The sequence below is a fragment of the Bacteroidales bacterium genome (assembly GCA_031276035.1).
GTDB lineage: Bacteria > Bacteroidota > Bacteroidia > Bacteroidales > BM520 > RGIG7150.
In genome coordinates, this window is the sequence record JAISNV010000034.1 from 1 (window position 1) to 57,671 (window position 57,671).

General features: G+C 33.4%; 34 protein-coding genes and 1 tRNA gene (1 of these 35 running past the window's edge). 13 read left to right on the plus strand and 22 right to left on the minus strand.

Annotated elements, in window-relative coordinates; all coding sequences use genetic code 11:
* Window positions 1–226: 226 nt before the first annotated feature.
* The 9 genes from LBP67_08590 to nagB form a co-directional block, all read right to left on the minus strand.
* Window positions 227–796: a DUF308 domain-containing protein gene (locus LBP67_08590; protein MDR2085034.1), complete on the minus strand. Its 570-nt coding sequence runs from the start codon at window positions 794–796 to the stop codon at window positions 227–229.
* A 12-nt stretch (window positions 797–808) separates the two neighbouring features.
* Entirely contained in the window at window positions 809–1,582 is a 774-nt protein-coding gene (locus LBP67_08595; protein ID MDR2085035.1) for a TMEM165/GDT1 family protein, read from the minus strand.
* A 6-nt stretch (window positions 1,583–1,588) separates the two neighbouring features.
* The gene (locus LBP67_08600) at window positions 1,589–3,133 is read right to left on the minus strand and encodes a GH3 auxin-responsive promoter family protein (protein ID MDR2085036.1); all 1,545 of its coding nucleotides are present in this window, start codon (window positions 3,131–3,133) and stop codon (window positions 1,589–1,591) included.
* 30 nt (window positions 3,134–3,163) lie between these two features.
* Window positions 3,164–4,303, minus strand: a complete 1,140-nt coding sequence (gene hemW, locus LBP67_08605; protein MDR2085037.1) for a radical SAM family heme chaperone HemW — start codon at window positions 4,301–4,303, stop codon at window positions 3,164–3,166.
* Window positions 4,304–4,305: 2 nt separating this feature from the next.
* On the minus strand, window positions 4,306–5,802 hold the full coding sequence (locus LBP67_08610; protein ID MDR2085038.1) for a HAMP domain-containing histidine kinase: 1,497 nt from the start codon (window positions 5,800–5,802) through the stop codon (window positions 4,306–4,308).
* 6 nt (window positions 5,803–5,808) lie between these two features.
* Window positions 5,809–7,767: a T9SS type A sorting domain-containing protein gene (locus LBP67_08615; protein MDR2085039.1), complete on the minus strand. Its 1,959-nt coding sequence runs from the start codon at window positions 7,765–7,767 to the stop codon at window positions 5,809–5,811.
* An 84-nt stretch (window positions 7,768–7,851) separates the two neighbouring features.
* Entirely contained in the window at window positions 7,852–9,855 is a 2,004-nt protein-coding gene (locus LBP67_08620) for a thioredoxin family protein (protein ID MDR2085040.1), read from the minus strand.
* Between the two features lie 102 nt (window positions 9,856–9,957).
* Window positions 9,958–11,439, minus strand: coding sequence for a tRNA lysidine(34) synthetase TilS (gene tilS, locus LBP67_08625; protein ID MDR2085041.1), 1,482 nt, complete (start codon window positions 11,437–11,439; stop codon window positions 9,958–9,960).
* Window positions 11,440–13,344, minus strand: coding sequence for a glucosamine-6-phosphate deaminase (nagB, locus tag LBP67_08630; GenBank protein MDR2085042.1), 1,905 nt, complete (start codon window positions 13,342–13,344; stop codon window positions 11,440–11,442).
* 505 nt (window positions 13,345–13,849) lie between these two features.
* On the opposite strand from nagB, the gene LBP67_08635 reads away from it, so the two are divergent.
* A complete protein-coding gene (locus LBP67_08635; protein ID MDR2085043.1) occupies window positions 13,850–15,784 on the plus strand; it encodes a hypothetical protein in 1,935 nt (644 codons plus the stop codon).
* Between the two features lie 6 nt (window positions 15,785–15,790).
* The gene (rsmA, locus tag LBP67_08640) at window positions 15,791–16,594 is read left to right on the plus strand and encodes a 16S rRNA (adenine(1518)-N(6)/adenine(1519)-N(6))-dimethyltransferase RsmA (GenBank protein ID MDR2085044.1); all 804 of its coding nucleotides are present in this window, start codon (window positions 15,791–15,793) and stop codon (window positions 16,592–16,594) included.
* 110 nt (window positions 16,595–16,704) lie between these two features.
* Here the strand turns inward: rsmA and LBP67_08645 are convergent, their stop codons facing one another.
* Entirely contained in the window at window positions 16,705–18,300 is a 1,596-nt protein-coding gene (locus LBP67_08645) for an AbgT family transporter (GenBank protein ID MDR2085045.1), read from the minus strand.
* Window positions 18,301–18,448: 148 nt separating this feature from the next.
* Between LBP67_08645 and LBP67_08650 the strand changes: the two genes are divergently transcribed.
* From LBP67_08650 to LBP67_08665, 4 genes are all read left to right on the plus strand, one after another.
* Window positions 18,449–18,880, plus strand: coding sequence for a hypothetical protein (locus tag LBP67_08650; protein MDR2085046.1), 432 nt, complete (start codon window positions 18,449–18,451; stop codon window positions 18,878–18,880).
* Between the two features lie 267 nt (window positions 18,881–19,147).
* The gene (locus LBP67_08655) at window positions 19,148–19,714 is read left to right on the plus strand and encodes a DUF1573 domain-containing protein (GenBank protein MDR2085047.1); all 567 of its coding nucleotides are present in this window, start codon (window positions 19,148–19,150) and stop codon (window positions 19,712–19,714) included.
* Between the two features lie 436 nt (window positions 19,715–20,150).
* A complete protein-coding gene (locus LBP67_08660) occupies window positions 20,151–20,504 on the plus strand; it encodes a DUF3796 domain-containing protein (GenBank protein ID MDR2085048.1) in 354 nt (117 codons plus the stop codon).
* A gap of 6 nt (window positions 20,505–20,510) precedes the next feature.
* Complete coding sequence (locus tag LBP67_08665; protein MDR2085049.1) at window positions 20,511–20,711, plus strand: helix-turn-helix transcriptional regulator; 201 nt, start codon at window positions 20,511–20,513, stop codon at window positions 20,709–20,711.
* Between the two features lie 37 nt (window positions 20,712–20,748).
* On the opposite strand, the gene LBP67_08670 is transcribed toward LBP67_08665, so the two are convergent.
* From LBP67_08670 to LBP67_08680, 3 genes are all read right to left on the minus strand, one after another.
* Window positions 20,749–21,108 (minus strand): MmcQ/YjbR family DNA-binding protein, encoded by a 360-nt coding sequence (locus LBP67_08670; protein ID MDR2085050.1) that lies wholly within the window; start codon window positions 21,106–21,108, stop codon window positions 20,749–20,751.
* A 192-nt stretch (window positions 21,109–21,300) separates the two neighbouring features.
* Window positions 21,301–22,200, minus strand: coding sequence for a helix-turn-helix domain-containing protein (locus LBP67_08675; GenBank protein MDR2085051.1), 900 nt, complete (start codon window positions 22,198–22,200; stop codon window positions 21,301–21,303).
* 432 nt (window positions 22,201–22,632) lie between these two features.
* Window positions 22,633–22,706: transfer RNA gene (locus LBP67_08680), tRNA-Asn, on the minus strand.
* Window positions 22,707–22,795: 89 nt separating this feature from the next.
* Here LBP67_08680 and LBP67_08685 point away from each other — a divergent pair.
* Together LBP67_08685 and LBP67_08690 are read left to right on the plus strand one after the other, a co-directional pair.
* Window positions 22,796–23,764, plus strand: a complete 969-nt coding sequence (locus LBP67_08685; GenBank protein ID MDR2085052.1) for an adenosine kinase — start codon at window positions 22,796–22,798, stop codon at window positions 23,762–23,764.
* A gap of 1 nt (window position 23,765) precedes the next feature.
* Window positions 23,766–24,926, plus strand: coding sequence for a DUF819 family protein (locus tag LBP67_08690; protein ID MDR2085053.1), 1,161 nt, complete (start codon window positions 23,766–23,768; stop codon window positions 24,924–24,926).
* Between the two features lie 59 nt (window positions 24,927–24,985).
* On the opposite strand, the gene LBP67_08695 is transcribed toward LBP67_08690, so the two are convergent.
* Together LBP67_08695 and LBP67_08700 are read right to left on the minus strand one after the other, a co-directional pair.
* Window positions 24,986–27,295, minus strand: a complete 2,310-nt coding sequence (locus tag LBP67_08695) for a GH92 family glycosyl hydrolase (protein ID MDR2085054.1) — start codon at window positions 27,293–27,295, stop codon at window positions 24,986–24,988.
* A 373-nt stretch (window positions 27,296–27,668) separates the two neighbouring features.
* Entirely contained in the window at window positions 27,669–28,823 is a 1,155-nt protein-coding gene (locus LBP67_08700) for a beta-lactamase family protein (protein ID MDR2085055.1), read from the minus strand.
* A gap of 426 nt (window positions 28,824–29,249) precedes the next feature.
* On the opposite strand from LBP67_08700, the gene LBP67_08705 reads away from it, so the two are divergent.
* Window positions 29,250–30,941 (plus strand): Zn-dependent hydrolase, encoded by a 1,692-nt coding sequence (locus LBP67_08705; GenBank protein MDR2085056.1) that lies wholly within the window; start codon window positions 29,250–29,252, stop codon window positions 30,939–30,941.
* Window positions 30,942–31,040: 99 nt separating this feature from the next.
* Window positions 31,041–33,209: a S46 family peptidase gene (locus tag LBP67_08710; GenBank protein MDR2085057.1), complete on the plus strand. Its 2,169-nt coding sequence runs from the start codon at window positions 31,041–31,043 to the stop codon at window positions 33,207–33,209.
* A 67-nt stretch (window positions 33,210–33,276) separates the two neighbouring features.
* On the opposite strand, the gene LBP67_08715 is transcribed toward LBP67_08710, so the two are convergent.
* The 3 genes from LBP67_08715 to LBP67_08725 all read right to left on the minus strand — a co-directional run bounded on the left by LBP67_08715 (window position 33,277) and on the right by LBP67_08725 (window position 48,084).
* Window positions 33,277–34,131: a DUF2807 domain-containing protein gene (locus LBP67_08715; protein ID MDR2085058.1), complete on the minus strand. Its 855-nt coding sequence runs from the start codon at window positions 34,129–34,131 to the stop codon at window positions 33,277–33,279.
* 88 nt (window positions 34,132–34,219) lie between these two features.
* Window positions 34,220–46,669 carry a choice-of-anchor J domain-containing protein gene (locus LBP67_08720; protein MDR2085059.1) on the minus strand — a complete coding sequence of 4,150 codons (12,450 nt, stop codon included), beginning with the start codon at window positions 46,667–46,669 and terminating at the stop codon, window positions 34,220–34,222.
* A gap of 251 nt (window positions 46,670–46,920) precedes the next feature.
* Window positions 46,921–48,084: an AraC family transcriptional regulator gene (locus tag LBP67_08725; protein MDR2085060.1), complete on the minus strand. Its 1,164-nt coding sequence runs from the start codon at window positions 48,082–48,084 to the stop codon at window positions 46,921–46,923.
* A 157-nt stretch (window positions 48,085–48,241) separates the two neighbouring features.
* Between LBP67_08725 and LBP67_08730 the strand changes: the two genes are divergently transcribed.
* Both LBP67_08730 and LBP67_08735 read left to right on the plus strand, forming a co-directional pair.
* Window positions 48,242–48,928, plus strand: a complete 687-nt coding sequence (locus LBP67_08730) for a hypothetical protein (protein ID MDR2085061.1) — start codon at window positions 48,242–48,244, stop codon at window positions 48,926–48,928.
* 26 nt (window positions 48,929–48,954) lie between these two features.
* On the plus strand, window positions 48,955–50,172 hold the full coding sequence (locus tag LBP67_08735) for a 3-deoxy-D-manno-octulosonic acid transferase (protein MDR2085062.1): 1,218 nt from the start codon (window positions 48,955–48,957) through the stop codon (window positions 50,170–50,172).
* A gap of 73 nt (window positions 50,173–50,245) precedes the next feature.
* Here LBP67_08735 and LBP67_08740 read toward each other — a convergent pair whose 3' ends face one another.
* The 4 genes from LBP67_08740 to LBP67_08755 form a co-directional block, all read right to left on the minus strand.
* The gene (locus LBP67_08740) at window positions 50,246–51,277 is read right to left on the minus strand and encodes a long-chain fatty acid--CoA ligase (GenBank protein MDR2085063.1); all 1,032 of its coding nucleotides are present in this window, start codon (window positions 51,275–51,277) and stop codon (window positions 50,246–50,248) included.
* A gap of 172 nt (window positions 51,278–51,449) precedes the next feature.
* Window positions 51,450–51,995 carry a hypothetical protein gene (locus LBP67_08745; GenBank protein MDR2085064.1) on the minus strand — a complete coding sequence of 182 codons (546 nt, stop codon included), beginning with the start codon at window positions 51,993–51,995 and terminating at the stop codon, window positions 51,450–51,452.
* Window positions 51,983–53,041, minus strand: a complete 1,059-nt coding sequence (locus LBP67_08750; GenBank protein MDR2085065.1) for an aminotransferase class V-fold PLP-dependent enzyme — start codon at window positions 53,039–53,041, stop codon at window positions 51,983–51,985. The genes LBP67_08745 and LBP67_08750 overlap by 13 nt, the downstream gene beginning before the upstream one ends.
* A 50-nt stretch (window positions 53,042–53,091) precedes the next feature.
* Entirely contained in the window at window positions 53,092–54,468 is a 1,377-nt protein-coding gene (locus LBP67_08755) for a tryptophanase (GenBank protein MDR2085066.1), read from the minus strand.
* Window positions 54,469–55,019: 551 nt separating this feature from the next.
* Here LBP67_08755 and LBP67_08760 point away from each other — a divergent pair.
* Window positions 55,020–57,671: the 5' portion of a carboxypeptidase regulatory-like domain-containing protein gene (locus tag LBP67_08760; GenBank protein MDR2085067.1), read on the plus strand. The gene runs 309 nt beyond the window's last position; the window shows 2,652 of its 2,961 coding nt (coding positions 1–2,652); it begins with the start codon at window positions 55,020–55,022; the stop codon falls past the right edge of the window.

Consider the following 57,671-nt stretch of genomic DNA (forward strand, 5'->3'; position numbering starts at 1 on the left):
AATCATTCCTATTTGATTTACTTATTCTTTTTTATTAAGTTTTTTGAATGGTTTTTAGACCCTTATAATCTATTTTAAATATAAATGTGTTATTTTGGAATATAAACTAATCTAAAAAAATAATATGCGGTGCAAAAATAGTAAAAATGATTCATTGATTCATAATTTTATTAAGAAATGATAGCAAATTAATTTTTAGATTCTCAAATCTTTAAATAATTTATTCCTAACCTTTATACTCAATATCATCATTCTCAATAATATTCGAAATTTTCTTGAATCTAAAGGCATTAAAGATTTCCCATATTCCGGAAATAATAAGAAAAGCACCGGCAATGTAAGTAATGGCATTTTTTACATTATCCATATAAAATACGAATAATATACCTAAAGCTACTAACAAGATACCATTTACTATTGTAATAGTGTTATGCGGTACGTATGATTTATATTTTATTGTTGTAATAATTTGAAAAACTCCAGTTAATATTGCCCAAATTCCAATTACTACGGCAATAAATTTCCAAACCTGACCCGGCATTATTGCAAAAATAATTCCGGCAACTAACAGAAACACACTTACAAATGTTAGAGAACCCCAATAACGTTTTTTTACTGCAGAATAAATATCAACTCCTATTAATGTGGCAGCAACAATAATAAAAACTATACCAAGCCATTTTATAAGTACATTAATTGCGTCTCCTTTAACAAAAAGAAGAAGAATTCCTATGATAGCGGCAATTATACCGTTAACCAACATTGTTACCCATGATTTTTTAAAGAATGCATTCATAATAATTTATATTTACATAAAAAATAATACTCTGATAATTAAAATAAAGCCACAAATTGCAAATATAATTCCTATGATTATATTTATCCATTCTATGACTTTCGGTTTTAAGAAGTTTTTTATTTGTTTGCCTAACAACACTTTAAGAATATTAAAAATAAGTAACATTACTATACTTCCCAAAAAGAAAACAAAAACATTCTCTCTAACAGTATTTTCGTTAGACATAGACGTAACTGTAACAACAGCTCCTGCCCATAAAATTAAAACAACCGGATTTAATATGTTGATAAAATAGCCTTTTAAAAAATAGGTTAAAACACCGGCTTCCGGACCAAAAAATTTACTAAACTTAGACGTTTTATCTTTTTTGACATATACGGAAGGGTTATTTTCAGCCTGTTCCTTTTTTCTTTTAGAAACAGGTTTAGGAATCGGTTTAAGATATTCATTACCTTCTTCCGTTTCAAATTCTTCCGTAACAATAATTTTTTTATCTTTCTTCTTTCTTGCAGTAATTACAGAATATCCTCCATAAAGTATTAAAATAATTCCTCCTATAGTACCGATAATACCGGCATTTTCATTTGCATTGATATAAGAAGCCAATCCATAATAACTTACAATTATAAGTGTTAGATCGCTTAATGTAATACCTAAAGACATAGAAAGCCCGTACTTAAAACCGCGCTGTATTCCGATTTGTACTAAAGCAAAGAAAGAAGGTCCGGCAGATATAGATATCACAAGACCTAACAATATACCTTGTAGCAGAACAACAAACATTTAATATTAATTAGATGTATTTTTTATTTTACTTAAATAGCCTTCCCAATTGGTAAGCGATTGCTCCCTAAGAACTCTTGGAAATTTAAATGATCCTCCTGTTTTTCCCAACAACTCCAAATAATCATAAAAAACCTTTGAAGGATATATTTCAACGAAAACCTCACGAATTGCGGCAATTCTTTCTACCCTATAATCGTCATTCAATTCTTTTAGGTATTTATCCATTACTTCTCTTGCCTGTTTCGCATCTAATTTATCATCAGTACCTATATACCATTTATGTGCAAACATTCTGCTGTGTTTAATTCCGGCAACAGAAAATTCTTTTATGTTTACTCCAAGTTCTTGTTCCATAAGTTCAATGGCTCTATTCATATTAGCCTGACTTAAATGCTCTCCGCAAACGTTCAAATAGTGTTTGGTTCTGCCGGTTATTTGAATTTCGTACCTGCTTAAATCCGTAAATTTTACAGTATCGCCTATCAGATACCTCCATGCACCGGCGCAAGTCGAAATCAGAATAGCATAAACCTCATCTTCTTTTACTTGATCAATTGTAAGCGTAGTCGGATTCTTTTTGATATTTCCAGAATTATCAAAATTATCCTTAGTATAAGGAACAAATTCAAAAAAGATTCCGTTGTCAAGAACCAATTGCATTGAATCTATATTAGGTCTTGTTTGTAAAGCCAAGAAACCTTCTGAAGAAAGGTACGTTTCAATATAAATAAGCGGATGAGCAAGTAATTTCTCAAAACCGGTTTTATACGGTTTAAACGAAACACCACCGTGAACAAATACTTTCAAATTTGGCCAAATATCGTGGATTGTCTTTAAATTGTAATGTTCAATGATTTGCTCCATAAGTATTTGTAACCACGCCGGAACACCTACAATAGCGGCAACATCCCAATCTTTAGCATTTTTTACAATCTCATTGAGTTTTGTTTGCCAATCGATTTCTTTGGAGATTTTTTTGCCGGGATAATAAAATCTTTGAAACCAGATAGGAATTTTCCCGGTACTGATACCCGATAAATCTCCTTCATAATATACTCCATTGTATTTCAGCTGAGTGCTGCCGCCGAGCATAAGAGCTCCCTTAGTAAAGAAATCTTTGGGGAGGTCATATTGTGCAAGGGTTAATAATTCTCTAACCGAAATCTTCTTAATTTGCCTGACCATACTAGAAGAAACAGGAATATATTTACTTGAAGCTCCGGATGTTCCCGAACTCAGTGCAAAATGTTCTATTTTGCCCGGCCAACAAACATCGGAAATACCTTGCTGTGCCTTGTTCCACCACTCCTCATGGATTGAATCGTAATCATAATTTGGAACCTTTTTTTGAAACTCTGAAATAAAATCTTTTGATGATAAAATTTCAGAAAAATCAAACTGTTTGCCGAATAATGTATTTTTTGATTTTTTTAAAAGTTTCTTTAGAACCTTCTTTTGAACTTTCGTACCGTCAACTACTGGTTGTTTTTGGTAGCCCCCAAGCTCTATTGCATTTTTTATCAATGATCCCAATAAAGGCATATTCATACAAATTTAATCGTGCAAAGATATAAACATTTATGAATTAATAAAAAAGTCGGAAGCATATTTATCTGCGAATAAGAAACCAGCATCATTCAACGAATAATTAGATTTAATTATAATTAAATGATCTTTAGGCACTAATAATAATTTATTCTTAGTATTTTCAGTGAAAATACCTCCATATTTATCATCAATATAATCCAGATTTATCCCCATTTTCGTTCTAAAAGCAAGCATAATATACTCATTATACGAATCAGTTAAGTCTATTTTTTCCGTTTCAAAGTAGTTTTTTCCATCTTCCAAACTCGTTTTATATGTCAATAATGAAGGAAAATTCCATCTTCTTTGATTTCCATCAAAGGAATGAGCACCGGGACCTAAACCGAGATAAGTATTGCCTGTCCAGTACGCAGAATTATGTTTTGATTTAAATCCATCCAAAGAATAGTTGGAAATTTCATAATGGTCATATCCGTTCTCTTTCAATCTGTCAGCAATAAAAAAATAAAAATTTACCTCATCATCTTCACCGGGAATATTTATTTCTTTCTTTTGAATATCATTAAATAAAGGAGTTCCTTTTTCTATAGTCAAGGAATATACTGAAATATGTTTCGGCTTAAATCTTAATGCCATTTCTATATTTCGATTTAAACTTTCTAAGTCTTGGGATGGTAATCCGTAAATTAAATCCAGAGAGAAATTATCAAAATGTTTTGAAATTATTTCGAGGGATTCCATGGCTTTCCGCGAGGAATGCCTTCTGTTAATCAATTTCAATTCTTTATCATTAAAACTTTGTATTCCGATACTTATTCTATTAATTTTCGTATTTGAAGCCAGAAATTTTACATATTCATCTGTAATATCATCCGGATTGACTTCAATTGTAATTTCCGCATTTTCAGAAATATTAAAAATTTTGTAAAGACGATTTAGAAGTTCCGAAATCAATTGGGGGGAGAAAAGCGATGGCGTTCCACCGCCTAAATATATTGATTTTACAATGGAATTATTGAGATAATCATTCCGTTGCGACGCTTCTTTTATTAAAAGGTTTATATAATCTTCAGGCTTAATTACAGAATTTGTTTCGGAAAAGAAATTACAGTAATAACATTTCGATTTACAAAAAGGGAAATGAATATAGATAGAAGATTCCGGGAGCATGATTATTTCATATTCAGTAAAATTCTAAAGGTAGTGCCTTTGTTTATTGTCGAAGATTTTACAAAGATTCTTCCGTTATGCATATTTTCTACAATTCGTTTTGCGAGCGACAATCCGAGTCCCCAGCCGCGTTCTTTTGAGGTAATTCCGGGATTAAAAATTTCCTTCTGTTTTGATCTCGGAATACCTTTTCCTGTATCGCTAATATCTATAACACAGTATTTTCCTTCCTGAAAAATATCTATAGTAACGGTTCCTTTACCGCTCATGGCATCTACGGCATTTTTACAAATATTTTCAATAACCCACTCAAACAATTCTACACATAAAGGAATAATAATATCTTCTTTAGGTTTGTTTAGAACGAACAAAATTTTATCTGAAGTACGTTTCTTGAGATAATTTATCGAATCTTCAATAACTAAACTGATATTTGCAAGTTCCGGCGTAGGAACGGAGCCTATTTTAGAAAATCTTTTGGTGATGGTTCCTAAACGGATGACATCTTTACCGATTTCTTCGGCAATTTCTTCTTCTCCGTTCAGTTTAAGTAATTCAACCCAGGCCATAATACTCGAAAGCGGCGTTCCCAATTGATGAGCGGTTTCTTTAGCCAGTCCTGCCCAAATCTGATTTTCTTCCGAACGGCGCGCTGTATAAAATAAAAAATAACTAATTAAGAAGAAAAGGAATAATATTACAAACTGAACTATAGGAAAAGTTTTTAATTGGCCAATATATTCGGATTCCGAATAAAATATATAATTTTTATTGTCAGTAAGTTTCAATTCTATCGGCGAACTTGCAGAGTGCATTGACTCTACTGTTTTTAAAAGATAAACTGTGTCTTTTACAAATTGAGGAGAAATATTTGCCGTATTAATAATGTGCGTTTTAGTACTGTCGGTAATAATAACAGGTACCGAAGCCGAGTTTATAACCGTTTCAGCAAAGAAATCATGAATTAAACGTTCAAGATATTCGCGTAAAGCAGTAAAATGCTGGGAATCTTTGTAAAACAAATAATTAACTATTCCATGCGACGATATTTGAATAGGTTCGTAAACAGTAAATTCTTTTTTTAAATTTCCTTTTAGAACCGGAACGGTATCAATATCAAAATCAAGATTTCTGCCGCTGAGAACATTAAAAGATCTATCCGTTTGGATAACCGGAATAGTTGTATTGTTTGAAATGATTTTTAAATAAAAGGCTCTGTCTTCGCTACTTTCCGTTATTGCTGCCATTCTCGTCGAATGAGCTAAAACTTCAACTTTTGCACGTTCTTCTTCTTCTAATTTTGCAAAAAATTCTTCTGTTGACTCAACCAGTTCGGCTCTATGCCTTATAGCATCTGCCCAAATAATAAGGTTTTTTTGTTCATCCAGAATGAATTGGCGCACCAACTTATTGTTATACCATATTGTAGCCGCAATAATACCAATTACAATAAGAAACATTGCCCATTTCCATTTCGTTTTCGTAGAATAAACACTCATTTAATCTTACTGATTATTGTTTGTTTTTAAAAGTTTAATATTGATGATATTTTCTTCGGAAACTAATTGTAAGATATAAACACCATCTATTAAATTATCGAAATAAAGGTTTAGAATATTGTATTTTCGTTCTATTTTATTTGGAAAATGTGCTTTCTTTCCATTCATATCAATTAATCGGAATTCTTTGAAATTCAAATCTTCCACATTTGAATCGATTTCCTTGCTGAAAACAATAGTAACCATATTTTCAAAGGGATTCGGGAAAAAGTCGGGAGTAACTTTTACATAATCATAAAAAGTAAAAACCTTTGGAGTAAATCCTTCCTTGTATAAAGTAAGATTTATCGAATATTGCCCATAATTATTATACACAATTTCTTTAGGCTCGAATTCATTTGAAAAAGACGGCTCGGCTCCTTCAAATTCCCAATAACAGAAGTCGGGATCTCCATATAAAGACGCTTTGAAAAGAATTTTATCACCGACAATTATTGTAGGATTACCGTATGCATAGTTAGTTGAATTATTTAGTGAATACATCAAAGAGCCGACATTTATATTATCGCTGAATCCTTCCAAGGTAAGTGACCCCGAATCAATGGGATCGAGCCAGCAATCAAGCCTTCTTGTCGAATCATTTCCGCTAACATCATTGCTTTTCCATGAAAAAGAAAATTTTCCATAATAATCGGGACCCGTAAGTCTATTGCATGAAGCGTCTCCGCCGGTTAATGTTCCTATTATATTTCCTTGCTGATTAAGTAAGGGCGCACCGGAAGATCCTCCTTCGGTGGTACCGTATCCGGATTCCGTTTCTTCCCAAATTACTCTCAAATGAGTTTGTTTTGTACTGTTGGAATTCGGCCACATACTTGAACTAAAAGTATTTGTAACCGATACTTTTTTTACATCTCCATTAGGATGATGAACACTTTTTGCTTCCGAAACATTATTGTCCGTAGCATCCCAACCGGCAAAATACGGATTATAATCAGAAGGAATTATAGAGTCGAGGAGTTTTACCAACAAAAAGTCGGAACTATTAGGATATTCAAGAGGCATTAAAGCCACAGGAGAACAACCTATAAGAGTTTTATCTTCAATCGGCGTTTGAATTCCCGTACATTCCGGGACTTCATAAGAAAAGTAGAATTGCCACTTATGATATTGCGATACTGCATTTGTGTATCTTGCACAGTGTTGCGCCGATAATAAATACGGAGTTCTGTCTTGTTTAGTATTATTAACCAAGGTGCCCGTACATAAAAAATAACTTCCCGAGCCGTAAACAATTATTTTAACAACAGCATCGGCAGTTTTTCTAACGGATAATCCTTCCGGACAATTTATATTTACCTGACAATCTCCCGACTCTCCATAGAGTGAACTTTTATTATTGTTGAAGAAATCCGTTTCGAAGAAATACGCAAACCCGTCAATAACAAAATAAAGTTCTTTCGCATTTTCTTTTTCACAATTAATTTCCAAATGAATAACATTTCCGGAAACCGGACGAATTGTGAAAGAACCGTCTTTCAAAACATTTGATTGATCAAAAGAACCGTAAACGTCTTGAAAAGATGAATTATAAACAAAGAGCTTAGCATTTTCGGGGATAAATATTTCGGAAAAAGAAATTCCGACAGCCTGCGCTTCTTCCAATCGGAAAGATATTAAATAAGTTACGCTGCCGTCGGGCATTATAATTTTACGATTAAAATCTTTTATTGAGATTTCATTTTCGATAAAATTTCCGACATGTTTTGCACAACCTTCTTTGCATTCGTCTTTACGAGTTTCATTAAGTTTTTGCACATCTATTTTTATGTCGATAATTTCCTCTGAAGAAATGATGCTGGGATATGCAAAACTTTTAGGTAATCCGCCCTGAGAGATTTGACAAACTGCTACTGTATTTGCGATTAAACAAATTAATAAGAATGTTTTTATTCTTTTAAACATAAAATGTATTTAGAAAAACGGCAAAATATTCAGTATTATTATTTTGCGTTTTTAAATAATAAAATTATTTAGTTATAAGCAGTATTATCTGTTTTTAAACTCCTGAAGACCGGAATTTAAGAATTTAACGAATTTATCTACATTTAAATCGTAAACATAAGGATCCGCCAGTAAATTACCATCAGTATCAAGTAAAAGATAGAAAGGTTGAGAATTTGCACCAAACTTAGAAGCTTGATAATAACTCCATTTATTCCCGATAGTCTTTATATTTCTTTTCTTTCCGCCAAATTCAACTGTTGTAACTTCGTCTTCGGGAAGAGGAGTTTTATCATCAACATATAAGGCAATTAAAACAAACTCTTCATCTAAAAGTTTTCTAACCTGAGGATCAATCCAAACCGCGGCTTCCATATTTCGACAATTCACACAACCATGACCTGTAAAATCTATAAATACGGGTTTGTTAAGAGCTTTCGCACAAGCCAGACCTTCATCATAATCGAAATAACCGTGCAAACCATCGGGCAGATGTAGAAAATCACTGAATTTCGGTTTTTCCGCACAGCCGGTAACATTACCGGTAGGAGTTGTTGTTCCGGTACTTACTACAGCAACATTACGAGAATTTTCCCTGACTATTTTATTTATATCAAAATCTTGAGTGTACATTGGGGGAGCAAAAGCCGAGATTGCTTTAAGAGGTGCGCCCCAAAGTCCGGGAATCATATAAACCGCAAAAGCAAGTGAAATCAATGCTAATGAAAACCTTCCCACACCAATAGTTTGTAATTCGCTATCATGTTTAAACCTGATTTTGCCAAGCAAATAAAATCCTAATAAAGCAAAAATTACTATCCATAAAGCAAGGAAAGTTTCTCTATCGAGAATTCCCCAATGCATGGTAAGATCTGCCACCGATAAGAATTTGAGAGCTAACGCAAGCTCCAAGAAACCAAGTACTACTTTTATTGAGTTCATCCAACCGCCGGATTTAGGCATCGAACTGAGCCATGACGGAAATATTGCAAACAATGTAAATGGTATCGCCAAGGCAAATGCAAAACCCGTCATTCCCACTAAAGGAGCTAATACACCATTGGTTACGGCTTCAACAAGCAAAGTGCCTATGATAGGCCCCGTACAAGAAAAAGAAACGAGCACAAGAGTAAATGCCATAAAGAAAATACCGAAGAATCCCCTGCTGTTTTCCGCTTTGCTATCCATTTTATTTACCCATTTAGAAGGTAAAGTTATTTCGAAAGCTCCTAAAAATGAGGCGGCAAACACAACTAATAAAAGGAAGAAAGCAACATTAAACCAGGGATTTGTTGCCAGAGCATTTAAAGCATCGGCACCAAAAATCAAAGTAATGGCAAGTCCTAAAGCAACATAAATAACAATTATGGAAATTCCGTAATAAACGGCGTTTTTAATTCCCTTTCCTTTTTTCTCTGAAGATTTCAAGAAAAAGCTGATTGTCATCGGAATCATTGGCCAAACACATGGAGTTACAAGAGCAACCAATCCTCCCACAATTCCCAAAAAGAATATTCTCCATAAAGAAGTTTTTTTTGTGTTTTGATCCGAATCCTCATCAACAGTAGTTTGTGCGGTATTATCACCGGCCGTTTCAAGAACCGGAATTTCGAATTCGATAATTTCTGGAGGAGTGCATTGTTTATCGTCACAAGACATAAATTCCAAGTAACCTTTAACAACAACTTGTTCATTAGTAAGAACTTTAACAGCCTGAACAAAATTTACCTCATCTGAAAAATACTTCAAAACAACTTCAAAATTCGGATCCCATTCTTCTTCGGGTTTCGGTTCGAAAGTTGTTCCTATAAGTTGGTAATTTGCAGATTCTTCAAAAACAAAAGTTGTCGGAATCGGACCGGCATCTTCGGGGATATCTTGAGAATACAAATGCCAATGTTTATCAATTGTTGCTTTAAAAATTAAATTGTAGTCAGTATCACTGATTTTTTCTGCTGTAAAGTTCCATTTTACGGGTTCATAAATTTGAGCAAATAAATTTGCCGAAATAAAAAGAGCAAAAACAAAAAGTAAGTTTTTAAGTTTCATAATAAATTTTAGAATATTATTATTTAATAAAGTTTAACTATTTAGAATGATTTATCCCGATCAGGCAAAGAAATTTTAAAAGAGATAATGATGTTCAAAGTTTTATTTAATTTTTATTATCAAAACCAAAGAAGTCTCATTATCAATTTTATATCTATTATCAATTCTATGCCCGATTAACCAAAGAATATCATTTTTTGAAGAACGCAATGCAAAGGTAGTATTTTTTGTGAATTGGTCAAATTTGTTATCAATAAAGTAGTCACTTAACTTTTTCTTTCGAATCATACCTAAAGGATAGAAATAATCGCCTTCCTTTTTCCGAGTAACATAAAGCGGAAAATCAATTTTATTATAATCCAAACAAGCTATATTTGAATTATCGGGAATTTCTTTCATAGCCTTCCGAGGAATTATATTAATTTCCAATTTATTCATAAGTTCATAAACAATTTCATCTTCGAAAATAATTTCAAAACAGGATTGAAAATCTATATCTGAAAGCTCAAAACTAAAAGCTTTTTTCCAATTTCGACTCCCGGCTTCATCCTCAATTACCAACTCTTTTTCATTTTCTCCGATTTTATCATCCTTCTTTTTTATTCTTTCTTCTTTCTCCTTAACTAAAAAGTACTCTCTATCAATTAAAAGTTCATATCCGTTACTAAAAAACTTTTTCCCGACATTAGTACTACTTTTATTAGCGGCTTTTGCAATATCATCAAGCTGCTTGAAATTAAACCCGAAATCGTACAAAGCAAAATATAAATATCCGGAAAGTTCTTCGAAAGAAAAATCTTTTGGAATAATAATTTCACAGTAACCTTTCCGATTAATTTCCATCGGAAAAAAGTTTTTCATCATTCTATTAATAAAAGATTTCGTGTATTTAAACCTGTCGATAGAATTTTGGAGATTTGAAATAAAATCTGGAGAGATTTTCTCAAACTCAGGAATAATATTATGACGAATTTTATTTCTCAGGTAATTATCCGTTTCATTTGTTGAATCAAGAATATAATCATCTGTGGCAATATATTGCACAATTTCTTCTCTTGTAGCAAACATCAACGGACGAATAATCTGACAATCAGAAACTTTTTTATTTGATGATTTTTTATTAAGATTTCTGATAAGTGGAATTCCGCAAATACCGTTTAATCCCGTATTGCGAATAATATTGATAAAGAAAGTTTCTGCCTGATCATTTAAATGATGTGCTGTTGCAATTTTTGTAAAAGATTGTTTCTCACAAAGTTCTTCGTACCATTTATATCGCAATTCTCTTGCAGCCATTTCAACGGAAACATTATTATCCACCGCAAACTCTTCAGTATCAAAATGTTTAATAAAAAGTTTAATTTTATGCTTTTTACATAATTCCGTAACAAAGATTTCATCTCTATTCGATTCTTCGCCGCGTAAATGATAATTGCAATGAGCAGCATCAAAAGAGATTTTTGCTTCCGACAATAATTTGAATAATGCCACCGAATCAATGCCGCCACTAAGAGAAAGTAACAATTTATCTTTCTTTTCAAGCAGGAAATTTTCACTTATAAATTCCAGAAACTTTTCGAGCATTTACTTAATAAATTTATATCTAACAAATAATTCCATTGCCTGATATTCGGCAAAGCCTATCTTATCATACAGCAAAGCAGTCTGATGATTTCTTTCTTCTGCCCGTTGCCAGAATTCTCTGCTGTCGGAACCGGGAAAGGGCATCACATCCTTTTGAGTTTGATGTTTGAAAATTGCTTTTCGTTTAACTGTAACTTCATCCGGGCTCAGAGGAACCGCCATATCAACCTCGTACAGTTGCCATTCTTGCCATGCACCGCGATACATCCATAAGTAACAATCTTTCAACCATTTCTCATCTTTAATATTTTCAATAGATTTAATAATTGCATCAAAACAAATCTTATGAGTTCCGTGAGGATCCGCCAAATCACCGGCAGCATATATCTGATGAGGTTTTACTTTTTGCAGCAAATCAGTTATTAAGTCGATATCCGTTTCGCTCAAAGCAAATTTTTCTTCCGTTCCCGATTCATAAAAGGGCATTTGAAGAAAATGAATATTATTTTCAGGAATGCCAATAAATCTACAAGCAGAAATAGCTTCACTTCTTCTAATCATTCCTTTCAAGAATGCGACATTCCGAGAATCGCTCTGGCCGGGTTTCTTTGTCCGGATATCCTTCAACACTGAAGCAATCATATCAAGCGATTTTTTGTCAAGATTAAGTTTGTTCTCAGAGTTTTGGATAAAATCAATATACTTGAGAAGGTCGTCATCGAAAACGGCAAGATTTCCGGAAGTTTGATATGCAACATGCACGTTATGACCTTGATTTACCAATCTTGCAAGAGTTCCGCCCATGGAAATCACGTCATCATCGGGATGCGGACTAAACACGATAATTCTTTTTGGGAAGGGATGAGCCCTTTCCGGACGTTGAGAATCATCGGCATTAGGTTTTCCGCCAGGCCATCCGGTAATGGTATGCTGCAAGAGATTAAACATCTTAATATTGAGATCATAAGCGGAATTAAACATATTTAAAAGTTGTGACATTCCGTTATTGATATAATCATGATCGGTAAGTTTCAAAATAGATTTATCCGATTTAAGGCAAAGCCAAACAACCGCTTTGCGAATAAGTTGATTGTTCCATTTACAGTCTTCGAAGAGCCAAGGTAAATTAACGCGGGACAATTCCGAAGCCGACTCTTTATCCAAGAAAAATTCCACATTGTCATGGCGTTGCAGAAAAGTTGCCGGAACAAAATCACACATTTCACCTTCAATTGTTTGCCTAATAATATCCGCTTTATTTTGTCCCCAAGCAAGTAATATAATCTTTTTTGCTTTCAGAATAGTTCCTATTCCCATCGTAATTGCATGATTTGGAACATTATCAATCCCGTTGAAAGCTTGAGAAGCATCTGTTTTTGTAATAATATCCAAAGTAATTTTTCTTGTTTTCGAGAAGATCTGACTACCGGGTTCGTTAAATCCGATATGTCCCGTACGACCGATTCCGAGAATTTGAAGATCAAGTCCGCCGGCTTCTTCAATGTCTTTTTCGTATTTCAAACAAAAATCATTAACTTCATCGGGTTTCAAAGTGCCGTCGGGAATATGAATATTAGACTTTTTAATATCAATATGATCAAACAAATGATGATTCATAAAGTACACGTAGCTGTTCGGATCTTCCGGCTGCATGGGTAAATATTCATCAAGATTAAAAGTTATAACATTTCTAAAACTTAATCCTTCCTCTTTGTGCATTCGCACCAACTCTTTATAAACTTTAACCGGAGAAATACCGGTGGCCAATCCAAGTACAGCATTTTTATTCTCGGAAGTTTTTTTCTTAATAAGTTCAGCTATTTCTTTAGCTACAGATTTTGACGCTTCAAGTTTACTATCACAGATAGTAAATGGAATTTTTTCGATAGAATAATTGTAATTCATAATACTCTTTTTACATATTCCTAATTTTTTAAAATCTTATCCGTTGTTTTGCTTTTGTTGATTCGTCAATCAAATTATCCGAATTAACGTGTTTGTGCATAAGTTTGTCTTCGATTTTATCAATAAAGAAATTTAAATACTCTTGTGTTATCCGTTTTTATCGTCATAATAATCTATTTTAATTTTATCATGCAAAGATAGAAATAATTTGATGATGTGATGATTGTATAAAATCAATAAAGTAAATACTAAATATAATTTATTTTTTAATCAACTATTTTCATAGATATTATAATATGATTTTAAGAATTATAGTATTTATTATCAGTTGTATGATTTAATTTTTTCATATAATTTACTATCTATTATTACGGTTAACAACAATTTATGAGATTCTCCACTTAAAAAATGATAAAAATCTTTTCGGTTTTCAGGCTTTAACAATCATTAAATCTTCAAATTATCACATCATCAAATTATTCTTATCTTTGCAAAAATTTTTTTTATGCGAAAGCTTTGGCTGACATTGATTTTAGCGATTTGTTGTATTTCCTTTGTTTTAGCACAAGGGCAGGATATATTGAGGCCTTCGGAAATTTATGCTCCGTTGGGAAGTACGCCGGCTCCCAAACCGCAAGTTGATGAAAAATCATTGGCATATCAATATTACTCTAACAGAGAATTCGATAAATCTGCGGCCTTATTCGAATCTTTCTATGAAAAAAGTAATAGTTATAATGATTATAGATATTTATTTTTTTCATATATAGGAATGAAGGAATACGATAAAGCAGAGAAATTGGTAAAAAGACAACAAAAGCAAGATAGAAGTAATGCCGAACGGTATTATGTTGATCTCGGATATATACAAATCTCGCTCGGAAATCAGAAAAACGGTATAAAACTGTATGATGAGGCAATTTCCAAGATGAAAGCAAATGAACAAAGTATCAGATCTATAGCTAATTCTTTTATAGGACTTCGTGAAACCCAATATGCCGTTACGGCTTATAGTAAAGGAAGAGAAATTTTAAATAATCCTGTTTTGTTTTCCAATGAGTTAGCTAATATTTATTATTCCCGCCATGATTATATAAAAATGGTTGAGGAATATTTGAATTATATCGAACTTCAACCTAAGCAATTACAATATGTTTACGGAAGATTCCAAGACTATATGTCTAAAGATCCCGAAGATGAAGTTGCCAATGCTTTAAAAAATGTTTTATTATCAAAAGCTCAAAAAGAAAAAGAAGGAACTTTCTACAGTGAAATGTCTTTATGGTTTTTTATTCAAATTAAGGAATTCGATTTAGCTTATAATCAGGCTGTTTCTATCGATAAAAAAGGTGATAAAGAAGGAACCATTTTAATTGAACTCGCCTCTATTTGCCTGGAAAACAATGTTTATGATACAGCTATCAAATGTTATAAATATCTGCTTAACAATTACAAAAATCATCCGATAGAATTAGAAGCGGAAATTGGTTTGCTTAATGCCGAATACAAACAATTTACGAGTAAAATTGATATTGATAATAATAAAGTTAATGAGTTGGATAAATTATTCTCCGCGGTACTTGAAAAAACCGGAATTAATATGGATGTTCTGGATGTATTATTGAGTTATGCTGAGTTTAAGGCTTATTATCAAAGAGATTATGACAGTGCTATTCAGCTGATTGAACCACTTTTAAATACCGGAAGACCTAAAGCAAAAGATATTGCAAAAATTAAAATCTCTTTAGGAGACATTTATTTACTGTCAGGAGATCAATGGGAAGCAACTTTGTTATATTCTCAAGTTGAGAAACAGATGAAAGACGACCCGCTCGGGCATGAGGCAAAGTTTAAAAATGCCGAACTCTTTTATTATCTGGGAGAGTTTAATTGGGCTGAAACAAAATTGGATATTTTGAAATCTTCTACCGGAAAATTAATTGCAAATGATGCCATGCGATTGAGCTTATTTATTAAGGATAATAAAGATGATGATTCCGTTTCGATGGCATTGTCTTATTTCGCAAAAGCCGATCTGGCTTTTTTCAGAAGAGAGAAAAGAGAAGCTTTGCTTTACCTGGATTCCGCTGCAAATGTTAACGCATGGAGTCCTATTGAAGACGATGTGCTTTACAAAAAAGCCGAAATCTATTTATCCATGAACGATTATAAAACCGCCGATAGTCTATTGGCTTTAATAGGAAAAAAATATCAATATGAAATTATTGCAGACGAAGCTTTATATCTGCGTGCGTTTATCAACGATAAATTTATAAACCGAAAAGAGTTTGCAAAAGAGCTTTATCAAGATTTATTTTTAAGTTATCCTGAAAGTGTTTATGCTATTGCGGCTCGTAACAGATTCAGAGAATTACGCGGTGATATTGAAAATAAATATGATCCTGTATATTTGTTTTTCAATGAAATTCCTTTTAATTAGTATTTTGTGAAAACAGTTTATCCAAAAAAACATTTAGGTCAACATTTTTTAATCGACAATAATATTGCCGAAAGAATTTGCAATTCTCTTTCCGAAGAAAACAAAAACATTATAGAAATTGGTCCGGGAAAAGGCATACTTACTAAGTTTATGCTTCCAAAAGAAATCAATTTTAAAGCTATAGACATTGATAAAGAATCTATTGAATATTTACAAGAACAATACCCTGAATATAAAGACCGGTTTATCTTGGGGGACTTTCTTAAGATGGATTTAAATGAGATGTTTGGCCTCGGGTCCCCTGTTTCGGAATCCGAATCAGAAACCGATATTCCTTCTCTTCAATTTCAACTTTTAGGTAATTTCCCTTACAATATTTCCTCTCAAATTCTCTTTAAAGTTTTAGATTACAAAGATAATATAGATTGCGTTGTAGGGATGTTTCAGAAAGAAGTTGCTCAAAGGATAATTTCTCCGCCCGGAAATAAGAGCTACGGAATTTTAAGTGTGTTGATACAAGCTTGGTACGACTGCGAATATTTATTTACCGTAAACGAAGGTTCGTTTTTTCCGGCACCTAAAGTCAAGTCAGGAGTAATACGATTGAAAAGAAATAGTAATACTGATTTAGGCGTTGATGAAAAACTATTCAAAAATGTTGTAAAAACAGCATTTAACCAAAGGAGAAAAACTTTACATAATTCACTGAAGCCATTTCGATTTACAGAGGAAACGGAAATAATGCAAAAACGGCCTGAACAATTGTCATATCTCGAGTTTGTGGAAATAACCAAAAAAGTAATTGTTTAGTTAAAAGTTAATTGCGGAAATAAAAATGACATTTTATTTTACGAACGCAATATCCGAAAATTCTTTGTGCATTTAAATAATATACTTTCTTTACACAATTTGTTTATTACTTAAAAACCATTTAAATCGAACATTACAGTAGGTATTAATAATAGGAATCCAAGTACAATCAACAGCAAAATAAATTTCCAGAAGAATTTAAACCATTTTTCATAGGGAATTTTTGCCATTCCCAAACAACCCATCAAAACTCCGGATGTCGGTGTTATCATATTCGTAAAACCGTCGCCGAATTGGAATGCAAGCACGGTAGATTGTCGCGAAATATCAAGTAAATCCGAAAAAGGAATCATTAACGGCATTGTAAGTGCTGCCTTTGCAGAACCGGAAGGCATAATTAAATTTAATCCTGTTTGAATAAGATACATTATTCCCAGCGACCAGGTTTTGCCTACATCACTCATGGTTTTTGACAAAGAATACATCATTGTATCAATAATTTTTCCTTCTTGTAAAATAATGATAATACCACCGGCCAAGCCTACAACCAATGCCGCAGAAAGAATATCTTTAGCTCCTTCCAAAAAAAGTTTTGTAATAGCATTAGGAGTGTTTCCTGCGGAAATGCCGGCAAATAATCCCATTCCAAAGAATAACGAACCAATTTCAATAACGTACCATCCGTATCCCATAACTCCAAGAATAAGGAAAAGTATTGTGAAAAGCAATAAATCAATAATAAAAAAATGTACCGACTTTCTAAGTGAGAAGAAACCGCTAATTGCAAATAGCCCTGTTAAAATAGGAATTGCGTAAAAAGTAAATTCTTTCATTCCTATTTTTAATGTTGAAACCGGAAATTTAAACGATAAAAATATTAATACTACCGTTATAAAAATCCAGCAAAACCAAGCTGATTTTGGGGTATAATATTTTATTTTTTCGTTTTTAATATCATGACTTTTCCTCCAATAAGCATCTAATTCATACATCGGGGATTTTTGCGGATTCTTTTTTATTTTATTAGCGTAAATAAGAATAAAAGTAAATCCTACCGCATTAATAATCAGCCAACAGATCATTCTGTATTCTATTCCTGAGAAAAGAGGAATTTCTGCAATGCCTTGTGCAATTCCAATCGTAAACGGATTTAATATCGCTCCGGCAAAACCCAAATGTGCCGCAACATAAACAATGCAAACTCCTACTATCGAATCATAGCCCAAAGATATACTCAGAGGTACAAAAATAATAATAAAGGCAATAGTTTCTTCACTCATTCCGAAAACAGCACCGAAAAGACTGAACATTGTCATTACTAAAATCAGAATAATATTATTAACTCCGATTTTCCTAAGCCATTTATATTTTTCAAATTTTAATATCGATTGTAGGAAAGCGGCAATTCCGATGTCCAAAGCTTTAGTTGAATTCATTATCCAGAAAGCTCCACCTATAAGCAGAATAAAAATAATGATATGTGATTGGGCTTCAAAACCTTTCGAAAAAGATGTAAATACTTCCCATAACTGAGGGCTTTGTTCGACGTAATGAAAAGAATCGGGATCAATTACTTCCCGTAAAGTTCCGTCCGGCATTTCAATTTTTTGCCTGTTAAATTCTCCTGCAGGAATAATGAGAGTAAGTATAGTACAAATAACTATGATAAAGAAGATTATGACATAAGTATGCGGAACTTTTTTCATTTTGAAAAGTTTAAAACTTTGCAAAGATAGTGAATCTATGAAAAAGTGAAAAAACACTGTTTAAAAACTCTAAATGCGAACTAAATATATTTTCTTATTTTTGTAAATTATTTTCTTAGACTTAGAAAGTATAATTAACATTTATCAAATGAAAACACTTCGTAACATACAAATTTTTTGGAGTCTCTTTATAGGTATCGGTGCTTTATGGGGCTCATTAATGATGTTTATAGATCCTACCGGAAAAATGTTTTATATGGATGAACTTTTACCGTTTATGCAAGTACTTCCTTTCCCGGAAATCTTTTTTAGAAATATGATATTCCCGGGAATTTGCTTGTTAATTGTAAACGGAATCAGCAATTTCATAGCTTTATTTTTACTTTTCAGAAGAAGAAAATATGGTAGTTTAGCCGGAATGATTTGCGGGATTGTTTTGATGCTATGGATAATCATTCAATTTTTTGTTTTTCCTTTTAATTGGCTTTCCACATCTTATTTTGTTTTTGGATTATTACAAGCATTGAATGGGTTTTTATTGATTAGAAAGGAAAAAATAAATTCTCAGATACACACTTAATTATAATAGCCAGTGATATACAATAATTATATCAGGCAAATTTATTCTTTACAAGTTTTTTTACATAGAACCATCATAAAAAATAGACGGAAATTTTTGTCATATTAATTTCACTCGAAAATAAACTTTATATAATTAATTTAATAAAGATATTTTTAAATAATTTTGAGTTGGCACGATGTTTGTGTAAATCTGAAACCGATTTTCTTTCTAATAATCAACAGAAAATTTTTCATTGAAATAACAAACCATTAAATTTATATAAAAATGAAAAACATCACTAAACCTATTATGATTCTTTGTTTGGCGGTTTTCACTCTGACAGGAATCAGTTTACAAGCACAAGAAGCTACTAAACAGCCTGTAAAAAAAGAAACCTCTTCAAAAACAGTTGCTACGGAAGAGAAAGCAAATAAGGCAGAGGTAACAGCTGAAAAATCTTTAAATGAAACGTCTAATGACACAAAGAAGAATGCGAAAAACGCTAAACCTGCACAAATTACATTTGACAATTTAGTTCACGATTATGGAACAATGAAAGTCGGTGCTGATGGCGAGTGTGTATTTACTTTTAAAAATACCGGAAAAGAGCCTTTGATTGTTTCGAAAGTTCAAGGTTGTTGTGGTGTTTCTGTTTTAGATTGGACTAAAGATCCTGTTATGCCTAAGAAAACCGGAACAATTAAATTAAGATATAATACAAAACGACCAATTACAATCAATAAAACCGTTACAGTTTTTACAAATGATCCTGAACAGCCGGAAATTAAATTAACGCTGAAAGGTCAAATTGTTGAAGACACAACAACTGATGCTGTTAAAACAGGAGAATAAATAAAATCAGTAATATAATTTTCTTCATAACCATGGAGGTCATTAATGGCCTCCTTTTTTTATTTATAAAACACAAGATTACAATAGTTAATCATTTCTTTTTTTAATTCGTATCTAAAGAGAATTTTTTAATTTGGTAAAACAACCAATCTGTTCTTTTTCGTCAACAACTTAATTATGAAAACCTCAATTGCTATATCAGCAATAAAAAGAATTATTTTAATAGTAATAAAATTAGTATTAACATCAATTTTAAAAAGAATTACTCTTTTTTTACAATAAAAATCCTATTCAAATTGAATCTATAAATTTTATAATTAGAAATTTTTTATAAAAAGTGATATATTTGTCTCGTATTTTAAGAAAAGTGATATATTTGCCACATGAAATTTTAATTATTATTCTTATGAAAACAACTGAGCAAAAAACGTCGAGGATGAAAAAACTTTATTGGACACAAGGATTCTTAGGATTTTTAGGATTCTTAGGGTGTTTATATTTCAAGGAACATGACCCAAAATATCTAATTTATTTCTCTTTCTTTTCTTTCTTCGTTTATTTCTTTACCGGCAGATTAGCAATGGAAATGCAGGATGAAAGAATGAAAGTGAATCATAAAAAAGCATTGTTATTAGCTTTGAAAATTCCTTTAGTAACAATTTTAGTAGTAGGTTTATTTCCTACTTTTGCAACTCTAACCGAAACAACAGCAATTATTATTTGTATGATAGGCTTTGTGTTAACTGCATTTACTTATGGTATTTCTTTTTATTATTATGATAAAAATTAGCTGCTTATGGAATATAAATTTGAGAGTCGATTAAAAGAATATCGTCAGGCGGCAGGATTTACGCAAGAAGAACTTGCAGAAATAGTAAATGTAAGAAGAGAAACAATAGTCCGATTGGAAGCCGGAAAATATAATCCTTCATTGAAATTAGCAATTGATATTTCACGTGCATTAAAAATACCTGTTGAAGAAATATTTATATTTTAACCCTTGTAATTGCAATGTAATTGCGTGATTATTACGACTAACTCTCATCGAAATACTCTTGTTGTATTTTCTTAGGCAATTTTTTCACAACTTCTTCAATAGAGTGCCTGACCCAATATTTTACAGTTTCGTCATTCATATCTTGGTTAAGGATAATACTATTCCAATATTTTTTATTGAAATGCCAAGCCGCTTCTACACAACGGTAACGTTCACGTAATTCAATAGCTTGAGCCGGATCGCATTTTACCGATATTGTCAGTTCTGCATCATTTAAATTAATTACGACAAACCATTTATTAAACACTCTGAAAATAAGATATTCCTCGTCAAACAACATGTCTTCTGTTGCATTTTTTTGAGAAAGACAGTATCTACGTAATTCTTCAATATCCATTGTTTTTCTTTTTTTATCCGAATAATTAAATCCGACACAAATATATGTATTTATTTGTAAATAGTTATTTGAAAATAAATTATGGAAAAGTAAAATTATTTTAATTGCTTCTTTGTTAGAGCTGTTATGGAACAAAACGGATACGGAAAAAATCTAAACCTGTAAAACAGAAAAACTAAAGGGATGCTTGTGCTATTTCAGGTATTCGGCACGAAAAGCCAGCGGTGTTATTCCGGTCGTTTGCCGGAAAAGCTTTGAGAAATAGGTATGATCATCATAGCCCAAAGTATGTGCAATCTCTTTTACATTCATTTCCGTATGAGAAAGAAGTCTCTTTGCTTCGAGCATTACATAATCTTTTATCCAATATCCGGCAGTGAATCCGGTTGTCTTTTTCACCGCTTCATTAAGATATGTTTCCGAAATATTAAGTTTTTCAGCATAGTACGACGGGCTTTTTTTCGATTTTATATTCTCTTTCACAAGTCTTCTGAAATCCCTGCTTATCTGTTGCGGGCGTGAAACGGCATCGCCAAAGGTATTATCGTTTTTAACATATTGACGTGCGAGCATACAGAGAAATGTTTGCAACAACTCCTGCGTCAGTTGCCAGTAATAAACCGAATCCTGATCGCTTTTATGTTGTCCGGCAAGAAGCCGTAAAATGCATTGACATTGCTCAAATTCGCTCGCATCCATATTTTGCGGCGTTTGAAATGGCGAAGCATTCTCAAATATTTCGAGGTATTCTTTAGGGATTAATGATGTGGCCACTTCTATATACCAATAATCACATTCATCTGCCTTGACATCGGCCTGTACCTGTCCGGGAGCCACAAAATAAGCATCTCTTTCAACAAATTTTACTACATTAAAATCAATGTTCATCGAGGCGTAACCCTTTTCTGCCAATAAGAAAAAATAATTGTCGTTGCGATGGGCATAAAACTTCTCAGACTCCCTTTCATCTCCACCATCCAAATAATGATATGACTCACGTCCTTTTTCATCAACTCCATTAATATGATGGCGTATTTCAAGCCCTAGCTCCTCATTAAATTTTTGTGTAGGAATATATTTTTTGTCTTTCATGTTATAATTACTCAAAACAAGATTGGAATTTTTGCTTCAGTCGGTTATAATTATTCATAAAAATAAACGTTTATTTATTTCTCTTTTGTATGCAAAATATAAGTTAAGTTGACTACCAACTAAAATAACTTAATAGAAAAGTATATTTAGCCGGTTGTAGAAACGGTATATACGATTTATATCGACTTAATTAAAAAATATCAACGTCTATTAGTCTTTTATATTTCGAAATGTAAAGGGCTGATTCAATGAATGAGTTAAAATTTCCGGTTTACACATTTGTTTTACACAAACGCCGAATTTCATACATAAAATTACTTTTTAAATCCGAAGAAGAGTTGGAGATAAAAAATTTTATTATTTTCGAAGAAAAATTCCTTTTTTCTGCAGTCATAAAACAAAAAAAGCATCCAAAATTTGGATGCTCTCTTGCTCCCCCTGCTGGACTTGAACCAGCGACCCTCTGATTAACAGTCAGATGCTCTAACCAACTGAGCTAAGGAGGAAAATTTTAGCTTAAAAAGCGTTGCAAAAGTATAAAATTTTTTAATAATAACTGTATTTTTGCAAAAAAAATTATCTAAATATTTTATAAATGAAAAAAGTAATTGGTATCGGAAATGCATTAATGGATGTTATGGTTCCTATCAGCTCGTATGATATTATTGATGAACTTGAATTGCCGCACGGTGGTATGGTTATGATTGACAAGAAAAAATACGACCTCATCTTTGAGAAAATTGAAAATATTGAAAAATCTTTTATAGCCGGAGGTTCCGCTTCAAATACAATATACGGACTTGCAAAATTAGGTGTTTCCGTATCTTTTCTCGGTAAAGTTGGTAATGACGAACTCGGTAAGATATATGAAACCGATTTGGTAGATTCCGGCGTTTGTCCGAGATTAATTACTTCCGACGAAAATTCTACCGGTTGCGCAATTGTATTTGTAACGCCTGACGGTGAGAGAACTTTCGCAACATATCTTGGTGCCGCATCAGAACTTAATGAAGAAAATATTACCGAAGAACATTTTGTCGGATATGATATTCTTCACGTTGAAGGCTATTTGCTCTTTAATCATTCTTTGGTAAAAAAAGCAATGGAAATTGCCAAATCTTTGAATATGAAAATATCATTGGATTTGGCTGCTCATAATTTTGTTGAAGGTAACCGAGAAATTATTATAGAATTATTGAGAAATTATGTAGATTATTGTTTTGCTAACGAAGAAGAATCCAAAGCTTTAACCGGTTTAAATCCGCGGGAAGCTCTTGAAAGTTTATCAGAGCATTGCGAATATACTATTATTAAGCTCGGTTCTAAAGGTTCGCTGATTAAGCATAATGGCAATGTTTATGAGGTTGATATTTATCCGGCCGACTTTATTATTGATACTACTGGTGCCGGCGACCTTTACGCCGCAGGATTTATTTACGGTATTATAACCGATTGCATGCCGCCCACTTGTGGAGAGTACGGCTCTATTCTCGGGTCGAAGGTAATAGAAGTTTACGGTGCAAGAATAAATGATTGGAGTAAAATATTAATCAACACAAAATAATATGCAAACAGCTATAATTATTCTCACTGTATTGTTTTTCCTAATTACTCCCGCATTTATTTTAAGATTATGTTACGTATCGAAATTTGCAAACAGAATCGGCGCTGTTTTGATATGTTACCTTGTAGGAATGATTTTCGGACAATTCTTTATCAATGATTATAATGCCGAAATTCCGGATATTTTATCGACAATAATTATTCCTTTGGCTTTGCCGATGTTATTATTCGAGTTGAATATCAGGTCTTGGAGGAAAGTCGCGGGAAAAGCATTTTTGTCGATGATTTTAGCAATAATATGTTTGATTATTGCAATTGTCGTAGGTTATTATATTTTTAGAAATGACATTACGGATATAAATAAAATAGGAGGATTACTTGCCGGAGTTTATACGGGAGGGACACCGAATCTGGCATCTATAAAAGCTGCACTTGGAGTAAGCGATGAGGTCTATATTGCTGTTAATACGGTGGATATGATTATTTGCGCTTTTTATGTTTTATTTTTGATATCAATTGCCAAAAAATTGTTGGGCAAATTTTTGCTGCCGTATCCCCATAAGATTGAAACTCAAGAAGAAGTTGTTGTGGAGAAAAGAGTTATCAAACGATTGAAAATATGGATTAATTATGTTAGTCTTCCAAATATCTTAGCTGCTTTCGGCGTATCGATTCTTATTGCATTGATAGGAGCCGGCATAGGTTTCGGATTGATTAAGAATGAAGCTATACAGATGGCGGTTATTATTCTTACAATAACAACATTGGCGATAATTGCATCAAACATTAAAGCTGTGAAAAAGATAAGAGGGAGTTTCGATGTTGGAATGTATCTGATTTTAATTTTCAGCATTGCGGTTGCCAGTATGGCAAATTTCGACACAATAACAAGATCTTTCCTTCCTTTAATGGGTTACATATCTATCAGCATTTTCGGAACATTAATTCTTCATATTATATCGTGTAAAATATTTAAAATTGATGTTGATACTATGATGGTAACTTCCGCTGCACTGATTTGCTCGCCTCCATTCGTTCCGGTTGTAAGTGCAGCCATAAAAAACAAGGAAGTTCTGATGTCGGGACTCACGGTAGGAATAATCGGCTATGCAATAGGAAATTATCTGGGAGTGTTTATTTCATATATGTTGGGTTTGTTGTAAATTTTGTATAACATACACGTAATAAATCTTTTATATACATTAAAACATATTGAAATTTATCAATAATTTATCGCTCCCGAAAGAGAATACGGCTTATTCTTATCAAAGAAAACTCTTTCTTTATTTGGTTTATTTGTCATTTCAAACTCAAGAACACCGCCGTTCATTACTTGTTCATGAGTAATAAATGCTTTATCAATAATATCTCCGTTCAATTTTATAGATTTGATGTATCTGTTTTTATCACCGACTTTATCTGCTTTAATGATAAGTTTTTTTGAACCGGGAAGATTAATTTCCATATACGGCAAATACGGCGTTCCGAAAACATATTGATCTGTTCCGGGGCAAACGGGATAAAATCCCATCGCCGAAAAGATATACCAAGCCGACATTTGTCCGCAATCATCATTCCCGCATAAACCGTCTATACTGTTTTTGTACATTTCATTCATTATCTCTCTGACTCTGAATTGAGTTTTCCAAGGTTCGGAAGTCCATGCATACAAATAAGGAATATGATGGCTCGGTTCGTTTCCGTGAACATAATTTCCCATGATTCCTTCGCGGGTTACATCTTCAGTATGTTCGATGTAAGCATCCGGAAGAGACATTGTAAACAATGAATCAAGCCGCTGAATAAATGCCTTATCTCCGCCCACCAATCCTATTAAACCGATAACATCATGCGGTACGAAGAAAGAGTAATTCCAGGAATTACCTTCGATAAAACCCTGTCCGTGAGTTTCCAAAACATCAAAGTCTTTTTTCCAGTTTCCATCTGAATATTTCGGACGGAAAAATTTAATGTCATGATCAAATATCTTTCTATAATTCAAAGCACGATTTTTATATTCTCTGGAAATATCAATTCTTCCGAGCTTTAAAGCCGAATTGTAGATCGTCCAATCATCATAACAATATTCCAAAGTTATTGAAGCGGCATTTCCGTTTTTCTCATAAGGAACGTAGCCGAACTTAAGATAATCTCCAATATTATCATAATACAACAGGTTGGAACTGTTAATCATAGCTTCGAGGGCAAGATTTTTATCAATAGGAATATTTTTCACAATAGCATCTGCCATAACGGAAGCACTGTGATAGCCTATCATACACCAGTTTTCATTGCCCATGTGGCTCCAAACAGGTAAAGCTTTATGAACACTTTGAGAGTAATGTGCCAGCATCGAATTTAAAATATCTTTGCTGCGATCCGTATCAACAATATTTAATAATGGATGAAATGCACGGAAAGTATCCCAAACAGAAAAAATCGTATAATTTGTAAAACCTTCGGCCTTATGAATGTTATGGTCTATTCCTCTGTAATAACCGTCGACATCCATATAAACCGACGGATTTATCATTGTATGATACAATGAAGTGTAAAGCATTGTAAGCTGGTCTTCCGTACCTTTTGCGTCAATAACCGAAAGTGCTTCATTCCAAGTTTTATGAGCCTTTTCTTTAATTTCTTCAAAAGTAAAAAGTGAAGCCTCGGCCTGCAAGTTTTTTAAAGCTCCGTCTGTGCCGACAGCAGATAAAGCAAGTTTAATCTCAAGATTATCAATTTTATCATCCTCAAATTCAAACCAACAAACAATTTCTTTTCCTCCGATTTCCGGAAAATTTTCATTCATATTAAATTTTCTCCAAAAACCTTGATATTTTGAAGGAGAAAAATCTTTGTATCCATAGTTTACGATCTTTTTAGAAAACGAGACGGCAAAATAAGTATAATTTACTCTGCTCCACCCGTTTGTGATTCTATAACCTGTAATTAACGTATCGTTTTCAACTCGCACATTGGCCCATAAAACCTTTCCGTCATAATTATAAATTCCATGATTAAGATCAAGGATAATCTTTTGTTGTTCATCTTCCGGAAAAGTGTATTTGTGGATTCCTGTACGTTGTGTTGCTGTAAGTTGTGCCAAAATATTATAATCTTCCAAAATAACTTCGTAATATCCCGGTTCGGCCTTCTCTGTATTATGATTAAATCTGGAGCGATAACCGGATTCGGGATTGTCTTTAGTTCCTGGATTTAATTTTGTTTCACCGGTATAAGGCATGATAAGGATATCACCGAGATCCGAGTGTCCGGTACCATTAAAATGAGTATGCGAGAAACCGACGATAGTATTATCATCATATTGATATCCTGCACAATAATTATAAACTTCTTTCTGATATTTACCATCTATATTGTGGGGAACGGTATCGGTATCCGGGCTAAGCTGAACGAGGCCGAATGGAACGCAAGCGCCGGGAAAAGTATGACCCATGCTTTTAGTACCGATCATTGAATTAACATATTTAGTGTAATCTTTCTGTGCTGTTGCACTAATAATTGTTAGACACATAATACAAAAGATAAGGTAACTTTTTGACATAATAGAAAATAATTTTTACAAAGATAGGGAATTCGATGTGATTTATTATTATGATTGATGTGTTGATTCCGTTGTTTTTGATTTCCCCGACAATCCTTACGAAAAACTTAGAATTTTCCTGTAAGTAAATCTATAAAAAGAGATGTAAAAACCTCTTAGAAAATGAATGCCAAAAGAATTGCAAGTAGAGGTAGTTTTATTATTGACATACATAAAGGAAGAGGCTTTACACCTTTTTCTATAGTTATTTCATCTATTTTGAATTATTATCTGCGGATATTCATTAGAAATAACAATTATAAAAAACTTGTTTCTGTTTTTCAGAATATTTTATTTCCAATATTTATTTTTCCGGTTGTCTTTCAAGTAATTCCGTTGCAGCATTGATATACAAAAATACATCTTTCGGATGCGCTCCTACCCTAACATCATCTCTTTTATTTCCGAGACGAACAATAACCATATCATGTTCGGGAATCGTTATTATATATTGTCCGTAAATTCCACGTGCATATTTGATATTATAATATTTATACTTCAACAACCACCAGTGATAACCGTAGTAATCAACGCGATAACCATCTTCATCTCTTAAATACGATGCGGGAGTAAAAGATTTCTCAAGATAAGATTTTGAAACGATTTGCTTTCCTTCCCACCTTCCGTTTTGAAGCACAAGTTGCCCGATTCTTGCTAAGTCTCTGGCATTAGAATAAAAACAACAATAAGATTTCTCCAGTCCGTTTTCATGATCCAAACTCCATTGTGCATCATGTTCCGCACCTATTTCCGACCAAAGATATTCGGAAGCAAACTCGCTAACAGTCATTCCGGTTGCATTTGTCAGAGCTAATCCCAATAAAGCCGTAGTTCCGCTGGAATAGTAAAATTCTTTGCCGGGACGTTTGGCCGGTTCCTGTTCAAGAATCAGGCTTTTTAAATCTTTTCCGTAATATGCTTTCGTTGTCGGACTAAATAATGAATTATATCCTTCTTTCCAATTTAAGCCCGAACTCATAGTCAGCATGTCATCAATTGTAATATAATCATATTTACTATCAAATTCGGGAATATATTGAGAAATCACATCATTCACCGAACCGATATATCCGTGATCTATAGCAATTCCTATCAATAATCCGATTATACTTTTAGATGCAGAAAAAATATTCGACAAAGAGCTTTCGTCATAATTTTCCCAATACTCTTCATAAAATAACTTTCCGTCCTTAAATATCACAAAAGCAACCGGATCAAGTTTCTCAATATCCTGTCTATACACCGGATCCAAATCAAATTCATTATATTTTTTATGAAATTTAATTGCTTCGTGGTTATTTGCAGAAACAATATTTGTAGGGAAAAGTTCTAAATCATCAATATTCGGAGTTAGATGTATCAATGCCTTACGAGCATATTGAGGCAAACAAAAGTAAACTATTACAACAACAGCAACAATTGATAAAAATATAATCCACGATTTTCTTGCTTTTTTCATATGTAAATATTTTTATTTGTTAATTTTTGATTTAATGTCGTATGAGTGAAGCGTAACTAAACCCATGATTCAATCAAAAAATGAACAAGGTGTCATGAAACCGATAAATGATGTTCATTCTCTAAAGAGGCATCCAGCCCGATTGGTTTCATAGGAATAACTTATTTATTTTTTTAATCATGCAAATTTAGAAGTTTTTTGGACAGAATCTACAAAATCTATTCAAAATTTATCTATTTGTTTATTAAATGTAACGTAATTCTTTAATTATTAATATAAATAATATTATATACTCTCTTTATATCATAAAAAATATTAACATTTTTTTAAATTAAAACACGTAAAACTTAACTCTCATCTCATTAAAGCATTGAAATGAATTTAAAATATGTGTTATATTTGCAAATCATACAAAAATTTTTAATTATGAAATTAAATACTCTATTAATGTTAACTTTAGTTGTTTTTGTTGTTACTTCTTGCGGAACCAAAAAAGCCAGTGAAGAAACCTTAGAAAACAACTATCAGGGATGTATCAATATTCCCGAAGAAACTTTTCCAATGTGCGAAGACTACGTTAATGAAAGATTGGCTATTTTTGCGCCTTTCGAACTTAAGAGCGACTTAAGTCATCTTACCGACAACGAAAGAAAAATCGTTAATATTCTCTGGGATGTAGCGGATATTATGGATGACCTTTATTGGAAACAAACGATAGGACAAAGAGATAAATTCCTGAATAGCATTCAGGATCCTAATACAAAAGCTTTTGCAAAAATAATGTATGGTCCGTGGGACAGATTGAACGATAATATTTCTTTTATTGATCCGTTTATGGAAAAACCAAAAGGAGCGAACTTTTATCCTGTTGACATGACTGTTGAGGAGTTTGAAAAACTTAACGATCCGAATAAACGTTCTGGATATACTTTGATTCGCCGTGACGATAACGGAAACTTAAAGGTCGTTTGGTATCATGATGCTTATAAATCTCAGTTGGAAAAAGCTTCCGAACTTATGCGTCAGGCGGCTGCTTATGCTGATGATCCGGGTTTGAAAAATTATTTGGAATCCCGTGCCGAAGCACTTGTTACTTCCGATTATCAACCGAGTGATTTTGCATGGATGCAAATGCAGAATGCCAATATAGATTTCGTTGTAGGTCCTATTGAAAATTATGAAGATGCTCTATTCGGTTATAAATGCGCTTTCGAATCTTTTATTTTGATTAAGGATCCCGATTGGAGTGCCAAACTCAGTAAGTACTCCAAAATGCTTCCCGATTTGCAAAAACGTCTTCCTGTTGTTGAAAAATATAAAAGCGAAATGCCGGGAACAGATTCAGATATAAATGTTTATGATGCAATTTATTATCGCGGCGATTGTAATGCCGGAAGCAAAACTATTGCTATCAACCTTCCTAATGATGAAGAAGTTCATAAAACCATAGGCTCTCGTAAATTACAATTAAAGAATTCAATGAAAGCCAAATTCGATAAAATTGTTGTTCCTATTTCAGAAATTATTTTAGATGAAAGCCAATTACAACACGTTAAATTCGATGCATTCTTTGAAAACGTAACTTTCCACGAAGTTGGTCACGGCATGGGAGTTAAATCTCTCGTTAATGATCCGAACGCAACCGTTCGCGATGCTTTAAAAGAACAATATTCTGCCATTGAAGAAGCAAAAGCCGATATTATGGGACTTTATCTTGTTTCTCAACTTTACGAAATGGGCGAATATCCAGAAAAAGATTTGACGGATAATTATGTAACCTTCTTTACTGGAATCTTCAGATCAACCCGTTTCGGTGCCGCAAGCGCTCACGGAAAAGCAAACATGATGGTATTCAATAAACTTGAACAACTCGGTGCTTTTACCAGAAATGAAAAAACCGGAAAATATACGGTTCATTTTGAAAAAATGAAGACTGCAGTATCTGAAATACTTTCTTTAATACTTATTCTTCAGGGCGATGGAAATTATGATGGAACCAAACGCTTAATCCAAGAAGAAGGTATTGTTAAACCTGTTTTACAATCCGATCTTGATAGAATCAACGAGGCAAGTATTCCGGTTGATATAGTATTTACACAAGGTAAACATTTGTTTTAATTAATAAAATGGATTGTTTTTATCGTCAGCTCTTTGCAATGACATTTAAATCAATCTTTTTGATTTTTTTTAATCTTTGAATCCTAAAATTTTAATAATATGAGAAAATTTCTATTAATGTTCAGTACTCTTTTAATTAGTAGTACTCTAATCTTAAATGCTGCTCCTGATGAAGGAATGTGGCTGCCAATTTTTGTTAAGGACCTTAACATAGACAAAATGAATGAGATGGGTCTTAAACTCACCGCTGAAGATATTTACAGCATCAATAATTCGAGTTTAAAAGATGCTATCGTAAATTTTGGCAATTTCTGTACGGCTGAAGTTGTTTCGGAACAAGGATTGCTTTTTACAAATCATCATTGCGGATATAGTGCTATTCAGCAACACAGTTCTATTGAGCACGACTATTTGACTGATGGTTTTTGGGCGAATTCTTTTAAAGAAGAATTACCTTGCGAAGGGCTTACCGCTACTTTTTTCATTAGAATGGAAGATGTTACGGAAAAAGTTCTGGTTGATGTAACCGATAACATGACCGAAAAAGAAAGAAGCGATGCTATTCGTAAAGTTTCTAAAGAACTCGAAACCGAAGCTTCGGAAGACGGCAAGTATCTTGCAAGAGTTAACGGCCTTTTTGGCGGTAATGAATATTATTTATTTATCTATCAAGTTTACAAAGATGTTAGAATGGTTGGAGCTCCTCCTTCATCAATAGGTAAGTTTGGCGGTGATACTGATAACTGGATGTGGCCGCGCCATACCGGTGATTTTTCTGTTTTCAGAATTTATGCCGATAAAGATAATCAACCTGCAGAATATTCCGAAGATAACGTTCCTTATATTCCTAAATATGTTCTCCCTGTTTCAACAAAAGGCGTTGAAAAAGACGATTTCACAATGATTTGGGGCTATCCCGGTTCTACAGACAGATATCTTCCGTCTTGGGGTGTAAAACTTAACCTTGAGCAAACAAATCCTTCTATTGACGCTATTTTCGATATCATCCTTACAAATATGAAAAAAGGTATGGATAAAAGTCAGGATGTGAATATTATGTACGCTTCTACTTATGCTCAATATGCGAACTTGTGGAAAAACAAAAAAGGTGAAACCCGCGGACTAAAACGTTTAAATGTTTATGATAAGAAATTAAAAATTGAAAGCGATTTAAATAAATGGATAAATGCCGATCCTAAACGTAAAGAAAAATACGGTGAAACCCTTACTCTTTTAGAAGATGCTTATAAAGATATTGCTCAAAGTAATTTTTATAAAGATGCTTGGATAGTTCAAGGTGCGATAATAGGTTCAAGAATAATCAATAATATTTACGAACTTTCTACCGGACTTAAAGATGTTTACGGTGAAGAAAAGAAAAGTAAGGATGAAGTGAATGTTTTATTAGGTGAAATAGAAGAAATGCTTCCGGAATTATATTTTGAATATGATCAATATACCGAAGAACTTATTTTCAGAGAAGTTATTCGTTATTTACATTCATATTTCACCGGTGAGTCTGCTATAGAATCTTTAAAGCCGATTGATGAAAAATATAAAGGTGATGTTGACGCTTTTGTTGATGACGTTTTAAAGAATTCCATTTATGCTTCTCAAGAACATTTTCAAGCTTTCTTAAATAAACCCAATAAAAAAACTGTTGAAAAAGATCCTCTCAGAACTCTCGGAGATGATTTAATTGGAGTTATGATGAACAGAAGAATGGCCATTGCAGAAAGTAGTCCTAAATTAAATAAAGGTAATCGTTTGTTTATCGCTGCATTAAGAGAGATGAATCCCGATGTGGCTTACTATCCGAATGCTAATTTCACAATGAGATTAACTTACGGCAGTATTTTGGATTACTATCCTGCCGATGCGGTTCATTACGATTATGTTTGTACTCTTGATGGCCTTATGGAAAAAGAGGATCCTACTAATGAAGAATTTATTGTTCCTGCAAAATTGAAAGAATTATGGAAAGCAAAAGATTACGGTGATTACGCCGATAAAGACGGTAAAATGATTGTTTGTTTCTTATCTGATAATGATATTACAGGTGGAAATTCAGGAAGTCCCGTAATTAACGGAAACGGTGAAATTATAGGTATTGCATTCGACGGCAATTGGGAAGCTATGAGCGGAGATATTGCTTTTGAACCGGAGCTTCAAAGAACAATTTCTGTTGATATTCGTTACGTTCTTTTTGTAATTGATAAATACGCAGGTTGTCAAAGAATTATTGACGAGTTGACAATTGTCAAGTAAATATTTTAAAAGAATTATATAAAAAAAGGTACCCTCAAAAAGGTACCTTTTTTATTTTCTCCACATACTAAAGCGGAATAATCCTTCCAGTACTTTTAATAATAACTTTATCCGTATTGACGTTTCCTTTGAGGTAAAGATTTCCGGAACCGTTAATTACACCTTCCAAAGTGTTGGTAACATGAGCATAAATATTACCGGAACTTCCTATCGAAATAGTGCAATTAGAAATTGTCATATCTTTTGCATCTATATCTCCCGAGTTTTTAATATTTAAATTGGCATTATTGCATGTTCCCGTAAAAAAAGCATCTCCGGCAGACTGTGAGGTGATTGTTGCAGTATTAAACTCAACGGTTCTCATCTTAATCTTACTCGATGTAACGGTGCTTATATCTACAATATCGGCAATTAATCCGTCGGATTCGACAGAAGATTGATTTGATAAAGTAATATTTAATCTTGCTATATTAGAGTTTGTGAAATATGCTTTCGAATTATCTCTAAGAGAAAGTGCACATTTAGTATCAGTTACTTCATTATAATATATGACGCTGCTGTTACTTAAAACTACTTCCGGTGTTCCCGGCGTAAATATCTTAATTGTTATCGGAACTGTCGGGTTTAAGATATAATTATCCTTAACTTTTAAGGTTAAAACACCATTTTTATTAATATCGTATTCAATATAAAAAAGTAAGTTTGATTCTCCTTCCATTTCAAGCTTATATAAATCATCTTTATAAATTTGAACAGTAAAGTTATCATATACATAAACTGTTGAGAAGTCGGCACAATGACGTGTTTCTTGTTTTACATTTTCATTTCCTGTAATAGTCTTTGTTTCTTCATTAGGATCTTTACAAGAATATACCAAAAGTAAAATAACTACCGGTAAAACGATTTTAAATATTCTGTCCATATTTCATTTAATTTTTTATTATAATTAATCTTATAACGCAAAAAGGGAGACGTAAAGTCTCCCTTTTATAAATTAATCTGTTGTTATATTATCTACCAACAACAACTCTATTATTTATCCTTTCTCCATTAATAGTATTAATTTCGAAATGATATACACCAGATGCAAAATCTTGTACTGAGATATTAACTCTATTCTCAGCATTAATATTTACAACTTTAACTAATTGACCGCTATTATTGAAGATTCTGATACTACTCATAGCATCACATTCAACGATAACATAATCACTAGCAGGATTAGGATACACATTTACTTCAATATCAGCATCTCCAATACCGGCAGATACTGTGATCGTAAAGTTTACGCGTGATGACTCACCTTGTGATGAATCTTCACATACCATAGATACTGAATAAGTATAAGTACCGGACGGCAATTGTTCTGTATCTTGATAAGATGTTTCATCTACTACTGCTATCAATACGCCTTGTCTGTAAATGTTATAACTAGCATCAACAACATTTGCCGGAGCATTCCATGTGATATTTATCAAATCATCAGACCATTTCTCTGCATACAAATCAGTAACTGGTTCACAGAATTCAGGGTTAATATCATCAACACAAGTTTGAACAGATTTAACGGCATTTGGTCCGTATAATGCTTCAATACAATAGTTGTGTAATATACCTTCATTTGGAATATCAGTATATTCTAATGTTAAGGCTGAAGTAGTTGCTATCAATTCACCGTCACGATATAAAGCATAACCAACCAAATCATTATAAGTATCACTTGGTGAAGTCCAAGTTAAAGTTACATTACCTAAGGAAGATTCAGCATTTATACTTGGTACTGCATTTACGACAACATTAGTAATAGTTAGGTAAGTTTTTGCAGACTCGTATTGGCCGTACATAGCTGTTACACCAACTTGCGCCGATGCTGTTTCCGCAACAAATTTATACATATAGTTTAAGTTTGTTGTTGAACCTAAGTAAACATCAGTAGAACCTTCCACAATATATACATTGTAAACATCCGCTCTTTCATTACCTGTCCAACCGAATACAACTGTTAAGTTTTCTTTGTCAACAACATTCATAGCGGTTACAGCAGGATATTGGTCATCATAAACTAAAGTTACAGCATCACATACAAATTCAGATTCTACTACTCCGCTGTATAATGCCGATACGCAATACAAGTAAGTACCTGCTTCAGTCGGAACATCTGTAAATGTTGTTGTTGAAATGTTATAAATCGTAGTCATATAATCACCATCGCGATATACATTATAAGCTGTGAAATTTGTAGTCGGCGTTGGAGCTGTCCATGTTACAACAACTGTAATGTCATCATTTTGAACAGTAGCATTAACATTTGTTACTTCCGCAACATCAACCAGCGTGCTCGCCTGTGTTGTTGTAGTGATACAACCTGTTACAAATACCGCTTCAATATCATATGTATATGTACCTTCGGCAAGAACATCATAAGAATATGTTAATGAGGATACTTCAGCTAAGAAGTTTCCATCTTCATAAATTCTATATGTACTTGCATTAGAAACAGCAGTCCATACCATATTAACTCTTGTATTTTCCGATGTTACGGCAAAGTTTGTAATAGCAGGTAAGTTAATTGACACGCTTACTTCTGATAACGGATTTGTACAATTTGTGATATCTTCATAGTTGACAAATACTCCATAAGTATAGCTGCCTGCCAATGCTTCAAATTCAGTATAAGAAGTATTAGTTGTTTCAGCTATCTCAACACCATTTTTAAAGATTGTGTATGATATAATTGTATTATACTCTACTTCAGGAGCCGTCCAAGTTAATTCTACCGAACAATTATCCACATTCGCAGCTAAGTCCGCTACCGGTTCACAAGTGCTCAAATTATTAATAATTAATGTTGTTGCACAAGATCTATCTGATTCATAAGTATTATATACTGCAGATACACAGAAATCATAAGAACCAGGACCAAATACATCTGTATAAAGTGTTGTTGGTGCGGTTATAGTTGCTATCTCTATATTATTACTATATAGTTTGTAACCTGTTACAATTTCTTGAGCAGGTGCTTGCCAGCTAATATTTACTTCGTATTCATTACTTGTTGTTGTAGCAAATACATTCGTCGGAGCTAAAATATTTAAGGTAATTGATTCGTTTGTGTTTACTTCACAACCACCTGAATAAACCGCTGCTACAGTATAAGTATAAGCAATATTAAAATCTAATGAAGCATCATCATCAGTATAAGTTACTTCTGTTGAAGGTAGAGTAGATATTAAAACTGCGTCTCTGTAAACCTTATAATTAGCAATATTAAATGAAGTATTAGGTGCAGACCATGTAAGAACAGTTGTCTTAATATCCGATGTACCTTGTGCTACATCTAAAGCAACCACAGGTTGACCGCAAGTAGCAACAGTAACGCAACGAGCGTCTCCCGTACACGGAATATCAGTAGCTTCAACTCTTACACAATATTCATAGGTACCTATTTCCATATTACCATCAATATAGTTTGTTGTAGCGGAAGATCCGATATACTCACCATCACGATAAACAAGGAAATTAACAGTTCCGTCATAATTTTGGAAATCCCAAGTTAAATAAACTTCGTGAACGTTTTCATCAAACACACCAGTTAAGTCGGTAATCCAAGGACATATTAATTCGGTTGCACAACCTAACGGAGATACGCAGCTAGGATACATTGCACGTACACAATACTCAAGTTCCCCGAATTGTTCATTGTCGAACGCATAAGTAAGTTCGTCTGTATAACCTATAAATAAGCCATTTCTGTAAATAGCATACTGGGTAGCTGGTTCCGAAGACGGACTTACCATAGCTGCCCAATCTATGGTTATATCAATAACATCATCATTTATATCTACTGTTGAGTTAACTACCGGAGCATCCCCACATTCGGTAAATGCATAATCAGTAATAGAAATTTCATCTAAACCTACGCCGTGGCCATAATTTACTAATCCTTCAAATGCAAGACTGAATGTACCGCTAATTTCAGGTAACAGAATAACACGTTCGGTCCAATCGGTAACCTCAGTTGTATATTCATCCAATAAAATCCATGCGCCATCTATATCAGTTCTATAATAAACTTTTAATCTATCTTGATCTCCAGCCCATGCGCTTTGTCTATGCCAGAATTTCAATACAGGCATATCTGAAGTTGTAAGATCTATATAAGGTGTAACAAGTTTGGTTGTTCTATCATATCCTGCGTAGTATAAACGTGCGGAATATGTACCTGCATAAGGAGGATAATAAGTTCCTGTAGGAATAACCGTCCAATCAACAATATTGACTGTTAAATATTCTTGATCCCAACATATAGGAAGATCGGTGTTGTTGTCTTCAAATCCTTCATAGAAAGGATATCCGAAAACATAACACGGAGTTGTTATACATACTTCATTTGAAGGATCAGATTCTTCTGTAGTTGAATTATAACTGTAAACTGCTGTTACTTTATAGCAATAATCAGTAACAAACTCAATTGTTTCGTCTACATATTCCATTTCTTCAACTAAAGAGGTATTTATTTGTGTACCGTCTCTGTAAACATTAAATCCTAAAGGTGTTAAATAATCTTCAACTTCCCAAGTTAAATATGCTTCTTCTACGTTAAATTGAGTAGTTACTTCCAAATTAATCGGAGGATCGAAATAGAGTACATCTACCGTTACACATGCAGGATCGGATACACAACCGTTAGAATAATTGGCAATTACACAATACTCATAAGTACCATTGCTTAAGCCCATATCAACATATAATAATCCGTTAATATCATTTGCAATAACTACGTCATCGCGATAAACATCAAAAGTAGGATTAACCATATCGCTAACAACTTTTACATCATCAAGTAGAATGAAATATTGATCCGTACAATTGAAATGACGGAAAGCTATATAAACATTACCTGAATAAGCTGAAAGGTCAATTGTTTTGAGTTGATAACTGGGGGCACCTACAGTTGCTATTGTTTCTTCAAACAATAATGTAAAGTCACTCGGATTATTACCTGTAGTAGATACATAAACGCCATAATGTTCTTCGTAATAGAGAGTTGCGTCATTTCCTGAAATCATAAAAGTTAATGATCCGTTAGCACCCAAATTAACCTGAGGAGTAACTAACCAATTATCGGGGGTCAAAGCACCAATAGTGTTAATAAACGATCCCGAACCGGCTGCATAATTACCGCTATAAGCAGGGAGATCAAAAGGAGTTGCTCCACTAGTGAGACCTTGAGTAGTCCATTTTTGTCCGTCATTATCAGCATCAATATTTGTCCATGTAGCAGGAATACTTCCACTTTCGAAACCTTCTTCTAAAACTGTTGCACTAGATAGTGTTTCTAAATCGGCAGTCCATGATAAGCTAACATTTCTTGCAACTACTGTTCCTGTAAGATTTTCTACCGGGTCACAATAAATATCAAGGATAACATCATCAATGGCTAAACCGTAACCGTATTGATTAGTTCCTTCGAAAGCGAACCAGAATGTTTCAGAAAGATCATCGAATATTACTTCAAGTTCTGTCCAAGAAGTTAACATACTAAGTTCTTGGTATGCTAATGTCCAAGCACCATCGGGAGAGTTTTTATAATAAACTTTCAGGTCAGTATCATCCGTACCACCCCAATTACCTATAAAGGCTTTAAACTGCAATTTAACTTTTTCATAATCCGTTAAATCGAATTGCGGCGAAACAAGTTTCGTGATATATGTTCCTCTGTTGCCGATTCTATCGGGGAATAATGCAAAATATTGACCTTCTGCTGCAGAAGACGGATATGTTGTATTAGAGGTAACAATTTGCCACGGCATTGGTGCGGTTCCGTTCGGACCTGCACTTACTATTTCCTGACTCCAACATAAAGGCATATAACCTTCGAACTCGAAACCTTCTGCATATGGTATACCAAGTAGTGCACAAGGATCTTCAGGAATAGTAATACATACTATATCCGTAGTATTAGATATACAATCGTCATAAACAGCTTGAACAGAGTAACAATATTCCATACCCCAATCAAGGTCTTCATCTGTATAAGAGAACGTTAATATCGGATCTTCATTAATTTTGAAACCGTCACGATAGATATTGAAACCTAATAAACCTGTTTCAACTACTGTTCCTCTTATAATAAATGGTAAACCGTAATTATAACTGGAACCTCCATCTGTCCATTGAATCCATCCTGTTGATGAATATTGCATTCCATTACCGGTATTGGTTTGTCCCCAAATTTGACGCGGTACTGCCCATGGACCATCTGATAATGAGCCGGTAAAGGCAACTACTACCCAATATTCTCCCATAGGTAATTCCAGATTATTCATATCAGCAATTACTGTTTGAATCGGTAAAGTATTAAAAGTAGCTATATTTGTTGAAGATGTTCTATAAATACCTGTCCACTCAGTTGAAACCAATCTATTAGTTGTCATATCACCCCATACTACTTGACCACCTGATGCAGGAGAAGCGTCGTAAATTTGTACATATACTCCTGTTATTGTAGATGTTGTAGAAGAAGTATTTTGTTGTGAACAATAGAATTCCATTTCTTCAATTATAGTATTTCCCACTAAGGTAAAATCATCTGCTATCATATAACCTAAGGTTAATCCGGCATTGGAGCCGTAGGTTGTAGAAGTAGGTTCTAACGAACTTGCATCAGCTCCATTATAAGCTTGTCCGACATGAGTAATTAATTCGGCTTGATTAAATATTTCATTATCTTTAGATGCGGGTTTTGTATATATTACATTTGGATAAATAGGATCTGCTTTAATCCAGTCTGCTTTTAAACTTGCAGGAGCGCTATTTTCCATTGATTTTGGATATTGAGGTTCCATTTTCGGTAATGCGGCTTTATCACCTAATTCCCATGTAAGAATAACATCATTCATATCTTCTGCAACGTACATGCCTTTAATTTCAGCAGTCAGATTCTCAGGCATTGCACAAGGAGATTCTCCGATAATAAATGTTACGAATACTGTAGCAGGTTCTGCCCCAGGTGTTCCTATGAAGTTAGCATTTGCATGCCATTCGCCTTCTTCAGCCCATGAGCCGTCCATTTTAAATAGAACATCCTGAGATTCTCCGGGTTCGAGGTGTCCTGTCATTGTTTCTGTGCTTAACCATCCTGCTTTACCAAGTTCAAAAATACCTATTTGATTAGGTGTTTGTTGTATGTTTGCAAAGAAACAAAGTTTATCTTCATACATAGCAGTAAATGCACCGCCGGCAATACTATTACCAGTTGCACCGGCAACATAAGTAAATCCCGGAAGCATATTAATATTAATAATAGGTGTAGAAGCTAATGTATTGTTAGCAATATCATATTGATAAACAAGGCATTGACTGTTATCATAAGCTGTTTGAGAGAATAATAACAAATACGGACCGCCTACCGTTACATTATCATAAGCACTTCCGTAAACGCCGGAAATAGTTGTACCTGTAACTTGAGATGTTCCGTCGCGGTTAATTCTTCTCAATGTTGTCCAATCCCCAATCCAAAAACCATCAACGGAAGGATCATAGGTGCAATGGCGAACATTTTCAGGAGTAGTAATAGTAGATATTAAAGTTTTATTTACAAAATCCATAACATACATTGTTGTGGAACTTGCTCCTCCATAAAAATAGCTACCGTCGTAAGCTAAATCACGAATACCACCTACACTTGCAATTGTGAAATTTTCAATAAATGTACCGTCCATTTCATATTTAGCGAATTTACCACTTGTACCCCAAAAAGCAGTGTAAATATAATTTCCATCGGTAGCAATACCTTGTTGTCCGCCTTCAGATGATCCGGCAAAATTATATACTAAATCCCAAGCATCTTTAGAACCGGATTTATCAAGATATTCGATTTCGAGAGCCCAATCAACAGCACCGTCACCATCATTATGTAAGGTAACACCAGCATATCCATCAACAGTATAAGTTGTTTGAACTGTAACCTCTTCAGGAACAACATAGAAATCAGGAGCTGTAAGTACAAAATCAATACGGGTAACAGGTTGTGAAACATCTTCGCCGTTTTTGTAGTCTGAATGATAACCTATTTTAGAAGCGACACCGTCATAAGTTCCAACTTCTGCTTCCAAAATGGTATATACGCCACTAACATTGGTTGTTTCGGTATACTCTGCATAATCTCCTTTAAAATAAACTGTAGCTCCTTCAACAGGGTTTCCTTGATGGGTAACTTCACCCGTCAGTATAGTATATTCAGGTACATAAATATAAATATCATCAAGAACTACTCCGTAACCAAAACCATCCACACCTTCGAAAGCAATCCAATATGTAGAAGAAAGTTCAGGTAGTAAATAATAATCTTGTTGCCATGTACTAATATCTTCAGTAAATTCATCTAATAATACCCATTCTGAATTTCTATCATTTTTATAATAAACTTTTAAATAATCTTGATCTCCAGACCAGGTAAATTGTGCATGCCAGAAAGATAATTTAACTTCATCGTAACTTGAAAAATCAAATTGCGGAGAAATAAGTTTTGTTGTATTTCCTGTTATTGAATGTGCAAATGCGGCATTATAAGATCCTGTATGCGGAGCAGACGGGTTAGAAGTATTGGTTCTGAACAACCAGTCATTATTTCCGACAACATATTCTTGTCTCCAACATTCCGGTATAAGGTTACCGCCTTCAAAACCTTCAGAGAAAGGTAATGCAGTAATGGCGTAACAATCGGTAATAAAGCTAACTTCTATCCATTCGCTTATATCGCCGCCGCCACAATTGGTTTGGAGATAAACCGTATAAGACGTATTTTCAGTCAGAGGAGTAAAAGTATATGTAGGATTTAAAGCGGAAACTATTGTTCCGGAACCTTGCGGTTGACCGGTTTCCACGATTTCCAAATTCCAAGCATAAGTACCTTCTGCCGGAGTCCAAGTAACAGTAGCTGATGTTTCATCAATATAAGTAACGGCTAAATCTGTAGGAATATCACAAGTAACCGCACCCCCGATGCAAACATCAAATTGAATATTATTACGTGTTGTAACTCTAGCATAAGCTGTTGGAGGAGTTGCCGGATTGATCTGTGTAGTGCCGTCCACTCTATAATGTAAAGTTTTATAATCAGATGCTGTATGAGCATAGAAAGTATTGTTACTAGATGTATAATAAGCTCCTTCATTGTCAAGAACAGCAACAACAACATTACCGCCCGCATATTCAAACTCGGTATCAAAAGGTATTGTTACCCAATAATTTTCACCTGTATTATCCAAATGTAAGGTACCTGTATAAACTAATTCAAGTTCATTATATGCTACCCAATCTGTTGTAGAGGCAAATGCTGTTTTATCTGTATTACCTATATATACACTAAAATTTTGTCTATCTTGAGCAGTACTATAAAAATATTGGAAGGCCACCGAAGATATTTTTCCGGTTTCTCCTTCATATCCTATTTCGCTTGCATCAAAGATTTGTTGTGAATATGTATGTCTGTAAAAAGTATTAATAGGTATAAGATATGTACCTGTTGTACCTGTACCTATAGTTACAAGGTCTTCTTCGCAAGCCAGAATTTCTTCCGCCGGACAGAATTCGAACATAGCATTATTACGTTGTTGCACTCTTGCATAACCGGCCGGAAGACCTAAAGGATCAATATGAACCGTACCATCTACTCTATAGTGTAATGTTTTATAACCGGTAGTAGTATGATAGTAGAAAGTATTATTGCTTCCTGTATCGTATGCGCCTGCATTATTGAGAACCGCAACAACAAGATTTCCACCTGTATAAGCATAAGGTGTATCGAAATTAATAGTAACCCAATTATTAGTATTATTAAAAGTAATGCTACCGGTAAATACTTGTCTCATATCAAGCAATGGTACCCAATCTGTTGTTGAAGTAAATTCCGTTTTAGTTGTATTACCTATATATATAGTAACAGGATCTTTAGTTGTTGCCGTAGAATAAATATATTGGAATGATATTGATGTTAACATCATATCTTCATTGAATGTTCCTATTTCGGCAGCATCGAAAATTTGTTGAGAATAAGAATGTCTGTAATACGTATTTACAGGAAATGCATTGGTGCCTGTTGTTCCTGTTCCTATTACAACATCTTCACAGTTAGGACTTTTACAAGACTCTTTTTCTATTGTTAGAGGTTCTGATTCGCCATCTTCACAAACAACAGTAACAGTCCAATTATGTGATTCTCTTTGGTCGAAACCGCTATCAGTGTAAGAAGTGGTTTCTATTCCTTGAGCTATTTGAACACCATCTCTATACACATTATAATATTTTGCATCAGGATCAGGTGATAATAATTGGAAATACATTGATACGCCAGCATCACCCAATAGAGGATTAGCTAACATCCAATCCGTTCCTGAGCCAAAAGCATTCGAAGGATCATGAAGGTAGAAACCTGTACTTATACCTGTATATCCGTAATAAATATTCCATCTTGCATTGTTTAATGTCGCAGGTTTTGCAACATTAAAGTGAGCTGCAACGCCAATCCAATATTTACCTGCTGTAGAAATCTCAAAAGGTGTGCTAAGGCGTGCTGACCAAAGAGTACCTAAATCCCAACTACCAGCTACTGTATAGTTTATAATCTCATCAACCAATACTGTGCCGGGAGAGTCATTATCATCATCCATTATCACAATACGTAATTGCGTTGTTGTAGCAGAGCCGGAGCTATAGAAACCTGAGGTAACAACTTTATCTATTATCCATCCCTCTTCAGCTTCAAAATCATCGGCAACCAAAACATAGGTATCTGTCCATGATGAAGAAATTAAGCCATTATTACCAGTAGTCGGAACAGCAATATTTGTATTATCCCACAAAACTGTCGGAGCTTTATTTCCCTTTGCCGGTGCTGTCCAAGAAAGTTCAGCAGCACAATTTTCATCATATTCAACTGTTAGATCAGTAACGGGATTACATTCTGCAGGTGCTAAAACTTCCACATCAATACATACCTGTTCCGATGAACCTTCGTCATAAACAGCAACTACACAATACTCATGTTCGCCTTCTGCAACTCCTGTATGATTATAATAGGTATTAGTTGTGGTACCGAGAGATGTCCCGTTGAAGAAAACTTCATAGCCGGTAAGACCTTTAGATGCATACGGAACATATTGCGCAGTAAGAGATAGTTCATTTTCCTTAATTGTTGTCATGTTTTTTCCGCCTGGCGCCGACCAATTAAGATATACTGTTGTAGAAACTACATTTGCTGTCAGATCGGTAATAGGGTCAAGAGAAACACAAGCTTCTTTATCAAGAATTGCAGCCTCTGTTAATCCGCCGTTCAAACAAGTTGCCTTTACAGACCAAACATGACCTTCAGTAGTACTAAATCCGGTATCGGTGTAAGTCAACTCTGTTAATTCGCTTGCAACCAAAACGCCGTCTCTATAGACGTTGAATGTAGGTTCAAATTCTGGAATGCCGTAAACGGAAAACACTGCAGATTTTGAGGCTTGAGCTGACAATGAATACCAGGAATTATTAGCAATGCCGTATATCGAATTTGTAACAGATCCGTATAAATAACCGACATTTCCTACTACTGTTGGACCGGTTATCCATAAATATCTCTGAATACCTGAACTGTAGTTTGATGTTGAAATGCCATAAACGGACAACCAATATCTACCTGCTGCAAGTTCAATATTTTCAGAAGATATATCCAAAGTAATTGTACCTGTAGCATAAGGAAGACCCGTAATTGTATGTATCAAAGTATTCGGAGCGCCATCTGCATTACTATCCCATATTTTTATACCGAGTGACGTAGGGAGGCTAGTAGCAGCAGTATATCCTGTATATGCACTAATTTTAGTCAAAACAGTATTAGCATCTAAAACAAAATCATCAACTATATGTACATCTCCATCATTCCATGACTGAGAAAAATATCCGCTTGTTGTTTGTCCAACTTGCATTTGGTCCCAAAGTAGCATATCACCACCAGTACCAGCTTCAAAAGTCCATGTCAGCACAGCATCGCAATCTAAATTATAAGCTACATTCAAATTTGTAGGAGGATCATCACAAGTTAAAACTGTAAAAGAAATATCTGTTCTTAGGGAAATACAATCATCATTAAATACAGGAGTAACACTTGCAATATAATTACTTTCATTCTCTAAATCTGAAAAAGTATATGTCGGATCTGCAACAGTAGCAACTTCAATATAACCTAAAAAGACTTTATATTCTACAGCTCCCGTTATAGCATCCCACATAATTGTTGCATTAGCGCCATTAACATCAACTGTTAAACCTGTTACTGGGTCGCACTCTTGAGGAGGGTTTGTTAAACATGAAGTATTATTAAAAGTAAAGAAAATTCCTTCTTCTTGATCTTCAAAATCACCGGTTTCACAAGTAAATATAGTAGTTCCTTCAGAATTTTTAATTACAAACGAAACTTCTTCATCATAATTAGCGGGCGTCCAATAGCAAGAAATATTACCTATAGGAAGTGTGACAGTTGAAGTGGCAGTTGCCTCATTACATGTAATAATATTCCATTCATTATTATATGAATCGAAAAAGCTTATAGTAGCGTCATTCCAGCCATCACCAAATTCGTCTTCCATTTCAACACTTATATTACAAACCTCGGTTGGCAGGGCATCGCGTGTGTATGCAGCCAAATCCCATACATGACGATAACTCGTAAAATAAGAGTATGTTGTGGCCCAGCTGCCATTATAGTAAAAAATATTAGTTTTACCTTCGATATAACCCAAATCAGCTGAAGCAGAATTTGATGAAACTGCGGGATAACAAGTTTGTGATGGTGAAAAGTTTATACCAAACCAAACTTCTTGTGTTCCGTCAATTAGAATAGGAGTAGATAATTCTGCAAAATTATAAAAGTTCAAAGAATTAACATCAGTATAATCATAATTTGTTGCTAAAACTTCTGCTACTAATGTTCCGGGATCATAAGTTGTACCGACTACCGACCCACCAACATAAACTTGAATTTTTGGTGCTGTAGAAAATGCTGTGTAATAGGTTATAGCACCACTCACAGCACTAGGATTTATTATATACTTAATCTTTGTCAAGTATTGGCCTACATAGTCAGCAATATCCTCGACAGCAAAACGCTGATAAACACCGAATTGAGTGGCACCAGCTCCGGAAAGGCTATATGTTGGCCCTTGAAACCATGTCATCCAATTTGTACCAACGGGCCCTTTAGAGCCTTCTTGCATTGCAATAGGTCCAATCAACTCATTCGATTGAGCCTGATCTTTTTCTAACGAAGAGTGCGTTAACATCTTCTCTCCGTCTTTACTCTTTGATTTTTTCTCAATAACTACGTTATCAATACTCATCAAAGTCTCAAATTTTTGCGCAATTCCCGTGAATGAAACAAGAAATGCTAAACTTAAAATGAATAAAAGTTTTTTCATAATCAGATTTTTTAATTTATACTAATTTATTTTATTTATTTACAATATATTAAGCAAATATTCGGGCATACATAATACCCGAACATAAATTATCATGCAAATATAGAATTATTTTATTTATTTTAAAACTTTTCAACACTTTTTTTTCAGTTTGTTGAAAAGTTTTTTAACTCTCTTATTTATTATCAGTTACGCAACTAATTTTATATTTTCGAACAAAAAAAATATTAAATTTATTAAAAAAGATATTATTATTTTTTATGATTATTTGCTCTAATTAAATTTACGTATTCCGAAGGGGTTTGTCCTGTAAATTTCTTAAAAATACTATTAAAAGTAGATTTAGAATTAAAGCCCGAATCATAAGCGATAGACATTATTGTAAGATTGTTATTTTTTTTATCCGCTACTCTGGCCTTAAACTCATTAACTCTATATTCATTAACAAATAAATAAAAGTTCTTTTTAAGAATAAGATTTAAAGCTTGAGTAATATAATGTTTAGGGTAATTTATCATCTCCGAAACATCTTGTAAATTAAGATCATTTTTTAGATAGATCTTTTTTTCTTCCATTAATTTTACGAGCTTTTCCGCACATTGATCAAGTGTATCTTTGGGTATTTTAGATTTATTATAATAATTATCTAATTGTTTGCCCCCGGAAAAATCGTAAATAGAATTTTTTTCATCAATAAATAATTCGGGTCTATTAATAAGAAAATATTGCAAAGAAAGAAAAAACACACATTGGCCTACAACTACAAACATATTCGTATCAAAGGTGTCATTTCCTGTTATTATGCTTGAAAAACCGGTTACAGCCTGTAAAATATACATGATAAAAAATAACATTGTCAGATATTTGAACCAATAAAGAAGTTTTTCGGATAATTCAAAGGAGTATAAATCTTCTATGTTTTTCTTAGCATAACCAATACAGGCAAAACTTGCAATTGTATAAACTATTACAGAAACATAAGTTAAGGAATAATATACTATATACAAAGCTTTTTGTGTTTCCAAATCTCTAAAAAATTGTACTCTGAATATTGCTGTATCGCCGCGTAAAACCAAAGATAAACACAAAAACAAGAGAAATGGAATAAAGTGTATAATGTTTGCAGCGGCTAATGTTCTTATTTTCAACAAGGTTGCTCTCAAATATAATAATATCATCGGCCCGTATGCAAAAACAAAAAAATTAAGCGGCAAAGTATCACCGAAAAGATCCGGAAAACGAAGCTTTATTAACCCTATAGCAATATCAAAAATCATTAAAATAACAATCCCTGTTAATAAAGCCGATGAAGAAGCTTTACCTTTCTTGGAAATAAAAACAATTCCGGTAAATAAGGCTTGAACTATTGCAATGTAGTAAATGACCAAATTAAGAAGACTAGTATCTTGTATCATAATTGACTCATCAATTTATATTGATTATTTGCAAAGGTAATATTTTTTTATCTATCTTTGCGCCATGATGAAAAATTGTAAATATCTATTTTTATTTCTTTTTTTGATACAAAGTTCTCTTGTTCCGGCTCAAGACAAAAAGGTATCAGAAGATAAGATGAGTATACCTTTTTTAAGTCTTTCATATTCATATCAATTTCCATTTGTAGATATGTCTGAGCGTTTTGGATCCAACTCTACAATCGGAGCAGGATTTACGTATAAGACTCAGAATAATATTCTTTGGGGTATTGATTGGAATTTTCTTTTTAGCAATAATGTAAAATATAAAGATACCCTTTTTAAAGCGATTTCTTTTTCACAGGGGGATATGGATATTAATATTCTTAACGGGGCAGGACAACCGGCAATAATTAATATCTATGAACGCGGTCATATTATTATGTTTCGTGCCGGAAAGATTTTTGATGTATGGGCTCATAATCCGAATTCCGGTTTGTTTCTTACCGGGGGTTTAGGTCTTTTTACTCATAAAATCAGAATTGAAGTTTATCAAAACGATACACCTCAGCTTGATCCTGATTATAGAAAAGGTTATGATAGATGTTCGGTTGGTCCGGTTACCGGAATTCAATTAGGCTATATTTATTTTAATAATAACAGATTAATAAACTTTAAAGCCGAAATAGAAGCATACTACGGTCTTACGCATAGCATCCGAGCATATAATTTCGATACGATGTCTAAAGACACGAACTGGCGGCATGATGTTTTGGTCGGACTGAAAGTATCTTGGATTATACCCTTATATCCGAAAGCACCGAAAGATTTTTATTACGATTAATATATTGCTGCATTTATTTTATTTAAATGTATAACATTGCTCTTATAATATACTATTTTTTAATATGTATTTCTTGTCTTTTCAGTGAAAAAGCAAGAGAATGGGTACGCGGACGCAAAAACATTTTTAAAAGATTAAAAAAGATTGATCCCGGAAAAGGTATTATTTGGTTTCACTGTGCTTCTTTAGGGGAATATGAACAAGGATTACCTGTTATCATTAAAACCAAGGAAAAATACCCTGAACATAAAATTTTACTTACATTTTTTTCCCCTTCCGGATTTAAGAATAAAAAGTATCAAAAAGAAGTAGATTATACTTTTTATATGCCTCTTGACACAATAATTAATGCTTACAGGTTTATTAATATTGTAAGGCCCGTTTTTGTTGTGTTTGTAAAATATGAGTTTTGGTATAATAATCTTTGGGTGCTAAAAGAAGCTGATATTCCCATAATTTATATTTCTTGTAATATAAGAAAAACACAATATTTTTTTAGATGGTATGGCGGATGGTTTAGACAAAGACTTCGAAAGGTAACTCACTATTTTGTTCAGAATGAAGAATCGAAAAGATTATTGGAAAGTATTAGAATTAATCAGGTTACCATTGCCGGAGATACTCGTTATGATAGAGTTAAAGCTATTGCCGATACGGATTTCTACGATGAAAAAATAAGTTCTTTTATCGGAAACAGTGAAAATGTTTTTATTACGGGCAGTACCTGGCCGAAAGATGAAACGATGCTTTTGGAAATTCTCCCTAAACTTAGAAAGTATAAAATTATAATTGTTCCGCACGAAGTAACTGAAGATAATATAAATCGTATCAAAGAGCTATTTAATAATAGTGTTTTGTATAGTGAATATAAAATTTCAAAAGATTCGGATTCGAATATTTTAATTATTGATTGTATCGGATTATTATCACGGCTATATCGTTATGCTAAGTTTGCGTATATTGGCGGTGGATTCGGAAAAGGTATTCACAATATATTAGAAGCTGTTGTTTATGAAGTCCCGGTAATTTTCGGACCAAATTACAAATATTTTAATGAAGCTATAACCCTGATAAACGCCGGTGGTGCTTTTAGCTTTTCCAAAAAGGAAGAATTAATAGAAATTATTGATAATTTGCTCAACGATAATTTTCTGGAAAAGGCAAAAGGTTCTTGTCAGGAAATTATTGATAAAAACTTAGGAGCTACGGATGAGATTATGGAAGAATTAAGAATTAAGAATTAAGAATTATAATAATATATTCTTTGTTTTATATTATCAAAATAACTGCATTTAATAATCTCATTTTAATTTTCAATTAATTAAATTTCATTTTAAAATTCAAACCGGAATATTTAAGAAATTTCTCGACTTTTCTGTTATTGGGTTCGTCATCTAAATTACAAACGCGGACCTTTCCGCCAAGTGTTTTATAGATTCTTGATCCTTGTAATTTCAATCTCATTTTATCAAACAAACCAAATTTTTCCACATTAGTTTCAATAAGTGCTTTGGATTTGCTATCTACCATACTACTTGCATAAACTAATTCCAAGACTTTTGGTACCGTAAAAATTACAGTCGGCTTCATTTCGGTTATCAATGATAAAATCATTTTAAAATTCGAATGTCTTGGTTTAAATATAGTTGTATTTCCGAAAATTGCAGGAATCAGTGCGGTTGTAAGTTTACGATAAGAATATGATATCGGCATAATTGAGACAATAACATCATTTTCGTTTATTCCGGTTTCGGTTGCCTGTTCTTTTGCCTCTGCAATCAATTCTTCGTGAGTAAAATATATGATATTCGTACTGTAAAAATCTATATCAACTCTTGCCGCAGCTAAATCGGTAGATATAATATCCACTTTCGGCATTGTTAAACTGTTAACATTATTAGTTGATTTGAAATTTTGTTTTTGCTTTGCGTTTGGAGATAAAACACATTTTAGAATGTCAATATCTATTATCGTAAGATGTGTATCTTCACTAAGTTTCTCAAAAGTTATATCATTAAGAATATCTTTTTGCAAAAGTAAGAGGTTACATTCAGCCGCAATAGTTATTCTATGCAGAGTAGAAATATCTTTAAATTTTGAAATCGGGACTGCTATTGCACCCATTGTTGTAATTGCATAAAAAGCCATATTCCACTGAGGCGTATCTTCAGCAAGAATAGCTACTTTATCTCCTTTACTTATTCCATAATAATATAAAGTGTTTTGTATATCCTTAACCTTCGAAGCAAATTGTGAAAAAGTGTATTTTTCACCTAAATATGTTTCGAACATTATTTTTTCGCCGTATAATAATTTACCGTTTTTGAAGATGCTTTTAATAGTTGACATGACGATTATTTTTAAATTTTTATGCAAAAATCCAACTAATAAATTTTTCTGTCGCCTTAATAATAAATGTTGATGTCTGATTTACTTGGAAAAGATGTTTGTTTTTTTATTCGGACATTCAAAAATTTTATTCGAGCGTCCTTTTTTCTTTAATAAACAATCTATTACATGTTTATTTCCATATTAGGAAAAACATGATAAGTCCGATTAAAAAAAGCATAATACCGGACAAAAGAAGTGAAATTTTAATTATTTTAATGGTCTTAATTTTTTTTCCGAACCAAATTCCGAGAAAGCATATAATAAAAGAAAAAGCAATAAACAGTAACGGATATTGCCACGTTACAGGACAAAAAAGTTTTAATCCGAAAGTAGCCAGCATAACACTTAATCCGACCGCTACATTAGAAAAGAAATAATATTTAATATTTAATACATCTACGGAAAACAGAAATGCGTTTGATTTTCCTCCTTTATTTAATGTAGTGAAGCCAGCAACCAATATAAGAATTGCCCCCATAAACTTAATGTCGGAATTATTAAATAAGTAAGCTAAGCCCAGTCCTGCAAAAGAAAACGCACCTAATACAACCGTTGTTATACTGTTAAGTTTTAATACATCTTTAAACTGCAATGATTTTTCCATTCCGATTATCAACCCGATAGCAAACGGAATGAGTAGTAATGCAAAATATGTACAAATAATTAAAACAGGCATAATTCTTCGAAGTTTGTTTGAGTGCCCATATGCCCTATTCTAAAAACTTTCCCTTTTAATTCACCGTAGTTACCGCCAAAAACAATTCCTTTTTCTCTCATCTTTTTATCATATTTTTCCCAAGTATATCCATCAGGAATATAAGCGGCTGTAACCGTAGGGGAAGAATATTCAACTTTACGAGGAAATAGCTGTATTCCGGCTTCTTTTAATTTCATGATAACTTTCTGCGAACAGTCTTTATGTCTTTTAACAACATTATCAAACCCTTCGACAAAAATATTTTGAGTGGATTGATACAATTGAGCAATATTTACCCAACTTGGCGTATAAGGGAAGTATCCTGTTTTTTTAACATCCTTAAAAGGAAGTAGAGCATCATATCCTTGATAGTTAACCTTTTCTATTATTTCCCAAGCTTTATTACTAACTGTAAGAAAACATGTATTTGGTGGTGCGGACAATGCTTTTTGTGTTCCGCCCAGACAAAGATCAATATTATTTTTATCAGCATTTATATGTACCGCACCTACGGACGATACGGCATCCACATAAAAAAGGGGAACGTTATACATTTTTTTCAACTTTCCCAACACTGTAAGATCATTAAGTATTCCGCTTGGAGTTTCACAATGAACTGCCGTAATCATCTTCGGCTTAAATTCTGCAATAGTTTTTTCAATCAAATAATAATCTTCAAAACTACAGTCATAAGGAAATTCTATAATTTTCACTTCACAACCTATGCTTTCAGCCATTGTTCCAATTCCGGTACCGAAAATGCCGGTTGAAATTGCTAAAACTCTATCATCAGGAACCAAGCAGCTATTTAATCCGCTCCACAAAGCAAGCATACCTTCGCCCGTCATAATAACAACATCGCCTCTTGTATTAAAAAGTTTTTTTAAATCGCTTACACAGTTATTGTACAATGTAAGAAATTCCGGCTCAACATCAGCCGAACCGAAATTCATCAATCCAATATTTAAAACATTTTCAGAAACTGTTGTTGGTCCCGGAAAAAACGAATATCTATACGTTTTCATGAGAATTACAAGATTAAATTATAATTTCAAATAAAAAATGGTCAATTAATTTATTTCAGCGGTTCTAATTTAACGGTAAAGTGTCTCATTAGTTCGGCTTCCCAAACAATTTTTACTCCTCTTGTGATAGATTCTCTTCTATCATATACATTTTTCAGAGCAACAGCAACAACATCCATATGATTATTTGTATAAACACGTCTTGGAATTGCAAGTCTCAGCAAATCAAGTCCGTTGAAACGATTTTCACGAGTAACCGGATCTCTGTCGGCTAATAAATATCCTATTTCGCAACCACGAATACCAGCTTCAAGATATAATTCGATAGTTAAAGTTTGAGCAGGAAATTCATTTTTAGGGACATGAGTTAAAACTTTAGGAGCATCAACAAATATAGCATGGCCACCTGCAGGTCTTTGGTAAGGAATATTAAAGTCGTCTAATCTTTTAGCAAGATATTCAACTTGTTTAATACGTGTTTCAAGATTTTCAAATTCAGTATTTTCATCCAAACCTACTGCAAGAGCATTCATATCTCTTCCGCTCATTCCTCCGTACGTTATATAACCTTCGTAAACGATTGTTTTAACCTTAGCACTTTCATACCATTCTTCCAAATTTGTAGCAATAAATCCGCCCATATTAACAATAGCATCTTTCTTAGCGCTCATAGTCATACCGTCTGCAAAGGTGAACATTTCACGACAGATTTCTTTTATTGTTTTATTTTCGTAGCCCTTTTCTCTTACTTTGATAAAATATGCATTTTCGGCAAAACGAGCCGAATCAAATAAAACCGGTTTATTATATTTCTTAGCAACTTCACGAACTTCGCGGAGATTTTGCATAGAAACAGGTTGTCCGCCAGCAGTATTATTAGTAATCGTAACAATAATAAACGGAACATTACCTGCATTTTCAGCAAGGAATCTCTCCAATTTTGTTACATCAACATTTCCTTTAAAAGGAATTTCGAGTTGAGTATTTTTTGCTTCATCAACAGTAAGATCAACGGCAAAAGCTTTACGGGATTCTATATGACCTTTTGTTGTATCGAAATGAGAATTTCCGGGTATATAATCACCTTCATGAACTAAACAAGAAAAAAGAACATTTTCAGCGGCTCTACCTTGGTGAGTCGGGATAACATATTTAAATCCTGTTATTTTAGTTATCATATCTTTCATTTTATAGAAAGAATTAGCACCTGCATAACTTTCATCACCGACCATCATTTCCGCCCATTGGCGGTCACTCATTGCACCGGTTCCCGAATCGGTAATCAAATCAATATATACTTGTTCCGCTTTTAATTGAAAAACGTTATAATTAGCCTCCTTAATCCATTGTTTTCTTTCTTCGAGGGTACTACGTTTAATCGGTTCAATCATCTTAATTTTATAAGACTCTGCAAAAGGTAATTTCATTTATAATTATTTTTAAAGTTAAATTCAATTTTTTTATGCAAAGATATGAAATAATTAAACATTTAGAATTAAAATTTTAGAATTGATATAATGATGTGATCTTTTTTGATAACGCCGAAAAATATTAAATTCCGTAAGTTTTTTAGTATCTTTTCCTGAAAAAGTCTGAATTATAAGAAAATTAACAGACGTAGTAAAAATCATTATTTTGTTCGAATAATTAAATATTTGATTGAAAATAAAAATGCCCTAGACTTAGAAAGTCGAAAAATAATTTTATCTGCTTAAGAAGTTTTACTAGCTTTTCTATTTCTCCCTAGACTTAGAAAGTCTTTATTGTCAAATATTTGTTATCTATATTCACTAAACTTAGAAAGTTTCTTTTATTTTTAAAAAATATTGTGTTTAAGTTTGATTTTTAAAAAAAAGTTTCTAATTTTGTTGCCAAATATAATGCAGAAAAAGGATTTTTTATAGAGATTTAATATATAAAAACATGTATAAGTTCACATGTTTTTAAATATAAATATAAACCTTAAATTTTTATCTTTATGAAAAATTTTTATTCTTTTTTGTTCTTTTTAATTCTGGTAGTATTTTATTCTACTAATGCATATTCCCAACAATATGCGGCTTCTAAACTTATCACAAACAGTGACGGAGTGTCCTATAAACTTGATTATTTAAATACAGCTTCTCCTCAAAAACAGTCTGATGCAGTTGCAGAAAATGTTGAGATAATTTGGTCAAAATCTGAATCCTATTCAATTGGTGAGCATGTGTATTATTCTAAAGAAACCGAAAAAAGTTTTGTTAATTGGGCTTTAAATGATAATCGCGTAGCTCAATACGGAAATACAAATTCCGCTATTTGGGAATTTCCAACTTCATTCGATTTTACAAAAGCTTTTTCAAATAAGGAAGGAAGTTTATACATTGTAACAGATGGAACGGAAATATATGTTCTAGATCCGGTTACCGGAAATCTTCTTTGGGAAAAAAGTATTGCTTCGGGAGTTTCTTATGCTGCGGCTTATCCCGACGGAACAGGTTTTTATTTTAGCGACGGCGATTACAAAGTATATTCTTGTCTGATAAATTCTCAAACACCAGTATGGACAATACAAGCCGAAAATGGTATTGTAGGCATCAATATTTCCGAAGATCATTCTCAAGTAATTATTTGTCTATCGCAACCTGCAACAAAAGCATTAATCATTGATCCTCAAAATGGGAATGTAAAACAAGAATTATACTATTATAATAATTCTCCAACACAAACTCCGGCTTTTAGTGCTAATGGTGAATATTTGGCTATGGCCGATTTTAGTGGTAAAGGTACTTTATACAAGCTGGTAAACGGTACATATGAACAACAATGGCAAACATCTTTACAACATTCAAGTTCATCTTCAACATGGGGAAGTGGCATCGCTATATCAGCTGACGGTTCTACAATTGCATTTGGAACTCTTGGTTTTACAAGTACCGGTTATATGGGTTCAGTATATGCTTTCAACAATTATTCCGGAGAACCTGTATGGTCATTTCATGATTGTGGAGATCAAATATGTTATATTTCCATTACCGATGATGGTAGTTTAATAGCCTGTGCAGGCTATGGTCCGTTGGATCATTCAAGTCCCGATTTGTATATTTTCCGCAAAGAAAGTTCCGAACCAATTTCTACACTTGGCACTTCCGGTTCATTTTCTTATGTAGATATAGCTTCGGACGGTTCAAAAGGAATTACTGCCGGAAAGGGTGTACATGCTCGAGAAATGGGATATGGAGGTCAGGCATATTTTTTTAACCCGGTACCTTCAACATTCGGTAATCTTAGCGGAATTGCAGACCTTATAGGTAACGACGATAATAGCTTAGTTTTAATCACTCTAGAAAACATTGATGATTATTATGCTTATTCTAAAGTTTCCGGTGATTTCGACATAAAATATATACCTGCCGGTACATATTCATTAACTGCTTCTAAACAAGGGTATTATTCACAAACTGTTGAAAATATTGTTATTACTGCCGGTAATACTACTAATATTAATATAGATTTACAACCTGCCGGAGAAGCTGTTAAAAATTTATTTGCCTCTCAAGGCGCATATCCAACTGTTAATCTCAGCTGGAATGAATACGAAGGTTCTTGCATAGGATATAATATTTATAGAAAACAAAACGAAAATGCTCCGTTTACAGATGTTTTTGCATCAGTTGGTGTAAATGAAACCGAATTTATTGATGATACGGCGCTACCTACATTCAATTATTATTATACAGTGACTGCTATTATCACCGCAGACTTGGAAGGTCCTTTTTCAAATACGGCATTGGGCTATACCTTAACATCATTTATTACTAAAGAAATTGATATATATAATACTTCAATAATTCCGAATATTGATGGTGTAATATCTGCCGGAGAATGGGATGATGCTTTTGTTTTCGATGCTTCGGATTTTCTCGGTAGTGACGGATCTTATCAACCAGTAGGAAGTGTTATTATGTACATTAAAGCAGATGAAGATAATTTATATGTTGCCGTTGAAAATAAAAATGATACTCAACTAAGTTCAGGTGATAGAACTGCTTTTTATATTGATGACAATTTTAACGGTGTATATGAAGAATCCGGTAATGATTCGGAAGGAAATTACTGGATAAATTATGGACCTGCAGGAACTTATAGCGTTCAATATCGACCCATTTATAATACCGGTGGTGTTGGTGATACATATACCCTAACCTGTGATGTAGCAGCTTCTGACGCAGTCGGTTACGTTGTTGCGGAATTTACTCTTCCTATAGGCTCGGATGATCATGATATTACACCCGGTAACATGAATAAGAGCAAAGCATACATATATGTCAGAGACGGTGCTTATGGTAATCAAGATGGTCAATGGCCCTATGATAATGCCGAAACATTTGTACCTGTTGGATACGGTATAATGAATTTCTATGCAACAGATGATGTTCCTCCACCACCTGAAAATTTACGTTATAATCCTAGCTATTTTAATTCTCCCGAATTTGTAGCTATTTCTTGGGATATGCCCGAAATAAATGATTTAGATTATTTTAATGTTACTGTTAAAAATGTTAACTCCGGAAATGAGGAAATTATAGAAACGCCAGGGAATCAAATTATTTATAATGTTGAAGATTTAACAACCTATAATGTAACTGTA

Bases quoted from the DNA above. Each gene is read 5' to 3' on its own strand.
- LBP67_08615 (MDR2085039.1), bottom strand. From the start codon at position 7,767: ATGTTTAAAAGAATAAAAACATTCTTATTAATTTGTTTAATCGCAAAT.
- LBP67_08700 (MDR2085055.1), bottom strand. From the start codon at position 28,823: ATGAAAAAAGCAAGAAAATCGTGGATTATATTTTTATCAATTGTTGCT.
- LBP67_08670 (MDR2085050.1), bottom strand. From the start codon at position 21,108: ATGGATATTGAAGAATTACGTAGATACTGTCTTTCTCAAAAAAATGCA.
- LBP67_08610 (MDR2085038.1), bottom strand. From the start codon at position 5,802: ATGAGTGTTTATTCTACGAAAACGAAATGGAAATGGGCAATGTTTCTT.
- LBP67_08650 (MDR2085046.1), top strand. From the start codon at position 18,449: ATGAAAACACTTCGTAACATACAAATTTTTTGGAGTCTCTTTATAGGT.
- LBP67_08655 (MDR2085047.1), top strand. From the start codon at position 19,148: ATGAAAAACATCACTAAACCTATTATGATTCTTTGTTTGGCGGTTTTC.
- LBP67_08660 (MDR2085048.1), top strand. From the start codon at position 20,151: ATGAAAAAACTTTATTGGACACAAGGATTCTTAGGATTTTTAGGATTC.
- LBP67_08635 (MDR2085043.1), top strand. From the start codon at position 13,850: ATGCGAAAGCTTTGGCTGACATTGATTTTAGCGATTTGTTGTATTTCC.
- LBP67_08730 (MDR2085061.1), top strand. From the start codon at position 48,242: ATGAGTATACCTTTTTTAAGTCTTTCATATTCATATCAATTTCCATTT.
- nagB (MDR2085042.1), bottom strand. From the start codon at position 13,344: ATGAATTACAATTATTCTATCGAAAAAATTCCATTTACTATCTGTGAT.
- tilS (MDR2085041.1), bottom strand. From the start codon at position 11,439: ATGCTCGAAAAGTTTCTGGAATTTATAAGTGAAAATTTCCTGCTTGAA.
- LBP67_08595 (MDR2085035.1), bottom strand. From the start codon at position 1,582: ATGTTTGTTGTTCTGCTACAAGGTATATTGTTAGGTCTTGTGATATCT.
- LBP67_08600 (MDR2085036.1), bottom strand. From the start codon at position 3,133: ATGAATATGCCTTTATTGGGATCATTGATAAAAAATGCAATAGAGCTT.
- LBP67_08620 (MDR2085040.1), bottom strand. From the start codon at position 9,855: ATGAAACTTAAAAACTTACTTTTTGTTTTTGCTCTTTTTATTTCGGCA.
- LBP67_08720 (MDR2085059.1), bottom strand. From the start codon at position 46,669: ATGAAAAAACTTTTATTCATTTTAAGTTTAGCATTTCTTGTTTCATTC.
- LBP67_08675 (MDR2085051.1), bottom strand. From the start codon at position 22,200: ATGAAAGACAAAAAATATATTCCTACACAAAAATTTAATGAGGAGCTA.
- LBP67_08590 (MDR2085034.1), bottom strand. From the start codon at position 796: ATGAATGCATTCTTTAAAAAATCATGGGTAACAATGTTGGTTAACGGT.
- LBP67_08705 (MDR2085056.1), top strand. From the start codon at position 29,250: ATGAAATTAAATACTCTATTAATGTTAACTTTAGTTGTTTTTGTTGTT.
- LBP67_08725 (MDR2085060.1), bottom strand. From the start codon at position 48,084: ATGATACAAGATACTAGTCTTCTTAATTTGGTCATTTACTACATTGCA.
- LBP67_08690 (MDR2085053.1), top strand. From the start codon at position 23,766: ATGCAAACAGCTATAATTATTCTCACTGTATTGTTTTTCCTAATTACT.
- LBP67_08685 (MDR2085052.1), top strand. From the start codon at position 22,796: ATGAAAAAAGTAATTGGTATCGGAAATGCATTAATGGATGTTATGGTT.
- LBP67_08695 (MDR2085054.1), bottom strand. From the start codon at position 27,295: ATGTGTCTAACAATTATTAGTGCAACAGCACAGAAAGATTACACTAAA.
- LBP67_08665 (MDR2085049.1), top strand. From the start codon at position 20,511: ATGGAATATAAATTTGAGAGTCGATTAAAAGAATATCGTCAGGCGGCA.
- hemW (MDR2085037.1), bottom strand. From the start codon at position 4,303: ATGCTCCCGGAATCTTCTATCTATATTCATTTCCCTTTTTGTAAATCG.
- LBP67_08710 (MDR2085057.1), top strand. From the start codon at position 31,041: ATGAGAAAATTTCTATTAATGTTCAGTACTCTTTTAATTAGTAGTACT.
- LBP67_08645 (MDR2085045.1), bottom strand. From the start codon at position 18,300: ATGAAAAAAGTTCCGCATACTTATGTCATAATCTTCTTTATCATAGTT.
- LBP67_08745 (MDR2085064.1), bottom strand. From the start codon at position 51,995: ATGCCTGTTTTAATTATTTGTACATATTTTGCATTACTACTCATTCCG.
- LBP67_08755 (MDR2085066.1), bottom strand. From the start codon at position 54,468: ATGAAATTACCTTTTGCAGAGTCTTATAAAATTAAGATGATTGAACCG.
- LBP67_08740 (MDR2085063.1), bottom strand. From the start codon at position 51,277: ATGTCAACTATTAAAAGCATCTTCAAAAACGGTAAATTATTATACGGC.
- LBP67_08715 (MDR2085058.1), bottom strand. From the start codon at position 34,131: ATGGACAGAATATTTAAAATCGTTTTACCGGTAGTTATTTTACTTTTG.
- LBP67_08735 (MDR2085062.1), top strand. From the start codon at position 48,955: ATGTATAACATTGCTCTTATAATATACTATTTTTTAATATGTATTTCT.
- LBP67_08750 (MDR2085065.1), bottom strand. From the start codon at position 53,041: ATGAAAACGTATAGATATTCGTTTTTTCCGGGACCAACAACAGTTTCT.